This window comes from Pseudomonas sp. GW822-FHT02E03 (genome assembly GCF_058802325.1).
The window spans coordinates 1-56,888 of record NZ_JBXAOA010000018.1; the positions used below are offsets into that span (position 1 = coordinate 1).

Consider the following 56,888-nt stretch of genomic DNA (forward strand, 5'->3'; position numbering starts at 1 on the left):
CCCCCCCCCTCCCCCCCCCCCCCCCCTCCTCCCCCCCCCCCCCCCCCCCCCCCCCCCCCCCCCCCAAGCCTGGCTCCTACGAAAAACTTAGGGCAGCCTCTTCTGTGGAGGATCAGGCGTTGGCAGGGCGCAGGGAGTAGGTTTTCAACTGGCCGGCGAAGTCACGCAGGGATTGAATCCCGCTGGCCTCGGCCTCGTGTACCCAGTCCTTGATGGCAGCCAGCATGTCGTGACCATTTGAGCTGGTCTTGACCCAGATCTGTTGCAAGGCCAGGCGTTTCTCGTAAATTACCTTCAGCGCCTGGCTGTGCTCGAGCATGGTCTGGATGCGCATATGGTGCTTGTCGTCCAGCAGGCTGGTTTCCCGCGACAGCAAACGCTTGGCCCGGTGGAACTGATGACGGACCGAGTGATCGACCTTTTCCAGCTCTTGCTTGACCAGCGGCGCGATCACCAGCTTGCGGTATTGAGCCATGATCTGGAAGCGGTTGTTGAGGATCGCCATGGCAGTGTCCATGTCCAGGCTGCCTTTGCCTTCAACGCGGTGGGCGATCGGCGCAACCCGCTGGACCTTGGCCAGACGCAGGAAGCTGAAAACCTGGATCCAGGCCCAGCCGAGGTCGAATTCCCATTTCTTCACCGACAGTTTGGCGGAGTTAGGGTAGGTGTGATGGTTGTTATGCAGTTCTTCGCCGCCGATCAGGATGCCCCAAGGCACCAGATTGGTCGCCGCATCGCGGCATTCGAAGTTGCGGTAGCCGATGGCATGGCCCAGGCCATTGACCACGCCTGCGGCCCACACCGGGATCCACATCATCTGGATGGCCCAGATGGTGATGCCGATGGTGCCGAACAGCAGCAGGTCGATGACGCCCATGATCGCCACGCCCAACAGGGGGAAGCGGCTGTAGAGGTTGCGTTCGATCCAGTCTTCGGGGCAGTTCTTGCCGTAGATGCGCAGGGTCTCGGGGTTTTCCGCTTCGGCGCGGTACAGCTCGGCGCCTTTGCGCAGAACGGTGGACAGCCCCTTGATGACCGGGCTGTGCGGGTCGTCGACGGTTTCGCATTTGGCGTGGTGTTTGCGGTGGATGGCGGTCCACTCACGGGTGTTCTGCGCCGTGGTCAACCACAGCCAGAAGCGGAAAAAATGTTTCAGGCCGGCATTGAGCTCAAGCGAGCGATGGGCTGAATAGCGATGCAGATAAACCGTGACGCCGACGATCGTCACGTGGGTCATCAGTAGGGTGACTGCCACCAGTGACCAGGGCGATAAGCCAAGAAAACCTTCGTACCACATAGCCTATAGGACCCTCGATAAAGAAAAAAACAGCCGTTGCATTATCACTTAGCCCACAGATAAAACCAGTCGCCCTTTCAGATAAGAGTGGCTGGATGTGTCTTTAATCTATAATTCCAGCCTTTTTGTAGGGACATGGCCGTTCTAATGTCAGCCACCTATCGCGATGCTTTGCGTGCAGCGCTGCTCTACCTGGTGCTTTCCGTCGCCTGGTTCCAGTTTAGTGGTTATTTACTGAACAGGTTCTTCGATAGTTCCCCCGACCTGCTGCGCTGGCAGCTGATCAACGGTTATGCCTGGGTGGCGTTCAGTGCCGGGCTGATCTTCATTGCGCGGGCGCGATTGTTTCGCTGTCTGGGTGTCGGCGCCAAGTTGCGTGAGCGTAATGCAGACAGGGAACGTTTGCGTCAGGCGGCAGCGGTGTTCGATTGCACCCGTGAAGGGGTGCTGGTCACTAATAGCAACGGGTTGATCGTCCATGTGAACCGGGCGTTCATGGAAATCACCGGCTATCAGCGTGAAGAAGTGCTGGGGCAGCGACCGAACATGTTCAAGTCGGGCCATCACCCGCCGGTTTTCTACCAGGTGATGTTCGCGGCACTCGACAGCCTTGGTGAGTGGAGCGGAGAAATCTGGAATCGCCGTAAAAACGGCGAGATCTACCCGCAATGGCAGACGATCCGCCTCATTCGCGACGATCAGGGACGGCTCAGCCAGTACGTTGCGGTGTTTTCCGACATCAGCGCGATCAAGAACTCCGAGCATGAATTGACGCATCTGGCCCATCACGATCCGTTGACCGATCTGCCCAATCGCCTTCTGCTAACCGACCGTGCCGGGCAGGCCGTGGCCTCGGCGCAGGTCCACAAGCGCGGTTGCGCGTTGCTGATGATCGACCTCGATCATTTCAAGTTGATCAATGACAGTCTCGGTCACAGTGTCGGTGACCAACTGCTCAAGGCTGTGGCTGAGCGCCTGAATGCCTTGTTCGGCCCGGGTAACACACTGGCGCGGCTCAGCGGCGACGAATTTGCTGTATTGACTGAAAACTGCCCGCAACCGGGGCATGCCGCGGCGCTGGCTCAGCGAGTCATCGATGGCCTTAAGGAACCGTTCCAGATCGACGGGCATCCACTATTTATCAACGCCAGCATCGGCATCAGCCTGTTTCCAAGCGATGCCTTGAGTGCCGAGCAACTGTTGCGCAACGCCGACTCGGCGCTGTTCAAGGCCAAGAGCGCTGGCCGCGACGGCTATGCCCTCTACACCGAAGAATTGACCGCGCACGCCCAGCAGCGCGTCGAGATCGCATTCCAATTGCGCCGAGCGCTGGAGCAGCAGCAATTGCGGGTTTATTACCAACCCGTGCATGACCTCAAAACCAGTCGCCTGATCGGCGTCGAGGCTCTCGTGCGCTGGGAGCATCCGCAACGTGGGTTGGTGTCGCCGGCTGAATTCATCCCCATCGCCGAACGCACCGGGCTGATTGCCGAGATCGATGCCTGGATCATGCGTCAGGCCTGCCAGCAGATGTGCCAGTGGCAAGCGGCGGGCGTGGTGTTGTCGTTTGTCGCGGTGAACGTTTCTTCTCGCCTGTTCGCCCGACGCGAGTTGTATCAGCAGGTGGCTCAGGTGCTGCACGACACCGGGCTGGATCCGGCGTATCTGGAGCTGGAAGTCACCGAAAGCGCGGTGATGGAAGACCCGGAAATGGCGCTGGAGCAGATGCATCGCTTGCGCGAGTTGGGCGTGCGGCTGGCCATCGATGACTTCGGCACGGGCTATTCATCGTTGCTGCGGCTCAAGCGTTTGCCGGTGCAAAAGCTCAAGATCGATCAGGGGTTTGTCGCAGGCTTGCCGGGTGATGAGGACGACGCGGCGATCGCGCGGGTAATCATTGCGCTGGCGCAGAGCATGGGGATGCAAGTGCATGCCGAGGGGATCGAGCAGGTCGAGCAGGCGAGTTTCCTGTTCGAGCATGACTGCGATTTGGGGCAGGGGTACTGGTTTGGGCGGCCAGTGCCGGCGGCGTCATTGGATTGGGCCCGGGCGCCAACGATTGGATGAGCGCCTGATCTGCTTTTGATCGTTCCCACGCTCTGCGTGGTAATGCATCCAGTGACGCTCTGCGTCACCTCGATCAGGGACGCAGAGCGTCCCGGGCGGCATTCCCACGCGGAGCATGGGAACAATCAGTCTTCTGGTTATATAAACATTCTTAAATAGTATTTTTAAGAATATCTACGCCTATCTACTATTGCCCTACGCCGTAAGCAGTGCCCGCCACTGCCAGGCATATCTCATTAAGGAGCAGCACCATGAGCGCATCCCTACGTAGTGTTGACGGGCAGGACGAAGCCACCATTTTGCGTGAGATCCAAAGCGCTTTGCGCGATCTGCGCTTTGGCGCGGTGGAAATCACCGTGCATAACGCCCAGGTGGTTCAGATCGAACGCAAGGAGAAATTCCGTTTGCAGAGCCCGGGCAACAAGCCGAGCTGAAGCGAAAGATTGAAAGATCAAAAGATCGCAGCCTTCGGCAGCTCCTACGGGAGACTGATGTAAAGGCTGCGATCTTCGAACAGGCAACCCGTTCCAGAAGACCATAAGAAAAAGCCAACACATCAAGAATTCCAGGAGCTTTCACCATGTCGTCGATTCGTCATTTTGCTTTGGCCGCCCTGGCCAGTGCCCTTTTTGCTGGTTCCGCGGTTGCCAAGGATTACGAGCTGCTCAACGTGTCGTATGACCCGACCCGTGAGCTGTACCAGGAGTACAACGCCGAGTTCATCAACTTCTGGAAAAAGGACCACGCGGGCGACAACGTGAAAATCCAGCAGTCCCACGGTGGTTCGGGCAAGCAGGGCCGGGCGGTGATCGACGGTCTGCGGGCCGATGTGGTGACCCTGGCCCTGGCCGGTGATATCGATGAAGTCGCCAAGCTCGGCAAGAGCCTGCCGGTCGACTGGCAGAAGCGTCTTCCGGACGCGAGCACACCTTACACCTCGACCATCGTGTTCCTGGTGCGCAAGGGCAACCCGAAAGGCATCAAGGACTGGGGCGACCTGACCAAAAACGGCGTGGAAGTCATCACCCCGAACCCGAAAACCTCCGGCGGCGCACGCTGGAACTTCCTCGCGGCCTGGGCTTATGGCCTGAAAGCCAACGGCGGTAATGAAGCCAAGGCCAAAGAGTACGTGCAGACCCTGTTCAAACACGTGCCTGTGCTGGACACCGGTGCTCGCGGCTCGACCATCACCTTCGTCAACAACGGTCAGGGCGATGTGTTGTTGGCCTGGGAAAACGAGGCCTTCCTGGCGTTGAAAGAAGACGGTGGCGCTGACAAGTTCGACATCGTTGTACCGTCGCTGTCGATCCTGGCCGAACCACCGGTGGCCGTGGTCGACAAGAACGCCGAGAAAAAGGGCAACACTGACATTGCCGAGGCGTACCTCAAGCACCTGTACAGCCCGGCCGGCCAGGAAATCGCGGCGAAAAACTTCTATCGTCCACGTGACAAAGAGGTGGCCGCCAAGTACGCCAAACAGTTCCCGACACTGGAGCTGGTGACCATCGACAAGGACTTCGGCGGCTGGAAAACCGCGCAACCGAAATTCTTCAATGACGGTGGCGTGTTCGACCAGATTTATCAGGCGCAGTAACCTGAAATAGATCTGCCAATGCGCAATCCATGTGGGAGAGGGCTTGCTCGCGAAGACAGCGACACAGTCAATATTGATGTCGCCTGACGCACCGCCTTCGCGAGCAAGCCCGCTCCCACAGGTTTAGCACTTAAGTGGCTGGCATTGGCTAACGGGCCCCGATTTCACCGTCGGGGCTTAGCGCGTTCTCAACCAAGGACTTTTATGTCGCGTCGTATCTCCCCCGTCATACCCGGCTTCGGGCTGACGCTGGGCTACACCTTGGTGTACCTCAGCTTGATTGTGCTCATTCCACTGGCGGCGATGTTCGTGCATGCCGCTCAACTTACCTGGGAGCAGTTCTGGGCGATCATCTCGGCGCCACGGGTGCTCGCGGCGTTGAAGCTGAGTTTCGGCACCGCGCTCTATGCCGCGATCATCAACGGCATCATTGGCACGCTGCTGGCCTGGGTGCTGGTGCGCTACACGTTCCCGGGACGCAAAGTCATCGACGCGATGATCGACCTGCCCTTTGCTTTGCCCACAGCGGTGGCCGGTATCGCGCTGACCGCGCTGTACACCCCCACCGGCCTGGTGGGTCAGTTCGCGGCGGACCTGGGTTTCAAGATCGCCTACACCCCCCTCGGCATCACCCTGGCGCTGACTTTTGTAACACTTCCATTCGTAGTACGTACGGTACAGCCTGTACTGGCCGATATCCCGCGTGAAGTGGAGGAAGCGGCGGCTTGCCTGGGGGCAAAACCGTTACAGGTTTTCCGCCATATCCTGGTGCCGGCGCTGCTGCCAGCCTGGCTGACCGGTTTCGCCTTGGCCTTTGCCCGCGGGGTCGGCGAGTACGGTTCGGTGATTTTCATCGCCGGCAACATGCCGATGAAAACCGAAATTCTGCCGCTGCTGATCATGGTCAAACTCGACCAGTACGATTACACCGGCGCCACCTCCATTGGTGTACTGATGCTGGTGGTTTCCTTTGTCCTGTTGCTGCTGATCAACTTGCTGCAGCGGCGCATCGAAACCCCATAAGGAGGCGCGAAAAATGTCCCAATCGTCTATTGCAGCAGCCTCCTCGAACGCCGCCCGCCGTGGCAGTGCCACGTCGCGGCGAGTCTTGATCGGCCTCGGCTGGCTGATCTTCGCGCTGTTTTTGTTATTGCCGTTGTTCATCGTGGTGTCCCAAGGCCTGAAACTGGGCCTGGGTGCGTTCTTCACCGCGATCTTCGAGCCGGACGCCTTGTCGGCGTTGAAACTCACCGTGATCGCGGTGCTGATCTCGGTGCCGCTGAACCTGGTGTTCGGTGTCAGCGCGGCATGGTGCGTGAGCAAATATTCGTTCCGTGGCAAGAGCATGCTGGTGACCCTGATCGACCTGCCGTTCTCGGTGTCGCCGGTGATCGCCGGTCTGGTCTATGTATTGATGTTCGGCGCCCAGGGCCTGTTCGGCCCATGGTTGCAGGACCACGACATCCAGATCGTCTTCGCCTTGCCGGGCATCGTGCTGGCGACGATTTTCGTCACTGTGCCGTTCGTGGCACGTGAGCTGATCCCGCTGATGCAGGAACAAGGCACTCAGGAGGAAGAGGCCGCGCGCCTGCTTGGCGCCAATGGCTGGCAGATGTTCTGGCACGTCACCGTTCCCAATATCAAATGGGGCCTGATCTATGGCGTGGTGCTCTGCACTGCGCGAGCGATGGGGGAGTTCGGTGCGGTGTCGGTGGTTTCCGGGCACATTCGCGGGGTGACCAACACCTTGCCGCTGCACGTCGAGATCCTCTACAACGAATACAACCACGTGGCCGCGTTCGCCGTGGCGAGCCTGTTGCTGATCCTGGCGCTCTTCATCCTGCTGCTCAAGCAGTGGAGCGAAAACCGTATTAACCGCCTGCGCGCCAGCGCCGCGGAGGAATAAGTCATGTCGATCGAAGTGCGTAACGTCAGCAAGAACTTCCACGCGTTCAAGGCGCTGGACAACATCAGCCTGGACATTCAAAGCGGCGAACTCGTGGCGCTGCTCGGCCCGTCCGGCTGCGGCAAGACCACGTTGCTGCGAATCATCGCCGGCCTGGAAACCCCGGATCAGGGCAACATCGTGTTCCATGGTGAAGACGTCTCCGGCCACGACGTGCGTGATCGCAATGTCGGTTTCGTGTTCCAGCACTACGCTCTGTTCCGGCACATGACGGTGTTCGACAACGTCGCGTTCGGCCTGCGCATGAAGCCGAAAAGCCAGCGTCCGAATGAAAGCCAGATCGCGGTAAAAGTCCACGAACTGCTGAACATGGTGCAACTGGATTGGTTGGCCGATCGCTACCCGGAACAACTCTCCGGCGGCCAGCGTCAACGCATCGCATTGGCCCGTGCCTTGGCGGTGGAACCGAAAGTCCTGCTGCTCGACGAACCCTTCGGCGCGCTGGATGCCAAGGTCCGTAAAGAGCTGCGTCGCTGGCTCGCACGGCTGCACGAAGACATCAACCTGACCTCGGTGTTCGTGACCCACGACCAGGAAGAGGCGATGGAAGTCGCCGATCGTATCGTGGTGATGAACAAGGGCGTGATCGAGCAGATCGGCTCACCGGGCGACGTCTACGAAAACCCGGCCAGCGATTTCGTCTATCACTTCCTTGGCGACTCGAACCGTCTGCATTTGGGCGAAGACCGGCACGTGCTGTTCCGTCCACACGAAGTGTCGCTGTCGCGTCATGAACTGGAAGACCACCACGCGGCTGAAGTGCGGGATATTCGTCCGCTGGGCGCGACTACGCGGGTGACGCTGAAGGTCGAAGGTCAAAGCGAGCTGATCGAAGCCGAAGTGGTGAAGGATCACGACAGCCTGGTCGGATTGGCCAAGGGCGAAACGCTATTCTTCAAGCCCAAGGTCTGGCAGAAAGTCGCCAACATTTAAGGGCAAAAGCATCGCGGGCAAGCCCGCTCCCACAGGGGATTTGTGAACGACACAGCTCACTGTGGGAGCGGGCTTGCCCGCGATGGCGTCCTACGCCGCGGCGTTCTTCTGGCGCAAACGCACACCGCCCACTCGCGCCTCGATCTGCTCTTTCAGCTCACGCCGCATCCCGAGCAAAAACGCCAACTCAACCACCACGAACAGCGGCCCGACAATCAACCCCGTCACGTCATCGACAAACGCCGGTTTGCGTCCCTCGTAATAATGACCGACAAACTGAATCGCCCACCCCACCACAAACATCCCGATGCCGCTGGCCAGCCAGACCAGCGTACTTTGCTGCGCGAGTACCTGGCCCGCCCAAATGCACAGACCGAGCAACACGGTCATCAACACCCCAAGACGCACCTCCAGACGCAGGTAAAACCACGCCGATGCCATCGCGACCAGCACCGCCGGCGAAATCCAGCCTGCGCCCCATTGCGGCCGCGACAGCAACACCGCAACCGCCACTACAATCAGCGGGATACCGATAAAGTGGCTGGCAATATTGCGCGGGTCACGGTGGTAGGCGGCGTATTGACTGAGATGGTCAACGAGGCTTTTCATTGTTATTCCTCCTGTAGGGTGATGGATGATGCTCCGGTTTTCATCTCTCGCTCTGTCAGCCAGGCGACAATTTCCAGGAGTTTTCATGGACATGCAGATTTGGCGTTCTCGCCTGGATACGGGGCAGTGGTTCAGTCATTTACCTGTTCCTTTACAGGATAGTCTGCTGGCTGCGGCCCGGGTTCGGCGCCTGTCGTCGGGGCAACTGCTATTCAAGCGCGGTGATCCGCCATGCGGGCTGTATGCAGTGCTCGAAGGTTCGGTGCGTATTGGCGCGGTGAGCGAGCAGGGCAAGGAAGCGCTGCTGAGCCTGGTGGAGTCGCCGCACTGGTTCGGCGAAATCTGCCTGTTCGATGGCCAGCCGCGAACCCACGATGCCTATGCCGTCGGCCAGTGCATCCTGTTGCACATCCCGCAGGCGACGCTGCTGAAGTTGCTCGACCAACAACCGGTTTACTGGCGGCAACTGGCGTTGCTGATGAGCCAAAAACTGCGCCTGACCTTCATCAACCTTGAACAGCTGAGCCTGATGCCAGCCCCGGCACGCCTGGCTCATCGCTTGCTGATGATCGCCGAGGGTTACGGTGAAATCGACCCGCCGCGCCGTGTTCTGCAACTGCCTCAGGAGCAACTGGCGTCGATGCTGTCGCTGTCGCGCCAGACCACCAACCAGCTCCTCAAGGATTTGCAGGGGCAAGGGATTCTGAATCTAAAGTATGGCGAGATCGATATTCTGGATGCCGAACGGTTGCGAGCATTGGCGGTGATTTGACGTGCACCTGTAGGCGCTGCCGAAGGCTGCGATCTTTTGAAATCACCACGGTATTGATGGGCTTTGTCCGCGAACGCGCCTAGCCTGTGACGACGACAATCGAGGTGTGCCATGCGTGTGTTGCTAGTGGAAGACGAACCCGAAACCGCCAGCCTCCTGGCCAAAGGCCTGAGCGAAGCGAGTTACGCGGTAGATGTGGCGCTCAATGGCATGGACGGCCGGCGCTTTATCGAGTCCGGTGAGTACGAACTGATCATCCTCGACGTGATGCTGCCGGGGCTCAACGGCTGGCAATTGCTGCAACAGATCCGCAAGCTCGGCGACACGCCGGTGCTGCTCCTCACCACCAAGGACGGCATCGAAGATCGCCTGCGCGGGCTGGAATTGCATGAGGATGATTACCTGCTCAAGCCGTTTGCCGTCAGTGAGCTGGTGAAGCGGGTGCGCAAGCTGTTGCGGCGTGATCGCGGGCGTTGAGAGCGAGACTGGCCAAGAAATGAGCTAGACTTCGGTCTAGTTATGCATTAAATACGATGCATATATGTGCTATTAACCAATTTTGCACTGTATACGATGCGAGCGGTTCGAATGGAAAGCCTTGGAAAACTGATCAAAATACTGCGCAAAGAGCGAAAGATGTCTCAACAGGATCTGGCAAAGCAGTACGGAATGAGCCGTGCCACGATTTCTGGTATCGAGAACAACACCGTTTCTGAAATCGGTATCCGCAAGGTTGAAGCGATCTTGAACGGCTTTGGATACGAACTGACTGCTGTACCCAGGCAGTCGAAGCGTCCGACGCTGGACACCCTGAAAAAGGTTAACTTCCATGGCTGAGGGGAGTGTTGTGGACAGGCTGCACGTCAGTGTTTCCGGCACCACGGTAGGGGCCTTGGGGCGCGGACAGTCTGGTGTCGATTCAGTGTTTACCTATGCGCAAGACGCATTAGAGGAAAATGCCGTCTCGCTGACCATGCCCGCTCGCCTTGAGAGCTACACATGGGAGCGGGGTGTACCGCCGGTTTTTGAAATGAATCTGCCGGAAGGTTCTCTGCGCGATGAACTGGTTCGTCGTTTCAGCAAAGCGGTTCGAGGGTTTGACGACTTCGCAATGCTAGCGATCGTAGGCCCGCATCAGCTTGGACGCATGGGGATCGCAAACACCCAAAATGCTAACGAGCGGCCCCCTGAAACCAGTCTTGCAGATCTTCTGGTTCATGACGGTGCTCAGGGGCTGTTTGATGACCTGCTGCACACCTATGGTCGGTATTCGGGGGTTTCAGGGGTACAGCCAAAGGTGCTCGTGCGTGACAGTGCAACAACCGTCGACCGCCTGACCCATCGAGGGGCAACGCATCTGGTCAAGTCTTTTCGTTCGCAGGAATACCCCGAGCTGGCCGCCAACGAGTACTTCTGCATGCGAGCGGCGCTGCATTCGGGGCTTGAAGTGCCGAAGTTCGAACTCAGCGAACGGGGTAAATTTCTGGTCGTCGAGCGCTTCGATCTGAATGACAAAGGCTATCTGGGTTTTGAGGATTTCTGCGTACTCAATGCCTGGCCTTCGAGGGCCAAATACGATGGTTCATACGAAGGTGCGGCCAGGCAGATCAAGGACTTTGTCTCCCCGGCATTGCTCAACCACGCCCTTGAGTCTTTTTTCAAGATCGTTGCGCTGTCATCCGGTTTGAGGAATGGCGATGCTCATCTCAAGAACTTCGGTGTGCTGTATGAACATTGCGGTGCTGATGCGCAAATCAGTCTGGCTCCGGCCTATGACATTGTCACGACTTCGGTCTACATCAAGGCCGACAGCATGGCGTTGCTGTTAGGCGGATCGAAGGCATGGCCCAAGTACAAAATGCTGATGCGTTTTGGTCGGTCGGCCTGCAACCTGACAGAGGGACGCTGCAATGAGCTGCTGCAACAGGTTGCTCACGGGATGGATGTGGCAATGGGTGAGATGGCTCATTACATCAGGGCCAACAGCGTTTTTGCCGAGGTTGGCGACGCAATGATGGATCAGTGGAAATCAGGCCAAGCGCGCAGTCTGGTTAAAGGTTGAAATATGTGTGGCGTTGCGACGGACGCCTTCGCGGGCAAGCCTCGCTCCTACAGATGACCGCGTATTCCTGTAGGAGCGAGGCTTGCCCGCGAAGAGGCCGGAACATCCAAAACACCTCTCGGATCTGTCACTGCAACCCATCCCGAAACTGCCCCGGCGTCATCCCGGTCCAGCGCTTGAACGCACGACTGAAGCTGCTGGTGTCGGCGAACCCCAGCAGGTAACTGACTTCGCTCAACGAGCATTGCGGGTCGCGCAGGTGCAGCAGCGCCAGGTTTTCCCGACTTTCGTTGAGCAGCGTATCGAACCGACAACCTTCGTCCGCCAGGTGCCGTTGAAGGCTGCGCAGACTCAAGTGCAGCGCCTGGGCGATGCATTCGGCCGACGGTTCACCTTCGGGTAATTGCTCTTCAATGGCGTCACGAACCTTGCGCTCCCAGGTCAGGGGTTTGAGTTGCGCCAGGGTGCGTTTGAGCACGGTTTCGTTGTGTTCGGCCAGTTCCGGGTTGGCATCGTCCAGGTGACTGTCGAAATCCACCAGGGCGAATTCCAGTCGGTCTTCGTCGGCGGCGAAATATACCGGCGAGCGGAACACTTTGTGCCATTGGTGCGGGTCGGCCGGTTCCGGACGACGCAGGTAGACCGCCAGCGGGGCGTAGTCACGGCCCAGGCGATTGCGGCAGGTGCGCACGTAAATCGCCGCGAAGGCGTCGATAGCCTCGAAGGCTGGCGCGGGGTTGCCTTGGGGGATTTTCAGGCGGAAGTAGTAGCGATCCTCAGCGCGGATCAATTCCAGATCCAGCGCGTTGCTGACCACCTGGTGATAACGCACGATGCGCTCGAAGACTTCCCGCAGGCTGCCACTGGCCACCAACGCATAACCCAGCGCATGAAACGTGGTGGGGCTGACGAAACGCGACACCCGCAAGCCAATCGCCGGGTCGCCGCTGACCTGCACCGCGATGTGCCACAGGCGCGTGGTGCCGGACAACGGGTAACGGGCGTTCGGGTCGTCCATCAACTGCGGGTCGAGCCCCGCCTGTTGGCACAGGGCTGTGCTGTCGAGCCCCAGCGCATCGAGCTGCTTGCGCAGTGCGCGGGTCCAGCTGGCGAGGGAGGTCGGTTCAGTCATGTTGATTGGCGCGTCCGGTCAACAGGTTGGCGTTCACGGCTACCGCTCTGTAAATCATCACAGGGCAGGATGCGAACATCAATAACCAGAGGATGGAAGCATGGACGGTACTTGTGCAAGTCCCCAGCGACTGAATGCAGCACAGCGATCAGCGCATATTCGCGAGGTGGTATTGGCCAAAGGCGTCGAATTGCGCCAGCGCTACCCGATTCTCAACCATCAGGACGCCTTGGGCGCGGGTATTCTGGCTTTCGCGTTGGCCGGGATGATCGGTTCCGCAGCGCTGTACATCACCGGGTACATGGCCTGGTGGGTATGCCTGTTGCTCAACGGGTTTTTCGCCTCGCTGACCCACGAGCTGGAGCATGACCTGATCCACAGCATGTATTTTCGCAAACAACGCGTGCCGCACAACCTGATGATGGGCCTGGTGTGGCTGGCACGGCCGAGCACCATCAATCCCTGGATTCGCCGCCATTTGCACCTCAATCACCACAAGGCGTCCGGCACTGAAGCCGACATGGAAGAGCGGGCGATCACCAACGGTGAGCCGTGGGGAATCGCGCGGCTATTGATGGTCGGCGACAACGTGATGTCGGCGTTCATCCGCATGCTGCGGGCCAAGACCCGGGCGCACAAGTTCAGCATCATCAAGCGTTTTCTGAAGGTTTACGCACCGCTGGCGCTGGTGCATTGGGGGGCGTGGTACGTGTTCCTCGGTTTTCACTCCGCCAACGGCATTGCGCATCTGCTGGGGGCGCCCATCGAATGGTCAGCGACTACTTTGGCGGTGATGCAGGTGATCGACATCGCGGCCGTCGTGATCATCGGTCCGAACGTGTTGCGTACGTTCTGCCTGCACTTTGTCAGCTCGAACATGCACTACTACGGTGACGTGGAGCCAGGGAATGTGATTCAGCAGACCCAGGTGTTGAACCCTTGGTGGATGTGGCCGTTGCAAGCATTCTGCTTCAACTTTGGCAGCAGCCACGGGATCCATCACTTTGTGGTGAAAGAGCCGTTTTACATCCGGCAGATGACCGTCCCGGTGGCGCACAAGGTGATGCGCGAGATGGGGGTGCGGTTCAATGATTTCGGGACGTTCGGGCGGGCGAACCGGTTTGTGCGCAAGGACACCACCGAGACGCAGGAGGTGCGTGCCGCTCAGGTTTGATGATGTAACCGGAAACTCAAATGCTGGTCATCAATTTGACCCAAAGGGACGATACGGTGTGACGCAAGCAGTGATTCGCATATGCGATTAAGGTCTATTAAAGTAATTAAATATTCCTTTATCGGATAACCGTTTCAGCCAATTATCGCGTCACAGCGATGTTGATCAGCGCTAACAGATTTCGAGTTTCCGGGGCCGTCTCCTTGGCAGGGTGCGGTCCCTTTTTTTATCCCGAGCCAATACAAACCCTGTGGGAGCGGGCTTGCCCGCGATAGCGTCATTAGCTCCAACATTGTGGGGACTGATCCACCGATATCGCGGGCAAGCCCGCTCCCACAGGAATTTGCTGTATATTCTTTATCGGTCTTAATAAATAGCTTCTTATTCCTTAACGAATATAACTCTCCTCCCTATACTCGGTCACGAACAGACACGCAGCAGGAGAGCTCCCCCATGCGCAACGAATCAATTCGCTACCTGATTGTGCCGGGCTGGCAAGGATCGCCAGAAGATCATTGGCAAACCCATTGGCAGAACAGCCTGCCAAACAGCGCGCGGGTGGAGCAGGCCGACTGGCTGACGCCTCGTCGTGAGGACTGGGTCGCGGCACTGGCCGAGGCGATTGCCGCCGACAGCACGCCAGTGATTCTGATCGCCCACAGTCTGGGCTGCATCACCGTCGCCCATTGGGCGGCCACGGCACCGCTGAATTTTCTGCGCCAGGTGCGTGGTGCTTTGCTGGTCGCGCCAGCGGACGTCGAGCGCCCGGCTTGCGCGCCGGCGCTGCGCAACTTCGCACCGATCCCGAGCCATTTGCTGCCCTTCCCGAGTCAGGTCGTGAGTTCCGACAACGACAGTGCCGTGAGTGCATCGCGTGCTCTGGAACTGGCACGTAACTGGGGCGCCGAGGCGGGGATTTTATCGGGGGCCGGGCACATCAACGTGAAGTCCGGTCACCAGCGTTGGGAGCAGGGTTTTGCGTACCTCTATCGTCTGCAAAACCGCATGGAGCAACACGCCCTGCGTCGCGCTTGAACCCCTTATTTTTTTAAAAAACGCCCCCGTCTGCCGGCGGTTTTGGGCGGGAGTCTGCCATGAGCTTGCATGAAACTTTCGGTCAGCCGCTGCTGACCTTTCCTGACGCGGAAAAAAGCCCGCTGAGCATTCGCGCCAAGGCGTTGGTGTTTGTCGATCCGCGTTCCCGGCAGTTGCGCCAGGAGCTGGAACAATTGGCGCCACGTTCGATCTCGGTATTGATCCGCGGTGAAACCGGCAGCGGTAAAGAACTGTTGGCGCGACACATCCATCGTGCCAGTGACCGTGGTGGATTGTTCGTGTCGGTCAATTGCGGGGCGATCAGCCCGACCTACGCCGACGCTGAACTGTTCGGCTATGCCGCCGGCAGCTACAGCGGTTCGGCCAGCAGTCGCGCTGGCTGGTTCGGTTCGGCCAATGGCGGCACGCTCTATCTGGACGAGATCGGCGACTTGCCGTTGCCAATCCAGATCAAGTTGCTCGCAGCCCTGGAAAACCACGAAGTCACTCGCGTTGGTGCTCAGCAGCCAAGCCCGGTGGACGTACGTCTGGTGGCCGCCACCAGCATCGATCTGGCTCAGGCCGTGGCTGCCGGAAAATTCCATGAGCGGCTCTATCACTACCTCAGTGAAGGCCAGCTCGAACTGCCAGCCTTGCGTGAAAGGGTGGGCGATATTTTGTCGCTGGCCGAATACTTCCTCGGCATCTACAGCCAACGCCTCGATCTGCCGGTGCCATTGATCAGCGACGCCGCACAGCAGCTGCTGGAGCAGCACAGTTGGCCGGGCAACACCCGGGAGCTGGAGAACGTCATCCACTTTGCGTTGTTGGTGAGTACCGGCGATGAGATTTTGCCGGAGCATTTGAATTTGCCCGAGGCATCGGTATCGCTGCTTCAGATCGAACAGCAACTCAAAAAAATCCTCGGCAACGGTTCCGCCGCCGAGAAAGAGGCCTTGAAACAACTGCTCAAAGCCACCGGCCTTCTGTAGGAGCGAAGCTTGCTCGCGAAGCCGGCGACTCGGTCTGTCTGGAAGGACGCCTTCGCGGGCAAGCCTCGCTCCTACAGGGTTTTGCGCGAGTTAGATCTGTATGAACAAAATGGAATATGAAAGTGAATAAAAGATATTGTTCGGGAATAAAAAATCCCGGTATTGTCCGCGTCACGCCAGCGATAGCACATCACTGGCACTCGTACTAATTAGCCGTCGTCGATGATGGCCGCGAATTTCGATAAGGACACTGCATGAAAAAGGTTCTGTTGTTTACCGCATTGGCGGCTGCCCTGACTGCGGGCCTGGCCCAGGCTGGCGAGAAACTGGTGGTTGCGGCGACGCCGATTCCACATGCCGAGATTCTTGAATTGATCAAGCCAACCCTCGCCAAAGAAGGCGTGGACCTGGAAATCAAAGTCTTCACCGACTACGTTCAGCCGAACGTGCAGGTCGACCAGAAGCGTCTGGACGCCAACTACTTCCAGACCCTGCCGTACCTGAAAAACTTCAACGAAGGCAAAGGCACTAACCTGGTGACCGTGATCGGCGTGCATGTCGAACCCTTCGGCGGCTACTCGAAGAAAGTCAAAAGCCTGTCTGAGCTGAAAGACGGCGCAACCATCGCCATCCCGAACGAAGGCAGCAACAGTGGCCGTGCCCTGATCCTGCTGCAGAAGGCTGGCCTGATCGAGTTGAAAGACCCGAAGAACGCCGTGGCCACACCGAAAGACATCGCCAAGAACCCGCACAACTTCAAGTTCAAGGAACTGGAATCGGCCATGCTGCCGCGTGTTCTGGATCAGGTCGACCTGGACATGATCAACACCAACTACGCGCTGGACGCGGGTCTGAACCCGGCTAAAGATGCACTGGTGATCGAAGGTGCCGATTCGCCTTACGTGAACTTCCTGGTGGCGCGTCCAGACAACAAGGACAGCGTTGCCATCCAGAAACTGGCCAAGGCCCTGACCAGCCCGGAAGTGAAGGCATTCATCGCCAAGAAGTACAGCGGCGCGGTACTGCCGGCGTTCTGATCGGCCGCAGTCTCAAACCCCTTCAAGGTTTCAACGCCGACGGCTGATATAGCGTCGGCGTTTTTTATTACGCCAAGATCTTTTGCTTTAAAGTTTCAGGCCACCCGCGCCTTCAGCGCCTTGCGCAACGCCACCAGCAATTTCACGATGTCTTGCGGATCCAGCCGCTGCGGCACGTTTACGTCAGCCATTTTTCTCTTCCTTGTGATGGTTCGGCCGGGGGGAGTCTGGCCAAAAGCTGCACGTCCTTGGAGGGGTATTTTGAAAAAAAGATCCTTCCTACAGCACAAAGAAAAATAGTCGTCTTCCCCAGTCTCGGCAAATCCGCAGGATAGTCTTTTGCGTGATATCAATATGCTTTAACGGTATTTAAAATCTGCTTTTTATACCTTTAAAGTCGGTGCCTGCCGGGTGGTTATCCACTGCCCATGGACTGCGCCATCGTCGCTTACCGAGCGGCGTACAGGATGTTCAATGACTTTCGATTACGCGTTTATCCTCAGCACCCTGCCGGCGTTTCTCAAAGCCGTGGGCGTGACGCTGCAGGTCGGCTTTATCGCCATCGGCACTTCGTTGCTGGTGGCGCTGATCAACGCGACGATTCTGGTGTTTCGCACCCCCTACCTTCAACGCCTGGTCGGGCTGTATGTGGAACTGGCACGCAACACGCCACTGCTGATTCAGTTGTTCTTCGTCTACTTCGCCTTACCGGCGCTGGGCATCAAAGTCTCGGGCTTCGCGGCGGCAATCATCACCATGACTTTCCTTGGCGGTGCCTACCTCACCGAAGTCCTGCGTGCCGGCGTGGATGCGGTGCCCCAGGCGCAACTTGAGTCCGGTCGCTCCATCGGCTTGTCCCACGGGCAATTGCTGCGCTACGTGATCCTGCCGCAAGCCGGCATCCTCAGCTTGCCGTCGCTGTTTGCCAATTTCATTTTCCTGCTCAAGGAAACCACCGTGGTCTCGGCGGTGGCGGTGCCGGAGATTCTCTACACCACCAAAAGCTACATCGCGCTCTACTACAAAACCTACGAAATGCTCGCCGTGCTGACGCTGATTTGCGTGCTGCTGTTTTTGCCGTTGTCGCTGCTGCTCAGCCGTCTGGAAAGGAGGCTCCAGCATGGCCAGTTCGGGTCTTGAGTTGCTCTGGGTGTCGTTGCCGCAACTGGGCAAGGGCGCTGCGCAAACCCTGTCGATCTCTTTTTTGAGCATCGTCATCAGCACCGTCGGCGGCGTACTTTACGGTGTGTTGCGCACGCTGAATTCGGAATGGCTCAACGGGTTTCTGCGGGTCTATCTGGAGCTGTTCCGGGCAATCCCGGTGCTGGTCTGGCTGTATTTGCTGTTCTTCGGCCTGCCGATCTTTTTTGGGCTGAGCATTCCGAGCTTCTGGTGCGCGGTGCTGGTGTTGTCGCTATGGGGTGCCAGCGAAGTCGGTGAAGTGGTGCGCGGCGCGTTGCATTCGTTGCCACGCGGGCAGCGTGAGGCCGGGCTGTCGATTGGCCTGGATGGCCCGCAACTCTACGGCTACGTGCTGCTACCTCAAGCGCTGAAACGCATGACGCCGCCAACCATCAACGTCTACACGCGCATCATCAAGACCAGTTCCCTGGCGGTGCTGATCGGCGTGGTGGATGTGATCAAGGTCGGCCAACAGATCATCGAACGCACCTACGAATCGGTGCTGATCTACGGCGCGCTATTTCTGTTCTTCTTTTTCATTTGCTACCCGCTGTCGGCCGCTTCACGCGTGCTGGAGCGGCGCTGGACGCAAGCATGAGTGCATTGATCGAGTTCAAGGGTTTCAACAAGTTTTTCGGCGAGCAGCAGGTGCTCGACGGCATCGACCTGCAAGTGAAACCGGGCGAGGTGATCGTCATCCTCGGCCCCAGCGGCTGTGGCAAAAGCACCTTGCTGCGCTGCCTCAACGGCCTGGAAGTCGCGCATAGCGGCAGCTTGAATTTTGCCGGACGCGAGTTGCTGGACAAGGGCACCGACTGGCGCGAAGTGCGTCAGCAGATCGGCATGGTCTTCCAGAGCTATCACCTGTTCCCGCACATGAGCGTGCTCGACAACCTGTTGCTCGGCCCGCTCAAGGTGCAGAAACGCGAGCGCCGTGAGGCCCGCGCGCAGGCCGAGGCCTTGCTGGAGCGCGTGGGCCTTCTGGACAAGCGCGAGGCCTTCCCGCGCCAGCTCTCCGGCGGCCAGCAGCAACGCATCGCCATCGTCCGTTCGCTGTGCATGAACCCCAAGGTCATGCTCTTCGACGAAGTCACCGCCGCCCTCGATCCGGAAATGGTCAAGGAAGTGCTGGAAGTGATTCAGGGCCTGGCCCGCGAGGGCATGACCCTGCTGATCGTCACCCACGAAATGGCCTTCGCCCGCGCGGTGGCCGACCGAATCGTGTTCATGGACGCCGGGCGCATCCTTGAGCAACACCCTCCCGAGATTTTCTTTACGAACCCGCAAACCGCACGAGCGCAGCAGTTCCTGGAGAAGTTCTCCTACGTCGCCGCACTACCCAAAACGACTCAAACAAAGGAATTGGAACTGTCATGAAAACTGCCAAGTCTTCTCTGCTGCTCCCGCTGTTCGGCCTGGTGCTGCTCGCCGGCTGCAACAAAACCGAAGAACCGACAAAGCCGAAAGCCGCCAGCGTCAGCGCCGCACCGGCGGGTTACCTGGAAAAAATCAAAGCCCGGGACAAGCTGATCGTCGGCGTCTTCACCGACAAGCCGCCGTTCGGTTTTGTCGATGAGGCCGGGCGCTACGTGGGGTTCGATACTGATATCGGTCGTCAATTCGCCAAGGATCTGTTGGGTGATGAGAACAAGGTCGAATTCGTTGCGGTGGAACCGGCGAGCCGGATTCCGTTCCTGCAAAGCGACAAGGTCGACCTGATCCTGGCCAACATGACCGTCACCCCGGAGCGCAAGGACGCGGTGGACTTCACCAACCCGAACCTCAAGGTCGCGGTGCAGGCGTTGGTGCCGCAGGCGAGTTCGGTGAAGAACCTTGATGACCTGGCGACCCGCACCACCATCGTGACCACGGGCACCACGGCGGATATCTGGCTGACCAAGAATCATCCGGACTGGAAACTGCTGAAGTTCGAGAAAAACTCCGAGTCTTTGCAAGCCCTGGCCAATGGTCGCGGCGACGCTTATGCGCAGGACAACCTGGTGCTGTTCAGCTGGGCCAAGCAGAACCCGGGTTACCGCGTGCTGGAGGAAAAACTGGGTGCTGAAGCACCGATCGCTCCGGCGGTGAAGAAGGGCAATATCGAACTGCGCGACTGGGTGAATGTGGAGTTGGCGAAGTTGGGTGAGGAGAAGTTTTTGCTCAAGCTGTACGACCAGTATGTGCGTAAAGAATTGAGCGATGACACCCAGCCTGAGAGCGTGATTGTCGAGGGTGGGAAGTGGCAGGGGTGATTTGCTTCAGATGATCGTTCCCACGCTCTGCGTGGGAATGCCTCTCGGGACGCTCCGCGTCCCTGCGGCTGTGACGCAGAGCGTCACTGGCTGCATTCCCACGCAGAGCGTGGGAACGATCAGTGTGTCTCAATCCGGCCAATACCACGCCGGCTCATCCAGCATCCGCTGCCCGACCATCCCGGTCTGGCCGAAATTCTTCTCCAGCACAATGCAATTGCATTCCGGGTCTTGCTGCAACGCCGAGATCAACCGCCGCGCATGAGACACCACCCACACCTGACACTGCTCGGACGCTCGAATAATCAAGCGTGCCAACGCCGGCAGCAGGTCTGGATGCAGACTGGTTTCCGGCTCGTTCAACACCATCAACGTCGGCGGCCGAGGAGTCAGCAATGCCGCAACCAGCAACAAATAGCGCAACGTCCCATCCGATAACTCGGCGGCGGACAACGGCCGCAACAATCCTTCCTGATAAAATTCGATCGCAAACCGTCCGCCCTGCAGCGGCGCGATATTCAGTGTCGCGCCGGGGAATGCATCGCTGATCGCTGCCTGCAACGCTTCGGGATCGCCGATTTCGCGGATGGTCTGTAACGCTGCGGCGAGGTCGCGACCGTCGTGGTGCAACACTGGCGTGCGGGTGCCCAGTTGCGGTTGGCGCACTGGCGCGTCGGCGTCGCTGCGAAAGTGGTCGTAGAAGCGCCAGCGGCGGATGAACTCACGCAGCTGCAAGACTTCCGGCGAGGTGCGCAAGCTACCGACCTGATCGAACAGGCTGTCGAAGTTCGGTGTGTGCTGGGCCAGTACTTCCCAGCCGCGACCGACCCGAGCGCGAATCATCGGGCCGTCGCGATCCACCAGCAGGCTGGCCGGGCGATAGAACGGCCCGGACCAGATGCATTCCTTTTTGATTTCCGGGTCGAGGGAAAAGTACGTCACATGATCTGGCAGCGGCATGGGTAGCCCCAGCGCGATCGCATAACTGAAATCATCACCGGCAAAGCCCAGACGCAAACGCTTGGGTGACTGGCGCACGCTTGCCTCGACCGGCACTTCGCCGTTACGCATACGCCGGCTGATGTTTTCCGGCCCGGCCCAGAATGTCGAATCCAGCCCACCCTCGCGGGCCAACGCATTGACCACGCCACCTTGAGCGGTTTCCGCCAGCAGGCGCAAGGCGCGGTAGAGGTTGGACTTGCCGCTGCCGTTGGGGCCGGTGATCAGGTTCAACCGGCCAAGCGGAATCACCAATTTATTGATCGAGCGGTAATTGGCCACCGCGAGGGTTTTGAGCATGAGTTCCTCATTGATCGTTCCCACGCTCCGCGTGGGAATGCATCCCGTGACGCTCCGCGTCACAGTGGACGCAGAGCGTCCATGGCGGCGTTCCCACGCAGAGCATGGGAACGATCAGTGGAGTATAAGGATCGCTCGTGCAGACGTGGAACGCTGTTCTAAGCTCACAGTCGTATCGTCACTGGCAGGTTTGTACAACGCAAAGGAGTTTGCATGGCAGGTCCCGGATTGAAATTCATGGTTGGCCTGAGCCTCATCGCCCTGCTGACCGCCTGTGGCGATAAAAAGCCCGTCGAGAAGGACCGCCCACGAGTCTTCGTGCAAGAGGTCAAGCCAACCGATTACGCCGCCGCAGTGACACTCACCGGCGACGTCCAGGCGCGAGTGCAAACCGAGTTGTCGTTTCGTGTCGGCGGCAAGATCATCCAGCGCATGGTCGATGTCGGTGACCGGGTTTCGGCCAAACAAGTGCTGGCCAAGCTCGATCCCAAGGACCTGCAAACCAGCGTCGACTCTGCCCAGGCCCAGGTTGTTGCCGAACAGGCGCGGGTCAAACAAACCGCCGCCGCCTTCGTTCGCCAACAAAAACTCCTGCCCAAGGGCTACACCAGCCAGAGCGAATACGATTCCGCCCAAGCCGCCTTGCGCAGCAGTCAGAGCGCGCTGAGCGCCGCTCAAGCGCAATTGGCCAACGCCCGTGATCAACTGAGCTACACCGCGTTGATTGCCGATGCGCCGGGGGTGATTACCGCGCGCCAGGCTGAAGTCGGCCAAGTGGTACAAGCCACAGTGCCGATTTTCAGCCTGGCCCGGGACGGCGAGCGTGACGCGGTGTTCAACGTGTACGAATCACTGCTGACTGAGCCGCCGGCGGATAGATCGATTGTGGTCAGCCTGCTCGACAACCCGAAAATCAAGACCACGGGCACCGTTCGGGAAGTCACGCCAGCCGTGTCCGCGCAGACCGGCACGGTGCAAGTCAAAGTCAGCCTCGACAGTCTTCCCGAGGGCATGCAGCTCGGCTCGGTGGTGAGCGCCACCGCAAAACCGGTGGGCAAAACCGCAGTGGAGCTGCCTTGGGCGGCGCTGACCAAGAACCTCAGCGACCCGGCCGTGTGGCTGGTGGACGCCGAGGGCAGGGCGCAATTGCACACCGTCACCGTCGGCCGTTACCTGACCGGCAAAGTCATTGTCAGCGCTGGCCTCAACGGGGGCGAAAAAGTCGTCACTGCGGGTGGCCAGTTACTGCATCCGGGTGTGCGCGTGGAGATTGTCGAAAACACCTACCAGCCCTCAGCGACAGGAGCCCAGCCATGAAGCGTCTGTTGCTGTTGTCCGCTGGTTTGTTGCTGGTCGCCTGCTCCAAGGAGGAAGCGCCGCCAGAACCGGTTCGGCCGGTGTTGTCTGTGGAAGTGAAGGCGCTCAATCAAGAAAACCTCGGCCGGTTTGCCGGCAGCATCCAGGCCCGTTACGAAAGCAACGTCGGTTTCCGGGTGCCGGGGCGTATCGCCAGCCGTAACGTCGATGTTGGCGCAGAAGTCCAGAAGGGCGCGTTACTCGCGACCCTCGACCCCACCGATCAGCAGAACCAGTTGCGCTCCGCCCAGGGTGATCTGGCGCGGGTTCAGGCGCAGCTCATCAACGCTCAGGCCAACGCCCGGCGTCAGCAGGAACTGTTCAATCGCGGGGTTGGCGCACAGGCGCAGCTGGACATCGCCCAGACCGACCTGAAAACCACCCAGGCGTCCCTCGATCAAGCCAGGGCTGCTGTCGATCAGGCACAGGACCAACTCAACTACGTTGAGCTACGCGCCGATCACAAAGCCATCGTCACCGCGTGGAACGCCGAAGCCGGGCAAGTAGTCACGGCCGGCCAGCAAGTGGTGACCCTGGCGCAGCCGGACATCAAGGAAGCGGTGATCGACCTGCCCGATACCCTGGTCGATCAGTTGCCAGCCGACGTGGTGTTCCAGGTCGCCTCACAACTGGACCCGAGCATCACCAGCACCGCCATCGTGCGCGAGATCGAACCCCAGGCGCAAAGCGCGACACGCACCCGTCGCGCCCGCCTGAGCCTGACCGATACGCCACCGGGCTTTCGCCTTGGCACGGCGATCAGCGTGACTCTCAGCTCCGCGATCAAGCCGCGCCTCGAACTGCCGGTGAGCGCGCTGCAGGAGGTCGATGGAAAACTGCGGATCTGGGTCGTTGATCCACAGACGCAAACCGTTTCGCCACGGGAGGTCAGCCTGATCAGCCGGACCGATGCCACGGTGGTCCTGGCCAACGGCGTGAAAACCGGCGAGCGGGTGGTCAGCGCGGGTGTGAACAGCCTCAAGCCGGGGCAGAAAGTGAAAATTGACGAGGGCAGCCCGCAATGAAAGGGAGTTTCAACTTATCCGAGTGGGCCCTCAAACATCAGTCGTTTGTCTGGTATTTGATGTTCGTCGCGCTGCTGATGGGCGTGTTCTCGTACCTGAACCTGGGGCGCGAAGAAGACCCCTCGTTCACCATCAAAACCATGGTGATCCAGACTCGCTGGCCCGGCGCGACCCAGGAACAGACCCTCAAGCAGGTCACTGACCGGATCGAGAAAAAACTCGAAGAACTCGACTCGCTCGACTACGTGAAAAGCTACACCCGCCCAGGCGAATCAACGGTCTTCGTTAACCTGCTCGACACCACCAGTGCCAAGGACATCCCGCAAATCTGGTACCAGGTGCGCAAGAAGATCAACGACATTCGCGGTGACTTCCCGAAGGGCCTGCAAGGGCCGGGTTTCAACGACGAGTTCGGCGACGTGTTCGGTTCGGTGTACGCCTTTACCGCCGACGGCCTGTCGATGCGCCAGTTGCGCGATTACGTGGAACAGGTACGTGCCGAGATCCGTGAAGTCCCGGGGTTGGGCAAGGTCGAGATGGTCGGCGAGCAGGATGAAGTCCTTTACCTGAACTTCTCCACTCGCAAACTCGCCGCCCTCGGCATCGATCAGCGTCAGGTGGTGCAGAGCCTGCAATCACAGAACGCCGTGACCCCGGCCGGGGTGATCGAGGCTGGCCCGGAGCGGATTTCGGTGCGGACCTCGGGCCAGTTTGCCTCTGAAAAAGACCTGGCCAATGTCAACCTGAAACTCAACGATCGCTTCTATCGACTGGCCGATATTGCCAACATCAGCCGTGGCTACGTCGACCCGGCCACCCCGGAGTTTCGCTTCAACGGCCAGCCGGCCATTGGCCTGGCGATCGCCATGAAGAAGGGCGGCAACATTCAGGACTTCGGCAAGGCGCTGCACCTGCGCATGGATGAACTGACGGCGGACCTGCCGGTGGGCGTCGGCGTGCATAACGTGTCCGACCAGGCCGACGTAGTGGAAGAAGCCGTCGGCGGTTTCACCAGTGCGTTGTTCGAAGCCGTGGTGATCGTGCTGATCGTCAGCTTCGTCAGCCTTGGTGTGCGCGCCGGGCTGGTGGTGGCGTGTTCGATTCCATTGGTGCTGGCGATGGTCTTCCTCTTCATGGAATACAGCGGCATCACCATGCAGCGGATTTCCCTCGGTGCGCTGATCATCGCCCTCGGCCTGCTGGTGGATGACGCGATGATCACCGTGGAGATGATGGTCACGCGCCTGGAAATGGGCGAAACCAAAGAGCAAGCGGCGACCTTCGCCTACACCTCGACCGCATTCCCGATGCTCACCGGCACCTTGGTCACCGTCGCTGGTTTTGTGCCGATCGGCTTGAATGCAAGCTCGGCCGGTGAGTACACCTTCACGCTGTTCGCGGTGATCGCAGTGGCGATGCTGGTGTCGTGGATCGTCGCCGTGCTGTTCGCCCCGGTACTCGGTGTGCACATTCTGAGCGCCAATGTGAAACCTCACGACGCGGAGCCTGGGCGCATCGGTCGGGCGTTCAATGGCGGCCTGCTCTGGGCCATGCGCAATCGCTGGTGGGCCATCGGCATCACCGTGGCGCTGTTTGTGCTCTCGGTGTTTTCCATGCAGTTCGTGCAGAACCAGTTCTTCCCGTCCTCGGACCGCCCGGAAATTCTCGTCGACCTGAACCTGCCGCAAAACGCCTCGATCGCCGAAACCCGCAAGGTGGTGGACAAGCTCGAAGCGACGCTCAAGGATGACCCGGACATCGTGCGCTGGAGCACTTACATCGGCGAGGGGGCGATCCGTTTCTACCTGCCCCTCGACCAGCAATTGCAGAACCCGTACTACGCGCAACTGGTGATCGTCAGCAAAGGCCTGGAATCGCGCACGGCCCTGACGGCGCGACTGCAAAAGCGCCTGCGCGAAGAATTCGTCGGTGTCGGCAGTTACGTCCAGGCGCTGGAAATGGGCCCGCCGGTAGGGCGGCCGATTCAGTACCGGGTCAGCGGCAAAGACATCGATCAGGTGCGCAAACATGCGATTGCCCTGGCGACCGAGCTGGATAAGAACTCGCACATCGGCGAAATCATTTACGACTGGAACGAGCCGGGCAAAGTCTTGCGCATCGACATCGCCCAAGACCGGGCACGGCAACTGGGGCTGTCATCGGAGGATGTGGCGAACCTGATGAACAGCATCGTCGTCGGCTTGCCGGTCACGCAGGTCGATGATGATATCTACCTGATCAACGTGGTGGGCCGTGCCGAGGATGCCGAACGCGGCAGTCCGAAAACCCTGGAGAACTTGCAGATCGTCACCCCGAGCGGCACGTCGATTCCGCTGCTGGCGTTTGCCACGGTGCGTTATGAACTCGAACAGCCGCTGGTGTGGCGTCGTGATCGCAAACCGACCATCACCATCAAGGCCGCGGTGCGTGACGAGATTCAGCCGACCGACCTGGTGCAACAGCTAAAGCCGGACATCGACAAGTTCGCCGCCAGTTTGCCGGTGGGCTACAAAGTCGCCACTGGCGGCACGGTAGAAGAAAGCGGCAAGGCCCAGGGGCCGATTGCCAAGGTGGTGCCGTTGATGCTGTTTTTGATGGCGACCTTCCTGATGATCCAGTTGCACAGCGTGCAGAAGCTGTTCCTGGTGGCCAGCGTCGCGCCGCTCGGGTTGATCGGCGTGGTGCTGGCGCTGATCCCGACCGGCACGCCAATGGGCTTCGTGGCCATCCTGGGGATTCTGGCGCTGATCGGCATCATCATCCGCAACTCGGTGATTCTGGTGACCCAGATCGACTCTTTCGAGAAGAACGGCTACACGCCGTGGGACGCGGTGGTGCAAGCCACGGAACACCGGCGCCGGCCGATTCTGTTGACGGCGGCGGCGGCGAGTTTGGGGATGATCCCGATCGCCCGGGAAGTGTTCTGGGGGCCGATGGCCTACGCGATGATTGGCGGGATCATCATCGCGACGTTGCTGACACTGCTGTTTTTGCCGGCGCTGTACGTGGCCTGGTACAAGGTTCGCGAGCCGAAGAAAGAGCCTGCCTAATGATCGTTCCCACGCTCCGCGTGGGAATGCAGCCAGTGACGCTCTGCGTCACAGCCGCAGGGACGCAGAGCGTCCCGAGAGGCATTCCCACGCAGAGCGTGGGAATGATCAGTTGGCTCGACGCCAAACACTCGCCAACCAAGGCTGCTGCTCCCGCGGCAACCCCGCCGGCCGGTAGTAATGCTCAAGCTCCACAAACCCCGCTTCAGTCAGCATTTGCTGCCACACCTGAAGATCGTAATAAGCCCCATAACGCGGCCCGTTCCAGCCTTCCTGATTCTCGCCACGAGGATTGGAGCTGAACAACACACCACCCGGTTTCAACGCCCCGCGCAGTTGCTTCAGCACCCGAGGCAACTCTTGACTCGGAATGTGGAACAGCACGGCATTGGCGAATATCCCGTCGAAGCGTTCGGCCGGCAGGTCGAGCTTCAGAAAGTCTTGCTGCCAGACTTCACAACCACTGTCCTCCCGGGCCATCTGTGCAAGCTTTTCAGAACCGTCGAGCCCGACGGCGCTGTGGCCCAGGCGGGTGAAGGTTTTCAGATCGCGGCCAGGGCCGCAGCCGAAGTCGAGAATGCTGAACGGCGCCTCACCCTGGATATGCCGCAACAGGGCATCGATGTTCTGGCTGACATCGTGATCGCGAGTGCCTTCACGGAAGTCCTCGGCCACCGCGTTGTAATGACCCAGGGTGGTGGAAGTGATCTGCTCCAGGTCGTCGGGAGTCTGTTTCATGGTTGGCTGCGCAGGTAATTGGGATTAGCCGAATATACGCCAAGACGCCGAGGGCTGCTGCGCAGCCATTCGCGAGCAAGCCCGCTCCCACACTGGATCGCGTCGAACACAAATTCCATGTTCACCGAAGATCGAATGTGGGAGCGGGCTTGCTCGCGAAAGCGGTATCACTGGCGACCAATGACTTCAGCCAGACTCAACTCTGTTTCATCCCCAGACATTCAATGGACCGATCAACCATAGCCTTGGCAATCTCCAGCAAATGCCAGACGGAGAACACCAATGCCCGATCGGCGCCCTTGAGTTGATCGCCGCACTGATACGCCGTGACCGAGGCAACTTACCCTTCGGCGAGGGGGGTGTCTTAATGCCAGTCAGTTAAGACGTAACGCGGTCTGTAGCAGCTGGCGAAGCCTGCGTTCGGCTGCGAAGCAGTCGTGAAATCAGAGTTCACGGTGTTTCAGGAAGACTGTGGAAGCAAGATTTGCGACTGCTTCGCAGCCGAACGCAGGCTTCGCCAGCTGCTACAAGGTGAGCATCGCGGCTGCTATCTCGATCAGCGCTTATTCAACCCCCGCGCCAACCGATCCCCACCCAACTGAATCACCGCCACCAACACCACCAGCAACACAATCACCGTCAGCATTATCTGGCTGTCGAACCGCTGATACCCATACCGATAAGCAATGTCCCCCAACCCTCCGGCCCCAATCGCCCCGGCCATGGCCGAGGAGTTGATCATGGTCACCAACGTAATGGTGAAACCCCCGACAATCCCCGGCAGCGCCTCGGGCAGCAGCACATGCCAGACGATATGCCAGCGTCGGCAACCCATCGCCTGCGCTGCTTCGATCAATCCATGGTCGACTTCGCGCAAACTGACCTCGGCGATGCGTGCGAAAAATGGCGTAGCGGCGATGGTCAGCGGCACCACGGCTGCCCAAACGCCGTACGTGGTGCCGACGATCAACCGGGTAAACGGAATCAGCGCCACCATCAGAATCAAAAACGGAATCGAGCGGAACAGGTTCACGAACGCGCCCAACGCACGATTCAGCGCCGGTGCTGCGTAGATCCCGCCCTTGGAACTGGTGACCAGAATCACCGCCAACGGAATGCCCGCCAGCAGCGCAATCAACGACGACACGCCGACCATCAAAAACGTGTCGATGAAACCTTGCAGCAACCGATCAAACCACATAACCCAGCACCTCCACCTGTTGCGCCCAGTTGCCGGCGCGCTGACGCAATTCCTCGGCGCTGAGGGACGATCCGGTCACCGCCAGCAGCAATTGCCCGAGCGCATGGCCCTGAATCCGTTCCACGCCCCCTTGCAACAAGCGCACGCGGCCACCGAGGGCGCTGAACAGCGCCGCCAGGTCTGGCTCCTCGCTTGTGCTGCCGGTGAATTGCAAACGCAGCACCACCGCGGCGTCCGAAGATTGCGGCTGTGGACGCAAGCGGCTTTGCAGTTCTTCCGGCAGAGCGTGTTGCAATGGCGCGAGCAAGGTCTTGCTGACCTCATGTTGCGGGTTGCCAAAGACTTCCCAGACCGGCCCTTGCTCGACGATTTGCCCGTGTTCCAGCACCACGACCCGATCACAGATGTCGCGGATCACCGCCATCTCGTGGGTGATCAGCACGATGGTCAAACCCAGCCGTTGATTGATCTCACGCAGCAGGCCGAGGATCGATTGCGTGGTTTCCGGATCCAGCGCCGAAGTCGCCTCGTCGCACAGCAGAATCTCGGGATCATGGACCAGTGCGCGGGCGATGCCGACGCGTTGTTTCTGCCCGCCGGAAAGCTGCGCCGGATAAGACTTGTGCTTGCCTTGCAGGCCGACCAGTTCCAGCAGTTCGCGGACTTTGCGCTCGCGCTGCTCCTTGGGCACACCGGCGACTTTCAGCGGCAACTCGACGTTCTGCCAAACCGTCTTGGCCGACATCAGATTGAAGTGCTGGAAGATCATGCCGATCCGCCGCCGCAGCGCCACCAGGCGGTCTTCGTCGAACTCGCCGATGTCCACCTGATCGATCAGCACTCGCCCGCTGCTCGGTTGTTCGAGGCGGTTGATGGTGCGGATCAGCGATGACTTGCCGGCACCGCTGCGGCCGATGATGCCGAACACTTCGCCGCGCTGGATCGCCAGGTCGATGCCATGCAGGGCCGCCACCGGACCTTGCTGGCCGTTGTAGGTTTTGCCCAGGCCGATGAAGCGCACGTGGGCGCGATTGAGCTCTGGGTGCAGTTCGGTTTGTGTGGCGTTATGTGGCTCCGGAAGTTCCAGTCGCCGTTGGATCGCGGCCGTCATGCTCAGCTTTCCCAGCCGGCTTGATAGAGCTTGCCGTGGGCTTTATCCAGCGCTGCACGAACGGCTGGCGAATGCTGATAGATATCGACGAATTTGATCAGGCGTGGATCGGTTTTGCTTTTCGGCTGGATCACGAACTGGATCACGTATTCCTTGTGATCGAGGCCATCGAACAGCAGGGCGGAACTGGCATCGAAGGTCTTCGACAGGCGAATGTAGGCCGGGTAGCCCTGGACCAGATCGGCGTCGTCGTAGGCGCGTACCAATTGCACGGCCTCGACCTGAAGGATTTTGATTTTCTTCGGGTTGGCGATGATGTCTTCTTCGGTGGCCTTGTAGCCGACGCCCGGTTTGAGCGTGATCAGCCCGGCCTTGGCCAGCAGTTGCAGGCCGCGACCGCTGTTGATCGGGTCGTTGGCGATGGCCACGCTGGCGCCTTCGGGCAACTCGTCGAAGCTTTTGTATTTCTTCGAATAGAGGCCGACGTTGTTGATGATCCCCGGCGCGAACGGCACCAGATCAAAACCGGCGGCGGCCTTGGCGTTTTCCAGGAACGGGATGTGCTGGAAATAGTTCACGTCGATGTCGCCCGAGGCGAGGCTGACGTTGGGGGCGATCCAGTCGCTGAACTCCACCAGTTCGACTTTCAGGCCTTGTTTGTTGGCTTCTTCTACTGCTGCCTCCAGGGGAATGGCGAAGGCGGCGGTAGTGCCGACTTTCAGCGGTGCGTCGGCGGCGAAGGTGACGGAACTGAAGAGGCCGAGGGCCAGGGCCAGTGCTTTGACTGGGTGGGAGAGGAGTTTCTTGGTCATGATGAGTTTTCCAGTCAAGTTAAGGCGATCGTTCCCACGCTCCGCGTGGGAATGCCTCCCGGGACGCTCCGCGTCCCTGCGGCGGTGACGCAGAGCGTCACTGGCTGCATTCCCACGCAGAGCGTGGGAACGATCAGGGTCGGGGGTTAGTGTCGGTAATGGGAACCGGTATGTTGCTCAGGCAAATGCGCCCCTTCGTGAAACAGCTTTTCCCGCAGGCTGCCGTTGTCGTAAGCAGTCTTGTACGACCCTCGGCGCTGCAACTCCGGAATCACCAGTTCAATGAAGTCCACATAGCTTTCCGGGGTGACGATCCGTGTCAGGTTGAAGCCGTCCAGGCCTGTTTCGGCGATCCACGATTCCAGCTCATCCGCCACCTGCTGCGGCGAGCCGACCACGGTGATGTAGCGGCCACCGAGGGCGTGTTGTTCCAGCAATTTGCGGCGGGTCCAGTCGTTGTTTTGCAGGTTCTTGGTGGCGGACTGGATGGCGTTGCTCTTCACGTACTGGATCGGTTCGTCGAGTTCGTACTCGGAAAAGTCGATCCCGGTGGACGCCGAAAAGTGCGCCACGCCGGCCTCGGCACTGGCGTAGCTCAGGTACTCGGCATGCTTGGCCCATGCCAGCTCTTCTGTCTCACCGACAATCACGTTCAAGCCCATGAACACCTTGATGTCCCAAGGATTGCGCCCGGCCTCGACGGCGCTGGCGCGCACCTTGTCCACCTGAACTTTGGTCGACGGTTTGTTCTGACCGCTGATGAACACGCACTCGGCATGTCGACCGGCGAACAGCAGACCGCGATCGGAACTGCCGGCCTGGAACAGCACCGGCGTGCGTTGCGGCGATGGTTCGCAGAGGTGATAACCCTCGACCTGATAGAACTCGCCCTTGTGCTCGACCTTGTGCACTTTGTCTGGCTGGGCGTAGATCCGTTGCTCGCGATCGCTGAGCACCGCGCCGTTTTCCCAGCTGCCTTCCCAGAGTTTGTAGAGCACTTGCAGGTATTCATCGGCCTGGTCGTAGCGGCGGTCGTGTTCCACCTGTTCACTCAGGCCCATGGCCTTGGCGGCGCTGTCGAGGTAGCCGGTGACGATGTTCCAGCCGACCCGCCCACGGCTCAAATGATCAAGCGTCGACAGGCGTCGGGCGAACAGATACGGCGGTTCGTAGGTCAGGTTGGCGGTCAGGCCGAAGCCGAGGTTTTTGGTGACCGCAGCCATGGCCGAGACCAGCAGCAGCGGGTCGTTGACCGGCAACTGGATCGACTCTTTGAGCGGCACGTCCACCGAGTTCTGGTAGACGTCGTACACGCCGACAATGTCGGCGATGAACAAACCGTCGAACAGTCCGCGTTCCAGCAACTGAGCCAGTTCGGTCCAGTACTCGATGGTTTTGTATTGGGTGGAATTGTCCCGTGGATGCGTCCACAGGCCATGGTTGATGTGCCCGATGCAGTTCATGTTGAACGCGTTGAGCAGGATTTTCTTTTTGGCATCAGCCATCAAATGGTCCCTCGCAATGGAGGGTTTTCTTCGTTGAGGTAGTAATTGCCGATGGCGTGATATTTCCAGCGCACCGGGTCGTGCAGGGTATGCACCCGGGCATTGCGCCAGTGGCGATCCAGGCCGTGTTCGGCCAGGGTCGCCTGGCTACCCGCCAGTTCGAACAGCGTGCTACCGGCGGCGAGGGAGATTTCGGTGCTGATGGCGCGGGCTTCGGCAACGGCAATCGACGCGGCGGCGACGGTCTCGGCATTGGTGTCGGCCTGGGCCTGATCGAGGAATTCGCCGGAGCGTTCCAGCAGGGCTTCGGTGGCGTGCAGGCGGATACTCAAGTGGCCGAAACTCTTGATCGTCAGCGGGTCTTCGGTGGCTTTTTCATGAGTGGCGTCGATCCACGGCCGGGTCTTGGTGCGCACAAAATGCAGTGCATCTTCATACGCTGCGCGGGCGATGCCAGTGTCGATGGCGGCATGGAGAATCTGCGCCAACGGGCCGACGGTGGTCGGGCGTTCGAAGGCGCTTTGAAACGGGATCACGTCCTCGGCGGCGACGTAGACGTCCTCGAACACTACCGAACCGCTACCGGTGGTGCGCTGGCCGAAGCCACTCCAGTCGTCGATCACCGTCAGGCCTTTGCTATTGCGCGGGACGAACGCCAATTGCTGCGCGCCGTTTTCGTCCACCACTGACGTGGGGATGCGCTGGGCGTAAATCGCGCCGGTGGCGTAGAACTTGCGGCCGTTGATGCGGTAGCCGTTGCCATCGCGAGTCAGGCTGGTGACGCGATCATGGGCGGTTTTGGTGCCCAGTTCCGCGAGTGCATTACCGAAGCGCTGGCCGGCCAACACTTCGGCGTACAGGCGTTTTTTCTGCTCATCGGTGCCGTTCACACGGAGCACTTCGAGGGCATAGAAATGGTTCTGGGGAATTTGCCCGAGGGAGCCGTCGGCCTGGGCGATCAACGCGATGACCTTGGCCAGGGTGACGTTGGAAACCCCGGCGCCACCGTATTCCTTTGGCACGCTGATGCCCCAAAGACCCGAGCGGGAAAATACTTCCAGCTCCGGGTACGGCAAACGACGCTCGCGGTCGCGCAGGGCGCTGTCGCGTTTGAAATCGTCGGCCAGGTCACTGGCGACGATCAGGGCTTGCTCATCGCTGGTGATGACCGCGACGTGGTGAGAATGAGTCATGTGTTTCTCCAGGGATCTGGTCAAAAAGGTTCTGGTGGTCAGATCCAGGAATGCCGCGCAGGCAAGGTTCCATTGAGGTGGTAAGCGCCAACCGCGTGATACTTCCAGCGCACCGGGTCGTGCAGCGTGTGCACTCGGGCATTGCGCCAGTGGCGGTCGAGGTTGAATTCGGCGAGGGTGGCGCGGCTGCCGGCCAGTTCGAAGAGCTTTTCGCTGGCCAGCAGCGAGATCTCGGTGGTCAGCACTTTGGCTTCCGCCACGGCAATCGAGGCGCGCGCAGCGGACTCAGCGGTGAGCGGCGCGGCGTTGACCTGATCGAGTACTTGCCCGGCCTTGCGCAACAACGCTTCGGCGGCGTGCAGTTCGATTTTCAGCTTGCCGATGTCGGCGATCACATAGAGGTCGTCGCTGGCCCGGTCGACCTTGGCGTCGATCCAGGGGCGTGCGCGTTTTTGCACGAATTCGATGGCGTCATCGATGGCGCCCCGGGCAATGCCGGCGTCGATGGCTGCTTGAATCAACTGCGACACGGCGCCTTGAGTATTCGGGCTGTCGTTGATCTTCCAGTTATCCACCACCAGCTCGGCGTCGACCCGCACGTTGTTGAGCAAAATGGTGCCGCTGGCAGTGGTGCGCTGGCCGAAACCCGACCAGTCATCAACGATGCGCAGGCCTGGGGTGCCGCGACGTACGAAGGCCAGCACTTGCTTGCCGTCGTCGTTCAGCGCCTTGACGGCCACCCAGTGGGCGAACAATGCGCCGGTGGAATAGAACTTCTGCCCATTGATGACGAAGCCATCGCCGTCGGCGCTGATCCGCGCCTTGAGTTCCAGGGTATTTTTTGTTCCGCGCTCTGGCCCCGCGTTACCGATCCGCCAGCCTTCGAGCACACTTTTGAACAGCTGTTTTTTCTGTGATTCGGTGGCACTGCCGAGTATCAGGTTGAGAATCCCGAACTGGTTCTGCGGGATCTGCCCCAGTGCCGGGTCGGCCGCGGAAATGATCGCGAACACCGAGGCCAGGGTGACGAATGAAACCTGCGGGCCGCCGTATTCTCGCGGGATGGAAATACTGCCCAGACCGCTGCGGGTGAACTGCTCGATTTCCGCCCACGGCAACTTGCGTTGCTGGTCACGTTTGGCTGCTTGCAAGCGGGCGACTTGCGCCAGCTCATGGGCCGCCTTGATGGCTTGTGCGTCGTTGCGCAAGACCTGCGCGGGCAACAACAATGGGGCGATGTCCAGATCACTCTGGACGATTGCGTCTGCCAAACTGGACATCAGTGCCGCTCCTTGGCTGCACGCAATGCCCTGGCGATTTGCACTGGGGTGATTGTGTTCCGGACCATACCTACCTCACATCTCATGAAAGCGCCGCATGGGTGCGGCGAACGAAAAACACGAATGTCCGGTGGTCCGGTGTATATACCCTAAACGTGTATAAATAATTAATGAACTAACTTTTAGGAATATGCATAGAAGGGTGACTTCGCCCAAGTGGTCGGAGCCTCTGTGGCGAGGGAGCTTGCTCCCGCTCGGCTGCGCAGCAGTCGCAAAAATCGTTAACGGGGTTCAATCTGAAGAACGCGTTTGTCGGTTTCAGGGGCGCTTCGCACCCCAGCGGGAGCAAGCTCCCTCGCCACAAAAAAACCTCATGACACAACAGGAGTGTTACAGGGTCTTCACTTCTTTCGGGATTCCGCGGCCATGAGCGCTTCTTTCGGCGGCACTTTCAGGTAGGGATTGGCACAGCCGATCTTCAGTGTGCGGGCCGGTGCCCACCGCGAGTTGTTACCCACGCGGTCGAGGATGCAGTAGGTCACTTCCAGTCGAAGGTCTTCGCCGGCTTCGACAATGATCGCCGGTGGCACCCAGACCTGAATCGGCTGACCCACATCGCAAGCCTTGAGCTTTGGCAGGTCCATGCGCACGTCGCCCCAGCGCAGGGTGATCTCGTCTTCGGCGGCCATGTTCAGGTACGGTTCGATGGTCAACGGGACACCGCGTTTGACCTGGTTCGGATTGACCCCCTGACGGCGAATGGTCTCGGGGATAAACACCGGCGCCAGGCTCTGGTTTTCCTCATCGCAAAGAGGCGAGGGCAGGCCGCCCGGGCAATCGAGTTTGATCTGGACGCGCGCCGCCGGTGATACCGCCGGCCCTTGCCCGACCTGCATAACCTTGTAATGGACGCGGGCAGAACCGTTGGCAATGAAGCTTTCCGGCACCCGCAGACTCACGGCTGTGCTGCCATGCTCGGCACTCAAGACACAGGAGGCCACGTAGCAGTTGTCCCAAAACAGCTCGATCAGATCGCCTTCGTCCATGCCGGGGTAGGGTGGCACCTCGATCATAAGGTGCGCGGCCGAGGTGATGTTGATACCGGCCTTGTGGCTTTGCGCCAGGGTAGGGGCTGCAAGTTCAGGTTTGTTGGAAGTGCTGGTCATGGGTTTCTCTCCTTGAGGCTTTGCCGCGAAGTCCATTTCTGAAAGATCGAAAGGCGTGAATTACCAAGCAACAAAACGATTCGCTATTGGCGCGATTAAATAATAATGAGTGTGATGGCTGTTGCCTGTTGGGAACTAGATAAGAGTGCGTTTGAATAGGTGTCAATAGCGTGGGTTGGTTAAAGGTTAGTTCTTGCGTGATTCAGAAAGCTCCTACGCAGTATGGTTAATAAACCGCGTCACTCTGTCGAATAAAGTGTGGTATTTGGTGGGTTTTATGCCTCTGAGGCAGCAACCCTCTGAGCGTGGGTAGCAGGGTATTTTATAAATTTCAGGCGATATGAATCTGTTGCAGGACATATATATGTACCGCATGGGATGCCGGGAAGTTATTTAGGGTGGGGGCGAATGGTGTGAGTCGTTGAAGAATGCTATTGGCTTTTATAAAGCGGAGTTAATGTCACTTCCATCCATGGAAGTTGACAATTTTTGAGTGGGGTAGCACTAAGCGTTATTAAGAAACTTGCTGAGAAACTGCTTCGTCCGTTCCTCTTTCGGGTTCGCAAACAGTGCCTTGGCTTCGCCTTGTTCGACGATCACACCCTTGTCGAAAAACACCACACGGTTGGCCACGTCCCGGGCAAAGCCCATTTCGTGGGTAACGATCACCATGGTGCGTTTCTCCTCGGCCAGGCCGCGGATGGTCGCCAACACTTCACCCACCAGTTCCGGGTCCAGCGCCGAGGTCGGTTCATCGAACAGGATCACTTCCGGTTCCATCGCCAACGCCCGGGCAATCGCTACACGCTGTTGCTGACCGCCGGAGAGGCGTCGCGGGTAAGCGTCTTCCTTGCCCGCCAGGCCGACCTTGGCCAACAGCTTTTTACCCAGGGCAACGGCTTCGGCGCGCGGGATCTTTTTCACCACCAACGGGCCTTCGATCACGTTTTCCAGGGCCGTGCGATGGGGGAACAGGTTGAAGTTCTGGAACACAAAGCCCACGTGCTGGCGCAAGCGCCGTACCAGGCTCTGCTGCTGGTTCAGGGGACGGCTGCCATCGATCTCGATGTCGCCGACCTTGATCCGGCCGCTGCTAGGCTCCTCGAGAAAGTTCAGGCAACGCAGGAAGGTGGTCTTGCCCGAGCCGCTGGGGCCGATGATCGCCACCACCTCGCCTTCCTTCACCTGCAGATCGATGCCGTTGAGCACCACCTGACCCTTGAACTGCTTTGTCAGTTTTTCCACGACAATCATTGGGTCAGGACTCCTGGTCGTGCCGATTGACCCGCGCTTCCAACTGGTTCTGCAGGTGCGACAGTACAGTCGCCAGAACCCAGTAGATCAGCGCAGCGGCAAGATACATGGTGAAAATTTCGAAGGTGCGAGCGGTAATCAGCTGTGCCTGACGGAACAGCTCCGGCACCTGAATGGTGGCTGCCAGCGCCGTGTCCTTGACCAACGAGATAAAGCTGTTGCCCAAAGGTGGCAAGGCCGTGCGCGCCGCTTGCGGCAGGATGGCCCGGCGCAAAGTTTGCGCGCGGGTCATGCCGATACTGGCGGCAGCTTCCCACTGGCCGCGCTCGATGGAGCTGATCGCGGCACGCAGGATTTCGCAGGCGTAGGCGGCCATGTTCAGCGAGAAGCCGATCAGGGCAGCCGGCAGCGGATCAAGTTCGATGCCCAGTTGCGGCAAGCCGTAATAGATCACGAACAGTTGCACCAGCAACGGCGTGCCGCGAAAGAACGACACGTAGATGCGGGCGATCCAGCTCACCAGTTTGAAGCGCGACAGCCGCATCAACGCCAGGCCGAAGCCCATCAGCAGGCCGAAGAACATTCCGCCCAGGCTCAGGATGACCGTGTAGTACGCGCCCTTGAGCAGAAAGGGCGCGGAGTCCAGCGCAAGTTGGAAAGCTTCTCCCATTATTGAGTGACGTCAGCGCTGAAGTACTTTTCCGACAGCTTTTTCAGCGTACCGTCGGCACGCAGCTTGTCGATGGCTTTGTTCACCGCGGCCAGCAGTTCAGGCTCGCCTTTGCGCAGGGCAATACCGGCTTCCTGGCGGGAGAACGCTTCGCCGGCGGCGGCAGTGTCCTTGGCCTTCCTGGCATATTCCAGCGCGGCCAGGCGGTCGATCAGAATGGCGTCGATGCGGCCGACGCGCAGATCCTGGAACTTGCTCGGATCATCTTCGTAGGTGCGGACGTCAGCCTTAGGCACATTCTCTTTCACCCACTGCTCGTAGTTGGTGCCCAGGCCTACGCCGACTTTCTTGCCGGCCAGATCGGCGGCGGTCTTGATGGTGTCTTTGTTTTTGGTCAGGGTCAGCGCCTGAATCCCGGAAACGGTGTAAGGCGTGGAGAAGTCGTACTTCTTCTTGCGCTCTTCGGTGATGGTCACCTGGTTGATCACCGCGTCCAGACGCTTGGATTCCAGGGCTGCGAGGATGCCTTCCCATTTGGTCGGCTGCAGTTTGACCTTCACGCCCAGCTCTTTGGCCAAGGCTTCGGAGAACTCGACTTCGAAGCCGCTCAGTTTGCCGGCCTCGTCGACGAAGCTGAACGGTGGATAAGTGCCTTCCAGACCGACGTTGATCACGCCTGCGTCCTTGATTTTTTGCAGCTGCTCACCGGCAACTGCCTGCCCGAGCAGGCCGGCGCTCAGCGCCAGGCCCAGCGAACCCACCAGCAGATTTCGACGTAATGCGGAAAAATTCATGACAAGCCCCTGTGTTTTCTTATGGAAGACGCTTAAGGAAAGTTGGCAAATTCGGGATTTGAACGACTGCGATATCCTGCCCTAAAGCAGCTTATGCGTCTTGCTGCAAATTCGCCTGCGGCGTGACTATATGATGTTGCCTTTAGATAGGAAAATACTAAATATTGAGTTTGTTATTCTTTTTTTGGCTAAGTGATCGTTCCCACGCTCCTGCGTGGGAATGCCTCTAGGGACGCTCCGCGTCCAGTGACGCGGAGCGTCACGGGCTGCATTCCCACGCAGAGCGTGGGAACGATCATTTACAGAAAGTCTTTGTAGGCAAACAGTGCCGGCGCCCCACCGGTGTGCAGGAAGATGATCGGGCCGTCATTGAAGCGCTGGCGCCCAATGCCGTCGAGCAAACCGGCCATGGCCTTGCCGGTGTACACCGGATCCAGCAACAACCCTTCCTGACTCGCCAGCAGCTTCAGCGCCGACAGTGTCCCGGCATTCGGCTCGCCATAACGCGGGCCGAAATATTCGTCCCACAAATCGATTTTGAAATTCGCCGGCAGGCCCACACCCAGCAACTCGGCCGTGCGCTCGGCGAGGCCTTGGACTTTCGGTCGTTGATCTTCATCGCTACGGGAAACGGTCACGCCGATCACTGGCAAATCCGGCAGTGCTTCGCTCAATGCCAGCGCCAGGCCGCTGTGGGTGCCGGCACTGCCGGACGCCAGCACCACGGCGGCGAACTTCAGCCCGGTGTCCTTGATCTGTTCGGCCAGTTCCAGGCCTGCACGGACATAACCCAAAGCGCCCAATGCATTCGAGCCACCAATCGGCACCAGATACGGCTTCTTGCCGTTACTGCGCAGACGCCCGGCCAGCGCTTCCAATTGCTCGTCGGCGTTGTCGAGGTTTTCCACCAGCTCGACCTTGGCATCGAACAGGTCCAGCAACAGCCGATTGCCGTTGCCGATATAGTTGCTGTCGTCAGTGCCCAGCGGATTTTCCAGCAGGGCCACGCAGCCCAGGCCAAGCTTGGCCGCAATGGCAGCGGTCTGGCGCACGTGGTTGGACTGGATCGCGCCTGCAGTGATCAACGTATCAGCGCCTTGGGCCAGGGCATCGGCGGCCAGGTATTCGAGTTTGCGCAGCTTGTTGCCGCCCAGTGCCAATGGCGTCAGGTCATCGCGTTTGACGTACACATCGCGGCCTAGCCAGGTCGACAGGCGTTCGAGTTTTTCCAGGGGGGTAGGATGACCGAGCAGGTCGAGGCGGTTAAAGCGGGCAAGCTGTTGTTTGATCATGGGTCCGTACTGGCGGAGGAAGATGTCAGGACTATAGGCACGGGTATTTAGTGGGGCAACTGCCAATCGCTTATAGCTAAAAGTGTTGATCTCAGCACTATTGGTTCTTAATTCGGCTGCAAGCCGTTGCCGTAAAGTAATCGCGGTTAACGCGGCCAGACAGTCCGGCCGCCCGTGAGGAGTTTTTACCGTGAGCGAGCGTTCCAGCCATTGGCAATTGCAGACCATCGTCAGCCAACTGCGTACGGCGCGCGAGCAGTGGCGCGTACAAAACGGCCGTGCCAGCGGCGAGCAGGGCGGTCGCGAGTTGCCGTCCCGAGCGGCCATGGCGGATATTCTCGAAGCCTTGTGCGGTGCGCTGTTCCCGATGCGTCTGGGCCCGGTGGATTTGCGCGAGGAGAGTGAAGACTTCTACGTCGGCCACACACTCGACGTGGCGCTGAACGCGTTGCTGGCCCAGGCGCGGCTCGAACTGCGTTACGCCGCGCGCCACAGTGCCCAGGCCGACACTGAAGTCGAGGCCAAAACCATCCAGATCATTCAGGATTTCGCACTGGCTTTGCCGGGGCTGCGCACTCTGCTGGACACCGACGTACTGGCGGCCTATCACGGCGACCCGGCGGCTCGCAGTGTCGATGAAGTGTTGCTCTGCTATCCGGGAATTCTGGCGGTGATTCACCATCGTCTGGCCCATCATTTGTATCGCGCCGGCTTGCCGCTGCTGGCGCGGATCAGCGCGGAAATCGCCCACTCGGCCACCGGCATCGACATCCATCCGGGGGCGCAGATCGGTCGCAGTTTCTTTATCGATCACGGGACAGGCGTGGTGATCGGCGAGACCGCGATCATTGGCGAGCGCGTGCGGATTTACCAGGCGGTGACCCTGGGCGCCAAGCGCTTCCCGGCGGACGAAGACGGCCAGTTGCAGAAGGGCCATCCGCGGCATCCGATCGTCGAGGACGATGTGGTGATCTATGCCGGCGCGACGATTCTGGGGCGGATCACTATCGGCAAAGGCTCGACCATTGGCGGCAATGTCTGGCTGACCCGCAGTGTGCCGGCGGGGTGCAACCTCAGCCAGGCGAATCTGCAGCATGATGATGGGACGCAGAAGTAGGGGGCAAAATCTCCAGTGGTCTTTCTGACGCCATCGCGGGCAAGCCACGCTCCCACAGGTTTTGTGTTGAACGGTAATTCCGTGAACGACGCGAAACCTGTGGGAGCGGGCTTGCCCGCGATGGTTTCAAGCCAGGTCGAAATAATGGCATTTAGCTAATTTCCCGCTGAACGAATCCCCCAAACCCCGCGTCATACCCATCCTTGAGCTAGCGTACGAAAAGTACCGCCGAGCCCTGCGATTAGTCCTTAGCCCCCTATCCATGTTTAACTTGAACGCTCATTCAAGTTAAACCGCCGGTTTGCTGCCCGCTCACAACAGGAGGCTTGCCTTTGCCGAGTCCGTTATTGATTGCCCTGTTTCACCCCCTTGAGGTGCACCTTTCATGAGTGCACCGTCCACCTCCGCAAGCGGCCAGGTCCGCATGAATCCGCCGGTTTTTTATTTCGCGGCGACCTTCATTCTGTTGTTCGCCGTTGTGGTCATGGCGATACCCGAACAGGCCGGTGCCTGGCTTCTGGAAGCGCAAAACTGGGCGGCCAATACGGTCGGCTGGTACTACATGCTCGCGATGACGCTGTATCTGGTCTTCGTGGTGGTCACCGCCTTGTCCGGCTACGGCAAGATCAAGCTCGGTGCCGACCACGACGAGCCCGAATTCAGCTACCTGTCCTGGGCCGGCATGTTGTTCGCCGCCGGGATCAGCATCACGCTGTTTTTCTTTTGCGTGTCCGAACCGCTGACGCACTTGGCACAACCGCCGCAAGGTGAAGCCGGCACGGCGGATGCGGCGCGTCAGGCGATGCAGATTCTGTTTCTGCACTGGGGCCTGCACGGGTGGGGCGTGTTCGCTTTCGTCGGCATGGCGCTGGCCTATTTCGCTTATCGACATAACCTGCCGCTGGCCCTGCGTTCGGCGCTGTACCCGCTGATCGGCAAGCGCATCAACGGCCCCATCGGCTACGCGGTGGATGGCTTCGGCATCATCGCCACGGTATTCGGCCTCGGCGCGGATATGGGCTTTGGTGTTTTGCACCTCAACTCTGGGCTCGACTACCTGTTCGGCATCGCCCATACCCAGTGGATTCAAGTCGGCCTGATCACGCTGATGATGGGAGCGGCGATCATCGTCGCGGTGTCCGGCGTCGATAAAGGTGTGCGGGTGATGTCCGACATCAACATGCTGCTGGCCTGTGCGCTGCTGCTGTTTGTGTTGTTCGCCGGCCCCACCCAGCATTTGCTCAACACGCTGATCCAGAACCTCGGCGATTATCTCGGCGCCTTGCCGATGAAGAGTTTCGACCTCTACGCCTATGACAAACCGAGCGACTGGCTGGGCGGCTGGACGGTGTTCTACTGGGCCTGGTGGATTGCATGGTCGCCGTTCGTGGGCCTGTTTATCGCACGGATTTCCCGGGGCCGGACCATCCGTGAATTCGTCTTCGGCGTGCTGTTGATTCCGCTCGGTTTCACCCTGGCGTGGATGTCGATCTTCGGCAACAGCGCCATCGACCAGGTCCTCAACCACGGCATGAGCGCGCTCGGTATGTCGGCCATCGACAACCCGTCGATGACCCTGTACCTGCTGTTGGAAACCTACCCGTGGAGCAAAACCGTGATTGCGGTCACGGTGTTCATCAGCTTCGTGTTCTTCGTGACCTCCGCCGACTCCGGCACTGTGGTGTTGTCGACGTTGTCCGCCAAGGGCGGTAATCCCGATGAAGACGGGCCGAAATGGCTGCGAGTGTTCTGGGGCGCGATGACGGCGTTGGTGACCAGCGCGCTGTTGTTCTCCGGCAGCATCGATGCGTTGAAGTCAGCGGTGGTGCTGACCTCGTTACCGTTCTCGTTGATTTTGCTGCTGATGATGTGGGGGCTGCACAAGGCGTTTTATCTGGAATCGCAGAAGCAGATTGCGCAACTGCATTCCCTTGCGCCGGTGTCCGGCTCGCGGCGCGGTGGTTGGCGTCAGCGCTTGAGTCAGGCGGTGCATTTCCCGTCGCGGGATGAGGTCTATCGCTTCCTCGATACGACGGTGCGCCCGGCGATTGAAGAAGTGACGGCAGTGTTCGTCGAGAAGGGCTTGCACGTGGTCACTCAGCCCGATCCGGCCAATGACAACGTCAGCCTGGAAATCGGTCATGGCGAACTGCATCCGTTCATCTATCAGGTGCAGATGCGCGGTTACTTCACGCCGTCGTTCGCCCGTGGCGGCATGGGTTCCAAGCAACTCAACAACCGTCGTTACCACCGCGCCGAAGTGCATTTGCGCGAGGGCAGTCAGGATTACGATCTGGTGGGCTACACCAAGGAGCAGGTCATCAACGACATCCTCGACCAGTACGAGCGGCACATGCAGTTCCTGCACCTGGTGCGTTGATTGAGAAGGGTGGCGCTGACGTCTTGTCAGGCGTCAGTGCTCATCGTCATGAACAACACCAACGCCGCCACCGGCACGCCGAATACCGCGCTACCCACTACCAGTTCCGTGCTCAACGGCTGGCCGGCGTTGACCATGCCGACCGCGCCGTTGATCAAGGTCAACGCCAGCCACAGCACGACAAAGCTGTAGGCCAGGGTCTGACGGGAGAAACCGATTTTCTCGCCGATGAACAGCATCAGCGCAAGGAGAGCCAGGCCGAAGGTGATGATGATTGCTGTGTGCATGCTGAGTTTCTCCCTTCAGATGTGCTGCCCTTGAGGCCGCCTTCGCGGGCAAGCCCGCTCCCACAGTGGTCGCGGGTGTTCACAGGCGTTGTGTTCACTGCCGATCCCTGTGGGAGCGGGCTTGCCCGCGAAGGCGGCCTTGCTGATTCACCCCAATACATCGAGCATAGTTAAACCAACCCACCATTCACCCGCAAAATCTGCCCATTGACCCAAGCCGAATCCGGCCCCACCAGAAACGACACAACGCGAGCAATATCCTCCGGCTGACCCAAACGCTCCAGTGGAGGCATCTTGGCGAAGTTCTGGATCTGCTCTTCGCTCTTGCCGTGCAGGAACAGGTCGGTAGCCACCGGGCCAGGCGCCACGGCATTGACGGTGATGTTGCGCCCGCGCATTTCCTTGGCGAACACCTGGGTCAGGGATTCCACAGCCGCTTTGCTGGCGATGTACACCGCATAGCCCGGCAGGTTCATGCCGACGGTGCTGCTGGAGAAGTTGATGATCCGGCCACCGCTGTTCAGGCGGGTTGCCGCTTCACGCAGGGTGTTGAAGGTGCCGCGAGCGTGAATGTTGAAGTTCTGGTCGAACAGTTCATCGCTGTGTTGCGCCAGTGGCAGAACCTTGAGGATGCCGGCGTTGTTGACCAGCACGTCGACCTTGCCCAGTTGGGTTTCGGTTTCATCGAACAGTCGACGTACATCATCGGCGTTGGCCACATCAGCCTTGATCGCTATGGCCTGATGGCCGGCCTGACGCAGTTCCACAACCAGTTTCGAGGCTTCAGTGGCGCTGCTGGCGTAGTTGATGGCGACGGCGAAACCTTCGCTGGCCAGTTGCCTGGCAATCACAGCGCCGATGCCGCGGGAGGCGCCGGTCACGATGGCAACTTTCGAAGTTTGAGCAGTCATGGCGTTGATTCCTTGGAGTGGTTTTGAAGTGGAGCCAGACTCACATGTTTACTCAGACCGATAAATGCATGAGAGTTGCCTTGACTGTTCAATAATCGCCAACAATCGAGTGCCAGGAGTGACCCGTGGATCAAGTCAAAGCGATGAAGGTGTTCGTGCGGATCTACGAGCGCAGCAGCTTCACCCTGGCGGCCGATGACCTGAATCTGCCGCGGGCGACGCTGACCCACACGCTGAATCAGTTCGAAGCCTGGCTCGGCACCCGTTTATTGGAGCGCAGCACTCGCAAGGTGCGTCCGACCCTGGATGGCGAGGCGTATTACCTGCGTTGCGTACAGTTGCTGGCGGAACTGGAAGAGGCCGAACTGACATTCCGCAGCGTAGCGCCGAAAGGGCGGTTGCGAGTGGATCTGCACGGTACCTTGGCCAAGCACTTCGTGATCCCGGCGTTGCCGCAATTCATGGCGCGCTACCCGGATATCGAACTGTCCATCAGCGAAGCCGACCGCTTCGTCGACCTGATCGCCGAAGGCGTTGATTGCGTGTTGCGCGCCGGCACCTTGGGCGACTCGGCACTGATCGGTAAACGTGTCGCCAACTTGCGGCAGATTACCTGCGCCAGCCCCACCTACCTGCGCAAATACGGCGAACCGAAAAACCTCGAGGACCTGAAAAAACACCGCGCGGTGAACTACGTTTCGCGCACCACCGCCAAGTTGTTTCCGTTTGAATTCATGGTGGATGGCGAGCTGCAAGAAGTGACCATCGATGGCGCATTGTCGGTGTTCGGTGCGGAGATTTATGCCGCCTCGGCGATTGCAGGCCTGGGGTTGATTCAGTGCCCGCACTACCGAATGGAAACGCTGATTTCCCAAGGGCTGGTGCGGGAAATCCTCACCGACACACCACCGCCACCGATGCCGGTTTCGGTGCTGTATCCCCATAACAAACACATGTCGCCACGGGTTCGGGTGTTTGTGGATTGGTTGGGGGAAGTGTTTGCGGGCGCCCGGTAACCGATGGTCTGCGGGTAATCCGGCCTGCTTGTGTTCGGCTAATATTTATCAGAGTGTGTATGGTGTGTATTACGGGTGTGATCATCGCGTAATGTGCTCAGCAGATGCTGCCCACAAGGACGAAGGTGATGCGAAGTCGGGAAATGATCAGGATGATCGAGGAGGATGGTTGGTATCTGGTGGCCGTGAAAGGTAGCCATCATCAGTACAAGCATTCGTGCAAGTCAGGCAGGGTGACGATAAAACACCCTGATTCGGATCTTCCAAAAGGAACGATCAACAGCATATTGAAACAGGCGGGTCTGAAATGAGGCCCGACATCGGAAACGAGAGCCTCGAAGGGGCCACATCACAGGAAGGACTCATCGAAATGAAATTCCCGGTCGTTCTGCACAAGGATGCCGACTCAGAATACGGAGTGATTATCCCGGACGTGCCGGGGTGCTTCTCTGCGGGCGCTACTGTGGCACAGGCATTTGAAAACGTGAAAGAAGCGTTGGCTTTGCACTACGAAGGTCTGGTCGCCGATGGTGATCCACTTCCGCAGGTGCGTGAGATTGATGCTCATCTGGATAACCCTGATTACGCTGGCGGCGTGTGGGGGGTGGTCGAATTCGATATCACGCCTTATTTCGGCAAGTCGGTGCGCTTCAATGCCACGCTTCCTGAGCAGTTGCTTGAGCGTATCGACCAGACGGTCAGACGAGATCAGCGATACAGCTCAAGATCTGGTTTTTTGGCGGCTGCCGCGTTGCGTGAGTTGTCGGCGTAAACGTTGGGAGTGGATATCGGCGCTATGCGGTGGGTCAGATTTAATAATCTATGAAACGTTTCAGCATTTTCTCGAGTCCGAGGTTTATCGGCGTTTGTCCAAGCGTATGCTGGGCAACTTGCAAAGCAGTCGATACCCCATTCAAGACAGACAAGAGAGGATTCGATGACCTACACCGCTGCCGAAAATCGCTACGACTCCATCCCTTACCGCCGCGTGGGTCGCAGCGGGTTGGTGCTGCCGGCGCTGTCCCTGGGCTTGTGGCACAACTTCGGCGACAGCACGCCGATCGACACCCAGCGTTCGTTGCTGCGCACGGCATTCGATCTGGGCATCAACCACTTCGACCTGGCCAACAACTACGGCCCGCCGTACGGCAGCGCCGAGATCAACTTCGGTCGTTTGCTGCGTGAAGACTTCAAGCAGTACCGCGACGAGTTGATCATTTCCAGCAAGGCCGGTTGGGATATGTGGGCCGGCCCTTACGGTCAGGGCGGCGGTTCACGCAAGTACGTGCTGGCCAGCCTCGACCAGAGCCTACAACGCCTGGGCCTCGATTACGTAGACATCTTCTATTCCCACCGCTTTGACCCGGACACGCCGCTTGAAGAAACCGCCAGCGCACTGGCCACTGCCGTGCAGCAGGGCAAGGCGCTGTACATCGGTATCTCGTCGTATTCCGGGGTGAAAACCCGTGAAATCGCCGGGTTGCTGAAGGAGTGGAAAGTACCGTTGCTGATCCATCAACCGGCCTACAACCTGCTCAACCGCTGGGTGGAAAAGGACCTGCTGGACACCACCGATGAACTCGGCACCGGCGTGATCGCCTTCACGCCGTTGGCTCAGGGGCTGTTGACCGACAAGTACCTAAATGGTGTGCCAGCGGATGCACGGGTCAATCGTCCGGGCGGTGGTTCGCTGCAGGCGGCTCACCTGTCCGAAGCCAACATCGCCCATGTGCGGGCGCTCAATGAAATCGCCAAACGCCGTGGTCAGAGCCTGGCGCAGTTGGCGTTGGCCTGGACCCTGCGCGATCCACGGGTGACCTCGGCGCTGATCGGTGCGAGCCGGCCGGAGCAGATCATCGAGAATGTCGGGGCGTTGAAGAACCTGAGTTTCAGCGTGGAAGAACTGGCGGAGATTGATCGGTTTGCCCAAGAGGGTGGGGTCAATCTTTGGGAGAAGCCTTCGACGGCTGAATAACTCCGTACTGATCGTTCCCACGCTCCGCGTGGGAATGCAGCCCGGGACGCTCCGCGTCCCATCCAAAGCCGAACGCAGAGCGTCCGTTGAGGCATTCCCACGCGGAGCGGGGGAACGATCGGTTCAGCGAAAAAACGGCACATCCCCCAACACCGTCGCTCGCTGCATCACCCGCCGTGCCGGGCGGTAATCATCCACCGCGTGATGTTGGGTCACACGATTGTCCCAGAACGCAATGTCGTCTTTCTGCCAGCGCCAGCGGATGGTGAATTCCGGTCGTGTGGTGTGGGCGAACAAGAATTTCAGAATCACCTCGCTTTCCGTTTCCGACAGCTCATTGATCTTCGACGTGAACCCTTCATTGACGAATAGCGACCGGCGCCCGCTCACCGGGTGCGTGCGAATCACCGGGTGCGATAGCGGCGGGTTTTTGCGCCGGGCTTCTTCCCACTGGGCCAACGCGTCCGGTGTATTGCCATAGCGCTCCAGGGGGAACGAACGGGTGAAATCGTGAGTTGCGGTCAGCCCTTCCAGCAAGGTTTTCATCGGTGCGGACAGTGCTTCATACGCCGCAATACCACTGGCCCACAGCGTGTCGCCGCCAAATTCGGGCAGCAGTTTGGCGCTGAGCACTGCACCCATGGCCGGGGTCGGCAGGAAGGTCACGTCGGTGTGCCAGATCGCGTTGTCCCGCACGTCGGTGACGGCGGTGTCGAGGATCAGCACTTCTGGCTGCTCAGGCACGTTCGGGTAGATCGGATGAATGTGCAGGTCGCCAAAATAGGCGGCGAACCGCGCTTGCTGTTGCGGCTCGATCGGCTGGTCGCGGAAGAACAGCACTTGATGCTTGAGCAGTGCCTGCTCGATGGCATCGCGTTGCTCAACGTTCAGCGGCTGGCTGATATCGATGCCGCTGATTTGCGCGCCGAGGGCGGAGCTGAGGGGGACGATTGTCAGGTTACTCATGGTGGTTCTCTTCGAATTCTGTATCGAGCTTTTGTGGGAGCGAGCCTGTGGCGAGGGGACCTTGCCCCGGGCTCAACCCAGTGGGTACCACACCAACCGCTCCGCCGCCGGGTTGCGTTCTTCAACCTGAAACCCCAGCGCCAGGTAATGTTGGCGCGCATGGGGGTTGTTGGTCCAGACCACCGTCGCCACCGGGCAGCGGATTTGTTGCGCGGCTTTCTGTACGCCTTGCAGCACCTTCCGACCGTAACCCTGGCCTCGGGCCTGGGGGATGAATGCCAGGTACAGCACACGAATTTCATTGGGGCCGAAGTCGGTGGTCAGTGCGCCGATGGCCGTGTCGAGTTTTTCGATCACGTAATGCATGGCGTTGGGGAAATTCTCTCCCAGGCCTTGGTCCTGCACCTTGAATTGCTGGGCAACTACATGCGCAACCTCCTCCTGCTCACCGTCGATCCATTGCAGATCCGGTCGCGCCGCTTGGTAAAGGCTGTGCAGAAACGGTCCGTCGCTGGGTCGCGAAGGCCTGACCACCAGGCCGTCCGCTGCCACTGAATTGCTGTTCGCCATCGCTGTTCTCCCTTAAAAACCGCTTTCCCTGACCCCCAAAGCCGCCAAGCGCCGCCAGGCAACGCCCAACAACGACTCGCCACTGCCCTGCAGTACCACAATGCCGCGCAAGGGTTGCACCGGTGTCGGGGTGTTTTCGAGGATGCTCAACCGCGCGCCGTACTGCGCCTGCACCGGCTCGGCGCGCTGATGCTGATCGCGGCGCACGGCAATCGGCCCGTGGTGATCGGAAGTCAGTGCTTCCTGATCAACATAAGCCACACCGTTGGTATCGATTTCGCTCAATTGCACGGCGATTGCCGGGTGCATCGGGTCATCGGCGATGAACCGTCCGCTGGCATCCGGGGCGACACGCCAGAGTTCGGCTTCGGCCAGATAACCGCGCAACCGAGCGCCGTCCTCGACCACCCGGGCCAAAGGATCTTTGGTCGAAAGCCAGCGGCCGACCGTTAACTGCGGCAGCAGATCGCGCACCTTGCCACCGTGGGGCGCGCGCAGCAGCAGACGTTCACGCTGAGCGACCAGGCCGCGATATTCGGCCACCGCTTCGGCCAGGCGCTGTTCGACGATTCCGGCGTCGGCCGCGGTTTCGCTGCGGCTGGCCTGACGACGCATCTGTAATTGCTGGATCTGGATTTCGCGACGGACGATGGCCTGGCGTGAATCCAGATCCGGGGATTCCAGCTCGATCAGCACCTCACCTTGAGCGACGATCTGGCCGTCGTGCACATTCACCGTTTTGACCCGCGCCGCCACCGGCGCGTGCAGGGCACTGGCGCGTCCGGCCTCAAGCATCGTCGGCAACTCCACCGCGCTGCGCCATGGCAACGCGAGCAGCAACAACAACCCAAGCAACGCCAGACCGCTGAGCAGTACCCGAGGCGCATGTGCCTGTTCACGACGGCTCCACCATTGCCGCCATTCGCTCAGGATCGGCAGGAAGATGAACCACACCAGTTCCACCAGCATCAGGAAGATCCCTAACACTTTGAAGAACAGGTGATAGACCGCCAGCGCAATCCCGAAAAACAGCACCGCGCGCCACAGCCACGCGCCATACCCCCAGATCAATAAACGCCGCTGCATTTTCGGCGACCAAGGCTCCGGTGCCGGGGCTGCGTAGCCGAACAAAAACTCGCGCAGCCGCCAGCGGCACAAGGCAAAGGCCCGTCCTTGAAGGTTGTCCACTTCCCAGAAATCACTGAGCAAGAAGTAGCCATCGAAACGCATGAACGGGTTGAGGTTGATCACCAGTGTGGTGATCCAGGTCGCACTGGCGAGCATGAACGCCGCAGTACGCCCAGGGCCGTCAGGCAACAGTGACCAAGCGAGCAGCGCGATACACGCCAACACCAGTTCCGCCAGCACTCCGCCGGCACCGATCAGCAACCGCGCACGTCGATCATTGACCCGCCAGGCGTCGCTGACATCCGTGTAAAACATCGGCAGCAGCACCATGAACGCCACGCCCATGCTTTGTACCCGACAACCGGCGCGCTTGGCCATGAAGGCGTGGCCGAACTCGTGGCACAGCTTGGCGAAAAACAGCGCCACAGCGAACGCCAGCGCACCGCCGAGGCTGAACAGGTGCGGAAAGGTCGCGATAAACCGCTGCCAGTCCCGTGACACCAGAAACACCCCGAGCCCCAGCGTCGCGGGCAATCCGTAGCGCAATGCACGCGGGCCGAAACGCTCCAGCCACGGCCAGGCACGATTGAGGAAAGCGTCCGGACGCCACAGCGGAATCCGGAAAAACAGGTATTGATGCAGCAGGATTTGCCACAGGCTCTGGCGCTGAGCCGCGGCCTTCAGGCTGTAACTGGCGCGCTGCGACGGGTCGAGGGCGCTGATCAGATCGTGGCCGCGCAAAAACTCCAGCAATTGCTCAAGCGCCGCGCCATCCAGCGGTAGCCCCGGCTCGCGATTGGCGGCACGCAGCACGTGCTCGGGATCGCCCAGCGACCAATGGCGCAGCAAGCGCATCGCCGCCGCACCGAGTTTGAAATAGCGCCCGCGCACCGGGTCGGCCAGGGTCCAGCGCGGCGACCCGTCGAGGGCCGGGGCCGCCGCCGACAATTGCAGGTCTGCCCGCAGGCTCGGCAGGCTCATCTACAGGCCCACGCTCTGACGCAACCCGGCCAGCGGTCGGCGCAACAGGTACAACGCCAGCGGCGCACGGTCGCCGAAGACTTTCGCAGTGCCGCGCAAACCGATGCGCGGCGGCGCGGCGTCGAACGTCGCATCCAGTCTATAAGCCAGTTGCCCGGCGGCGGTGGGCTGCGCCTCGTAGGCCGAACGTTCGAGTCTGGCCAAGTGCCGCTGCAGCGGATCGCTGTCGAGAAACAGTGCGACCTGCGCACCCGGTTCCAGGGCAATCGCATCGCCCACGGCCAATTCGATGCGCAACTCGGCCTGGTTCGGGTCGGCGATTTCCATCAGCCGCTCGCCGGTTTGCACCGGTTTGCCGGTCCAGCGTTCGGCGTCGGCGAACACCGCGATACCGTCCCGCTCCGCTCGTACTTCGCTGCGTTTGAGCAGCTCCCGGGCGTAATCCCGTTCGGCGCGCTTCTGCTCCACTCGCGCCGCTAGCAGATCGATTTTCGAACTGGATTCGGCATCGGCGAAGGAACGTTGGGAATTGGCCTTGAGTTCCGCTTCGGCAACGCCCAGGGCGCGCTCGGCCACATCGGCCTGAGCCTTGAGCGTGGTGCTTTCGAAGCGCAGCAGCAGGTCGCCGGTTTTCACCGCCTGATTGGGTTTGACCAGAAACTCGGCGATCACCCCGTCCAGCGGCGCGGCGACCACCCGACCGCCCAACGGGACGACTTCGGCGGGGGCCAGCACCGATTGGCGCACCGGGATCAGCAACCCGAGCAACAACACGGCAACCAGCGCCACCTGACGCTTGCGCGTCCAGCGCAATCGCCAGGGTTTGCGCGGTTGCTGCGCGAGCCAGGCATGGCTGTAGGTGTCGCCCAGTTGCGACAGCAGCACTTGTTCGGAAGGGTTCCACGGCACATCCCGCGCCAGCCACAGACCGCCGAACACCTCGCCCTGATGATCGATCAGCGGCAGCCAAAACACCTGAGCGGCTGACAGACTTTGCCAGTCGGCCAGAATCGATTCGCTAAGGAGATCAGGCGCAATCACCCGCGCCTGTTTCAGCACCTCAAGCTTGAACAGCTGTGCGACCGCTTGCTCGACAAACGCCACGAACGGCGCATTCGGTTCCACGGCACTGACACCGGTAACCGCCTGCACCTTGCCGGCGATCAACAGCGCGGCATGGCGGAAACCGAACAGCGCCTGACCGTCATTGACCAGGCTGTAGGCCAGTTGCGAAGGCGTGCGCGCGGCGCGGGTCTGGCGTTCGAGGTCGAGAAACCTGGCGAACACCTGCTCGGCGCCGCCGGTCACCGGGGCGTTCATTTGAGCTCCGCGAAATGCGCCGTTCCGCTCATGCCGGCCAACAGACCGTTGGCGTTAGGCAACGCCGCCACCAGCAGCAAAGTCTGGCTGCCTTCGTCGATCCGCGCTCCGAGGCGTTTGACCGTCGCATCCAGCGGCTGACCGGTTTCATCGGGGACAAAACTGAAGGTCTGGCCGGGCTTGAGCTTGCCCATCCAGCGCGACGGCACCAACAGGTGAATTTCCAGGGTGCGGTTATCAACCACGTCCAGCAACGGCGTGCCGGCGGCAACGCTTTCGTAGCGCTTGACCTTGCGCTCGACGACCTGGCCATCAAACGGCGCAACCACGCTGCAGCGTTTGACCTGTACCTGATAGACCTGAGACTGCGCCTGAATCTCGCTGACCTTGGCCTCGGCCCGCGCCACTTCAAAGCGCCCGACTGAATTCAACGCCGCCAGTTGCTTGTTGTGCGCCAGTTCTTCACCAGCACCACGGCTGGCGGCCTGAGCCGCATTGAGCTGAGCCTGATAAGCCGAACAGTCAAACCGCGCCAGGGTGTCGCCCTTTTTGAACGACTCGCCCTCACTGAACGGCAACTCGACAATCCGCCCCGACAACTCGCTGGCCAAGACCGCCTGATCCCGGGCTCGCAGCACACCACGGGCTTCATTGCTGACCGACGCATTCCCGCCAACCGCGCTATTTTCCAGCAGCGGATCGTCTGGCGCAGGCGTTTGCGCCTGTACTACGCACGTTACAAAGGTTAATCCTGCAACCCAAACACGAAAACGCCGCATAACCGTAACTCCCTGACGGATGAGCGGAGTCTAAGACAGCGGGAGTGAGCGTCAAGCGGATGGCCATCATTGGTTGAAAGAGCGTGCTCGCTGTTCAGTATTAATTGCCTTACAAATCATCCAGAAGGTTCCTACACCATAGCCGGACAGCCACAGATTGCAGACGTAGACCTGACACCTTAATCTCGCCGAACTAAACCTTGTACGCAGCGATTAAATTCGCTGGCAGTCAGGGTGAAGAAACCGGCTCCGGCCGGTTTTTTCGTTTTTCTGCGCGCAGATCAGCGCTGCGCCGTCTCCGTCAGCGGATACACCGACTCCCATCCCCCACCCAACGCCTTATACAAACCAACCATCGCCAACGACACCCCGGTCGAGCTCTCGACCCACTGTTGCTGGGTCGCCAGCAATTCGCCTTGCACGGTGAGGACGTTGACGAAATCCACCACCCCTTCGACGTATTGCTGTTGCGCGGTGCGCAGGGCGATCTGGTTCTGGCGCACGGCTTCGGCGAGGCTGTCGCGGCGCAGTTGGCTGGCGTTGTAGGCGGTGAGCTGATCGTCGATTTCATGCCAGGCCCGCAGCACGGTTTGCTGATAGGCCAGCGCCGCTTCCTGTTGTTGAGCTTCGCGCAGGTGCAACACGCCGCGCAGGAGACCGCCGTCGAACAGCGGCAGGCTGAACTGCGGGCCGATGCCGAACGAACGCGAGCCCCAAGAGCCGAAATCGCTTAGTTGCAGGGCTTGCGAACCGATGTTGCCCGACAGGGTGATCCGCGGATAAAAGTCGCCCTTGGCCACGCCGATGCTGGCGGTCGCGGCATGCAGGCGGGCTTCAGCCTCACGTATGTCCGGGCGGCGCTCGGCCAATTGCGACGGCAAGCCGATGGCGACCTGACGCGGGGTTTGCGGCACCGGGGCGTCTGTGGATAACTCGGCGGACAACGCTTGCGGCGGTTCGCCCATCAACAGGCTCAGGGCGTTGATCAGTTGCGACTGACGCTGCTCCAGCGCCGGCAAACGTGATTCGATGGCCGCGACTTGCGCAGCGGCTTCGGCGACGTCCAGATCCGTCGCCACGCCGTCGGCCAGGCGCAGTTGTGAGAGTTTCAAACTGTGCCGGGCGACGTCGAGGTTTTGCTCGGTGACGGCCCGCGTGCTTTGCACACCGCGCAGCTGAATGTAGTCCTGAGCGGTTTCGGCGAGGACTGACAGCAGCACACCGCGACGATCGTTTTCCGCCACTTCCAGCGTGGCATCGGCGGATTCGGTTTCACGGCGCACACGGCCCCAGAAATCCAGTTCCCAGGAGGCGGAAAAGCCTGCATCCCACAGGTTGAACGCCGAGTCGCCGTTGTTGCCCGACGGATCGTTCAGGCCTTCACCGCTGTTGCGTTTGCGCCCGTAGCTGCCGGTGGCGGCGGTATTGGGATAGCGGTCGGCGGTGATCACCTGACGCGCGGCTCGGCTCTGCTGCAAGCGGCTGCTGGCGAGTTTCAGGTCGAGGTTGTCGGTCAGGGCGCGTTGGGTCAGGGCTGAGAGTTTCGGGTCGTGGAATACCTCCCACCAGCGTTCGTCCATTTCGCTGGGAATGATCTGACTGGCGGCGGCTTTGGCTGGTTTGGACCATTCGGCCACTTGTTGCGGCTGAGGTTTTTGGAAGTCCGGGCCGACGGTGCAGGCACTCAAAGAAAACAGACTCAACACAAAAACCACTGAATGAATGCTGACTCTGTGGCGAGGGAGCTTGCTCCCGTTCGAGTGCGCAGCGCTCGCAAATTTTGGGTCCGCTGCGCGGCCCAACGGGAGCAAGCTCCCTCGCCACAGGGATGTGCGATTAACAAAGTTCATCGTTGCGCGACCTCATGCTCGCCGGTACTGGCAGTATCAATCCTCGCCTCCACCGACATCCCCACCCGCAACCGTTCGGCCAATGGCTGGCCCGGATCGAGGAGGATTTTCACCGCAATCCGTTGCACAACCTTGGTGAAGTTGCCGGTGGCGTTGTCCGGTTTGACCGAGGCAAAGGTCACGCCGGTGGCCGGTGCGATGCTCTCCACGCGGCCGCGCAGGGCTTCGCCGCCGAGGCTGTCGACATGCACTTGCACGCTCTGCCCGGGCTGTACGTCAGTCAGTTGGGTTTCTTGAAAATTGGCGACCACATAAGCCCGCTCCAACGGCACCACGGCCAGAATCTTGCTGCCCGGTGTGACATAGGCACCGACCCGCACCGCGCGTTCGCCGACCATGCCGTCCTGAGGCGCAACGATGCGCGTATAGGACAGCTCATAACTGGCCATTTCCAGCGCTGCTTGCGCTCGCTTCAGCCCACCTTCGGCCGCATCACGCTGGGCGGTCAGGATCTCCACCTGCTTGCGTTCCGCCGCCAGCACCGCCGTGGCATTGGCCAAACGGGCGGAGGCCTGATCGATGCGTGTGCGTGCTTGCTGAGCATTTTGCACCGTGCCGGCGCCGACCCCGGCGAGGTGGTTGTAGCGGTTCAGTTCATGCTCGGCGAAGGCCATTTCAGCCTTTGCTGAAACCACCGTGGCCTGGGCCTGAGCGATCACCGATGTCTGGCGCTCCAGGGTGGCTCGAGCGTTTTGCAACTGCGCCCTGGCCACCAGGGTTTCAGCGTCGGCGGCTTCAGCGGCAGCGCGTAGATCGCGGTCGTCGATCAACGCCAGCAACTGCCCGGCCTTGACCAGCTGGTTGTCTTCCACCAGCACGTCCTTGATGAACCCCGCCACGCGCGGCGCCACCCGGGTGTAGTCCGCCGAGACGAAAGCATCGTTGGTGCTCTGCTGTGTACGCTTGCCGAACAAGCCCGGCGCCAGCAGGTAAATCAACACGCCGAGCGCCATCGCTGCGGCAATGCCGACAGCGACTTTTTGCTTTGATTGAGTCGTCATAAAAACCTTCTGTTTCAGTGAAGCATTCAAGTCGGCGCGCGCGGTGGATAGATCCGCGTCGGCAGCCAGAAAATCAGCAGGATCAGCGCCACGGCGACGCCGGCCATGCACAGATAAAGATCGGAGGACGTCAGCACCACGGCCTGCTGATGCAGTCGATGAGCCAGGCCTGCGCTGTCGCTGTCGACCAGGGGCGAATTGCCGAGGTTGTCTACCAGCATGGTCGAGTGGAAATGCAGCCTTGCGGTGGTCAGAGCCTCGATCACACCCGTAGCAATCACCGCCGCCAGGCCTTTCACGGTATTGAACCAGGCCGAGGCGTACGGCCCTTCCATCGGAGTGATGCTGCCGGTGGAGAGCATCAACAGCGGCAGCACGGCCATGGGCTGCCCAAAAATCTGCAGCCATTGCAGGACATAGAAATCGTCGCGAATCCATGCCGACGTCAGCTGCGAACCACCGAGGCAAGACAGCGTCAGCATGCTCAGGCCGATCCCCAGCACCCAGCGGCAATCGACCCAACGCAGGTTGCACAGCGCCGCCACCAACGGCAGCGCGATCAACTGAGGCAGCGCCGCCAGCAGCATGATCGGCGCGGTCTGCACCGGCCGATAACCCTGGACCTGAGCCAGGTAACTGGAGGGAATGATGACCACCGCGAGCAACACCACAAGCACGCCGGCCAGCGTCAACAGCG

Annotated in this window: 53 protein-coding genes and 1 pseudogene (1 of these 54 running past the window's edge); 27 read left to right on the forward strand and 27 right to left on the reverse strand. The window is 59.9% G+C overall.

Annotated features, from left to right (window positions below):
• Positions 1-112 precede the first annotated feature (112 nt).
• The gene (gene desA, locus AC1RQB_RS15220; RefSeq protein WP_063341922.1) at positions 113-1,297 is read right to left on the reverse strand and encodes a delta-9 fatty acid desaturase DesA; all 1,185 of its coding nucleotides are present in this window, start codon (positions 1,295-1,297) and stop codon (positions 113-115) included.
• Between the two features lie 147 nt (positions 1,298-1,444).
• Between desA and dibA the strand changes: the two genes are divergently transcribed.
• From dibA to AC1RQB_RS15250, 6 genes are all read left to right on the forward strand, one after another.
• Positions 1,445-3,364: a phosphodiesterase DibA gene (gene dibA / locus AC1RQB_RS15225; RefSeq protein WP_063341921.1), complete on the forward strand. Its 1,920-nt coding sequence runs from the start codon at positions 1,445-1,447 to the stop codon at positions 3,362-3,364.
• 251 nt (positions 3,365-3,615) lie between these two features.
• On the forward strand, positions 3,616-3,798 hold the full coding sequence (gene oscA / locus AC1RQB_RS15230) for a sulfur starvation response protein OscA (protein WP_007899630.1): 183 nt from the start codon (positions 3,616-3,618) through the stop codon (positions 3,796-3,798).
• A gap of 146 nt (positions 3,799-3,944) precedes the next feature.
• On the forward strand, positions 3,945-4,958 hold the full coding sequence (locus tag AC1RQB_RS15235) for a sulfate ABC transporter substrate-binding protein (RefSeq protein WP_008009582.1): 1,014 nt from the start codon (positions 3,945-3,947) through the stop codon (positions 4,956-4,958).
• 204 nt (positions 4,959-5,162) lie between these two features.
• The gene (cysT, locus tag AC1RQB_RS15240) at positions 5,163-5,981 is read left to right on the forward strand and encodes a sulfate ABC transporter permease subunit CysT (RefSeq protein ID WP_008068641.1); all 819 of its coding nucleotides are present in this window, start codon (positions 5,163-5,165) and stop codon (positions 5,979-5,981) included.
• A gap of 13 nt (positions 5,982-5,994) precedes the next feature.
• Positions 5,995-6,864: a sulfate ABC transporter permease subunit CysW gene (gene cysW / locus AC1RQB_RS15245; RefSeq protein ID WP_008068643.1), complete on the forward strand. Its 870-nt coding sequence runs from the start codon at positions 5,995-5,997 to the stop codon at positions 6,862-6,864.
• Between the two features lie 3 nt (positions 6,865-6,867).
• Positions 6,868-7,857: a sulfate/molybdate ABC transporter ATP-binding protein gene (locus tag AC1RQB_RS15250; protein WP_063341920.1), complete on the forward strand. Its 990-nt coding sequence runs from the start codon at positions 6,868-6,870 to the stop codon at positions 7,855-7,857.
• A 90-nt stretch (positions 7,858-7,947) separates the two neighbouring features.
• Here the strand turns inward: AC1RQB_RS15250 and AC1RQB_RS15255 are convergent, their stop codons facing one another.
• A complete protein-coding gene (locus tag AC1RQB_RS15255; RefSeq protein WP_063341919.1) occupies positions 7,948-8,466 on the reverse strand; it encodes an Mpo1 family 2-hydroxy fatty acid dioxygenase in 519 nt (172 codons plus the stop codon).
• Positions 8,467-8,551: 85 nt separating this feature from the next.
• Between AC1RQB_RS15255 and AC1RQB_RS15260 the strand changes: the two genes are divergently transcribed.
• From AC1RQB_RS15260 to AC1RQB_RS15275, 4 genes are all read left to right on the forward strand, one after another.
• Positions 8,552-9,238: a Crp/Fnr family transcriptional regulator gene (locus AC1RQB_RS15260; RefSeq protein ID WP_063341918.1), complete on the forward strand. Its 687-nt coding sequence runs from the start codon at positions 8,552-8,554 to the stop codon at positions 9,236-9,238.
• A gap of 111 nt (positions 9,239-9,349) precedes the next feature.
• Positions 9,350-9,715 (forward strand): response regulator, encoded by a 366-nt coding sequence (locus AC1RQB_RS15265; protein WP_030131593.1) that lies wholly within the window; start codon positions 9,350-9,352, stop codon positions 9,713-9,715.
• Positions 9,716-9,826: 111 nt separating this feature from the next.
• A complete protein-coding gene (locus tag AC1RQB_RS15270; RefSeq protein WP_063341917.1) occupies positions 9,827-10,075 on the forward strand; it encodes a helix-turn-helix domain-containing protein in 249 nt (82 codons plus the stop codon).
• On the forward strand, positions 10,068-11,300 hold the full coding sequence (locus AC1RQB_RS15275; protein ID WP_063341916.1) for a type II toxin-antitoxin system HipA family toxin: 1,233 nt from the start codon (positions 10,068-10,070) through the stop codon (positions 11,298-11,300). Before AC1RQB_RS15270 ends, AC1RQB_RS15275 begins: the two co-directional genes overlap by 8 nt.
• Before the next feature lie 127 nt (positions 11,301-11,427).
• Here the strand turns inward: AC1RQB_RS15275 and AC1RQB_RS15280 are convergent, their stop codons facing one another.
• Complete coding sequence (locus AC1RQB_RS15280) at positions 11,428-12,432, reverse strand: AraC family transcriptional regulator (RefSeq protein ID WP_008068651.1); 1,005 nt, start codon at positions 12,430-12,432, stop codon at positions 11,428-11,430.
• Between the two features lie 100 nt (positions 12,433-12,532).
• Between AC1RQB_RS15280 and AC1RQB_RS15285 the strand changes: the two genes are divergently transcribed.
• The 8 genes from AC1RQB_RS15285 (at position 12,533) to AC1RQB_RS15320 (ending at position 20,104) form a co-directional block, all read left to right on the forward strand.
• Entirely contained in the window at positions 12,533-13,606 is a 1,074-nt protein-coding gene (locus AC1RQB_RS15285; protein WP_063341915.1) for a fatty acid desaturase, read from the forward strand.
• 453 nt (positions 13,607-14,059) lie between these two features.
• Entirely contained in the window at positions 14,060-14,641 is a 582-nt protein-coding gene (locus tag AC1RQB_RS15290; protein WP_007899650.1) for an alpha/beta hydrolase, read from the forward strand.
• A gap of 59 nt (positions 14,642-14,700) precedes the next feature.
• Positions 14,701-15,633, forward strand: coding sequence for a sigma 54-interacting transcriptional regulator (locus AC1RQB_RS15295; protein ID WP_063341914.1), 933 nt, complete (start codon positions 14,701-14,703; stop codon positions 15,631-15,633).
• A 254-nt stretch (positions 15,634-15,887) separates the two neighbouring features.
• On the forward strand, positions 15,888-16,670 hold the full coding sequence (locus AC1RQB_RS15300; RefSeq protein WP_063341913.1) for a MetQ/NlpA family ABC transporter substrate-binding protein: 783 nt from the start codon (positions 15,888-15,890) through the stop codon (positions 16,668-16,670).
• A gap of 474 nt (positions 16,671-17,144) precedes the next feature.
• Positions 17,145-17,810 (forward strand): amino acid ABC transporter permease, encoded by a 666-nt coding sequence (locus tag AC1RQB_RS15305; protein WP_007941049.1) that lies wholly within the window; start codon positions 17,145-17,147, stop codon positions 17,808-17,810.
• Positions 17,791-18,450, forward strand: a complete 660-nt coding sequence (locus AC1RQB_RS15310; protein WP_063341912.1) for an amino acid ABC transporter permease — start codon at positions 17,791-17,793, stop codon at positions 18,448-18,450. The genes AC1RQB_RS15305 and AC1RQB_RS15310 overlap by 20 nt, the downstream gene beginning before the upstream one ends.
• Positions 18,447-19,229, forward strand: coding sequence for an amino acid ABC transporter ATP-binding protein (locus tag AC1RQB_RS15315; protein ID WP_063341911.1), 783 nt, complete (start codon positions 18,447-18,449; stop codon positions 19,227-19,229). Before AC1RQB_RS15310 ends, AC1RQB_RS15315 begins: the two co-directional genes overlap by 4 nt.
• Entirely contained in the window at positions 19,226-20,104 is an 879-nt protein-coding gene (locus AC1RQB_RS15320) for a transporter substrate-binding domain-containing protein (RefSeq protein ID WP_063341910.1), read from the forward strand. The genes AC1RQB_RS15315 and AC1RQB_RS15320 overlap by 4 nt, the downstream gene beginning before the upstream one ends.
• A gap of 129 nt (positions 20,105-20,233) precedes the next feature.
• Here the strand turns inward: AC1RQB_RS15320 and AC1RQB_RS15325 are convergent, their stop codons facing one another.
• Entirely contained in the window at positions 20,234-21,403 is a 1,170-nt protein-coding gene (locus AC1RQB_RS15325; RefSeq protein ID WP_008068662.1) for an AAA family ATPase, read from the reverse strand.
• Positions 21,404-21,616: 213 nt separating this feature from the next.
• Between AC1RQB_RS15325 and AC1RQB_RS15330 the strand changes: the two genes are divergently transcribed.
• The 3 genes from AC1RQB_RS15330 to AC1RQB_RS15340 are packed head-to-tail and all read left to right on the forward strand — an operon-like array spanning position 21,617 to position 26,834.
• A complete protein-coding gene (locus AC1RQB_RS15330; RefSeq protein WP_063341909.1) occupies positions 21,617-22,720 on the forward strand; it encodes an efflux RND transporter periplasmic adaptor subunit in 1,104 nt (367 codons plus the stop codon).
• The gene (locus tag AC1RQB_RS15335; RefSeq protein ID WP_063341908.1) at positions 22,717-23,784 is read left to right on the forward strand and encodes an efflux RND transporter periplasmic adaptor subunit; all 1,068 of its coding nucleotides are present in this window, start codon (positions 22,717-22,719) and stop codon (positions 23,782-23,784) included. Before AC1RQB_RS15330 ends, AC1RQB_RS15335 begins: the two co-directional genes overlap by 4 nt.
• Entirely contained in the window at positions 23,781-26,834 is a 3,054-nt protein-coding gene (locus AC1RQB_RS15340) for an efflux RND transporter permease subunit (protein WP_063341907.1), read from the forward strand. Before AC1RQB_RS15335 ends, AC1RQB_RS15340 begins: the two co-directional genes overlap by 4 nt.
• Positions 26,835-26,942: 108 nt before the next feature.
• Here the strand turns inward: AC1RQB_RS15340 and AC1RQB_RS15345 are convergent, their stop codons facing one another.
• The 13 genes and pseudogenes from AC1RQB_RS15345 to AC1RQB_RS15405 form a co-directional block, all read right to left on the reverse strand.
• Positions 26,943-27,572: a class I SAM-dependent methyltransferase gene (locus AC1RQB_RS15345; RefSeq protein WP_063341906.1), complete on the reverse strand. Its 630-nt coding sequence runs from the start codon at positions 27,570-27,572 to the stop codon at positions 26,943-26,945.
• Positions 27,573-27,768: 196 nt separating this feature from the next.
• Positions 27,769-27,909: pseudogene (locus AC1RQB_RS15350) on the reverse strand (DUF6124 family protein); the annotation flags it as partial.
• A gap of 219 nt (positions 27,910-28,128) precedes the next feature.
• A complete protein-coding gene (locus AC1RQB_RS15355; protein ID WP_008068675.1) occupies positions 28,129-28,773 on the reverse strand; it encodes a methionine ABC transporter permease in 645 nt (214 codons plus the stop codon).
• Positions 28,763-29,884 carry a methionine ABC transporter ATP-binding protein gene (locus AC1RQB_RS15360; RefSeq protein ID WP_063341905.1) on the reverse strand — a complete coding sequence of 374 codons (1,122 nt, stop codon included), beginning with the start codon at positions 29,882-29,884 and terminating at the stop codon, positions 28,763-28,765. The genes AC1RQB_RS15355 and AC1RQB_RS15360 overlap by 11 nt, the downstream gene beginning before the upstream one ends.
• 2 nt (positions 29,885-29,886) lie before the next feature.
• Positions 29,887-30,696 (reverse strand): MetQ/NlpA family ABC transporter substrate-binding protein, encoded by an 810-nt coding sequence (locus tag AC1RQB_RS15365; RefSeq protein WP_063341904.1) that lies wholly within the window; start codon positions 30,694-30,696, stop codon positions 29,887-29,889.
• 146 nt (positions 30,697-30,842) lie between these two features.
• Complete coding sequence (locus AC1RQB_RS15370) at positions 30,843-32,201, reverse strand: LLM class flavin-dependent oxidoreductase (protein WP_063341903.1); 1,359 nt, start codon at positions 32,199-32,201, stop codon at positions 30,843-30,845.
• Positions 32,201-33,394: an SfnB family sulfur acquisition oxidoreductase gene (locus tag AC1RQB_RS15375; protein ID WP_063341902.1), complete on the reverse strand. Its 1,194-nt coding sequence runs from the start codon at positions 33,392-33,394 to the stop codon at positions 32,201-32,203. The genes AC1RQB_RS15370 and AC1RQB_RS15375 overlap by 1 nt, the downstream gene beginning before the upstream one ends.
• A 38-nt stretch (positions 33,395-33,432) precedes the next feature.
• On the reverse strand, positions 33,433-34,674 hold the full coding sequence (locus AC1RQB_RS15380) for an SfnB family sulfur acquisition oxidoreductase (protein WP_063341901.1): 1,242 nt from the start codon (positions 34,672-34,674) through the stop codon (positions 33,433-33,435).
• Positions 34,675-35,075: 401 nt separating this feature from the next.
• A complete protein-coding gene (locus tag AC1RQB_RS15385; protein WP_063341900.1) occupies positions 35,076-35,840 on the reverse strand; it encodes a hypothetical protein in 765 nt (254 codons plus the stop codon).
• Between the two features lie 504 nt (positions 35,841-36,344).
• A complete protein-coding gene (gene tcyN, locus AC1RQB_RS15390) occupies positions 36,345-37,094 on the reverse strand; it encodes an L-cystine ABC transporter ATP-binding protein TcyN (protein ID WP_008068688.1) in 750 nt (249 codons plus the stop codon).
• A 4-nt stretch (positions 37,095-37,098) separates the two neighbouring features.
• On the reverse strand, positions 37,099-37,764 hold the full coding sequence (gene tcyL, locus AC1RQB_RS15395; RefSeq protein WP_007903115.1) for a cystine ABC transporter permease: 666 nt from the start codon (positions 37,762-37,764) through the stop codon (positions 37,099-37,101).
• Positions 37,764-38,558, reverse strand: a complete 795-nt coding sequence (tcyJ, locus tag AC1RQB_RS15400; RefSeq protein ID WP_008005157.1) for a cystine ABC transporter substrate-binding protein — start codon at positions 38,556-38,558, stop codon at positions 37,764-37,766. Before tcyJ ends, tcyL begins: the two co-directional genes overlap by 1 nt.
• A 299-nt stretch (positions 38,559-38,857) precedes the next feature.
• The gene (locus AC1RQB_RS15405; protein WP_063341899.1) at positions 38,858-39,850 is read right to left on the reverse strand and encodes a D-cysteine desulfhydrase; all 993 of its coding nucleotides are present in this window, start codon (positions 39,848-39,850) and stop codon (positions 38,858-38,860) included.
• Positions 39,851-40,040: 190 nt separating this feature from the next.
• Between AC1RQB_RS15405 and epsC the strand changes: the two genes are divergently transcribed.
• Both epsC and betT read left to right on the forward strand, forming a co-directional pair.
• A complete protein-coding gene (gene epsC, locus AC1RQB_RS15410) occupies positions 40,041-40,967 on the forward strand; it encodes a serine O-acetyltransferase EpsC (RefSeq protein WP_063341898.1) in 927 nt (308 codons plus the stop codon).
• Between the two features lie 385 nt (positions 40,968-41,352).
• A complete protein-coding gene (gene betT, locus AC1RQB_RS15415; protein WP_063341897.1) occupies positions 41,353-43,347 on the forward strand; it encodes a choline transporter BetT in 1,995 nt (664 codons plus the stop codon).
• Between the two features lie 26 nt (positions 43,348-43,373).
• On the opposite strand, the gene AC1RQB_RS15420 is transcribed toward betT, so the two are convergent.
• Complete coding sequence (locus tag AC1RQB_RS15420) at positions 43,374-43,634, reverse strand: hypothetical protein (RefSeq protein WP_063341896.1); 261 nt, start codon at positions 43,632-43,634, stop codon at positions 43,374-43,376.
• A 170-nt stretch (positions 43,635-43,804) separates the two neighbouring features.
• Positions 43,805-44,545, reverse strand: coding sequence for an SDR family oxidoreductase (locus AC1RQB_RS15425; protein WP_063341895.1), 741 nt, complete (start codon positions 44,543-44,545; stop codon positions 43,805-43,807).
• Positions 44,546-44,670: 125 nt separating this feature from the next.
• On the opposite strand from AC1RQB_RS15425, the gene AC1RQB_RS15430 reads away from it, so the two are divergent.
• The 4 genes from AC1RQB_RS15430 (at position 44,671) to mgrA (ending at position 47,536) form a co-directional block, all read left to right on the forward strand.
• Positions 44,671-45,561, forward strand: a complete 891-nt coding sequence (locus AC1RQB_RS15430; RefSeq protein ID WP_063341894.1) for a LysR family transcriptional regulator — start codon at positions 44,671-44,673, stop codon at positions 45,559-45,561.
• Positions 45,562-45,689: 128 nt separating this feature from the next.
• Positions 45,690-45,872, forward strand: a complete 183-nt coding sequence (locus tag AC1RQB_RS15435) for a type II toxin-antitoxin system HicA family toxin (RefSeq protein ID WP_008005171.1) — start codon at positions 45,690-45,692, stop codon at positions 45,870-45,872.
• Entirely contained in the window at positions 45,869-46,333 is a 465-nt protein-coding gene (locus AC1RQB_RS15440; RefSeq protein ID WP_008005174.1) for a type II toxin-antitoxin system HicB family antitoxin, read from the forward strand. The genes AC1RQB_RS15435 and AC1RQB_RS15440 overlap by 4 nt, the downstream gene beginning before the upstream one ends.
• A 165-nt stretch (positions 46,334-46,498) precedes the next feature.
• Positions 46,499-47,536 carry an L-glyceraldehyde 3-phosphate reductase gene (gene mgrA, locus AC1RQB_RS15445; RefSeq protein ID WP_063341893.1) on the forward strand — a complete coding sequence of 346 codons (1,038 nt, stop codon included), beginning with the start codon at positions 46,499-46,501 and terminating at the stop codon, positions 47,534-47,536.
• 123 nt (positions 47,537-47,659) lie between these two features.
• On the opposite strand, the gene tauD is transcribed toward mgrA, so the two are convergent.
• The 8 genes from tauD to AC1RQB_RS15485 form a co-directional block, all read right to left on the reverse strand.
• Entirely contained in the window at positions 47,660-48,502 is an 843-nt protein-coding gene (tauD, locus tag AC1RQB_RS15450) for a taurine dioxygenase (RefSeq protein ID WP_008068700.1), read from the reverse strand.
• A 72-nt stretch (positions 48,503-48,574) separates the two neighbouring features.
• Positions 48,575-49,072 carry a GNAT family N-acetyltransferase gene (locus tag AC1RQB_RS15455; RefSeq protein ID WP_063341892.1) on the reverse strand — a complete coding sequence of 166 codons (498 nt, stop codon included), beginning with the start codon at positions 49,070-49,072 and terminating at the stop codon, positions 48,575-48,577.
• Between the two features lie 12 nt (positions 49,073-49,084).
• Entirely contained in the window at positions 49,085-51,181 is a 2,097-nt protein-coding gene (locus AC1RQB_RS15460) for a site-2 protease family protein (protein ID WP_063341891.1), read from the reverse strand.
• Positions 51,182-52,501 carry an efflux RND transporter periplasmic adaptor subunit gene (locus AC1RQB_RS15465; protein ID WP_063341890.1) on the reverse strand — a complete coding sequence of 440 codons (1,320 nt, stop codon included), beginning with the start codon at positions 52,499-52,501 and terminating at the stop codon, positions 51,182-51,184. It lies immediately after the preceding gene.
• Positions 52,498-53,280 carry an efflux RND transporter periplasmic adaptor subunit gene (locus AC1RQB_RS15470; protein ID WP_063341889.1) on the reverse strand — a complete coding sequence of 261 codons (783 nt, stop codon included), beginning with the start codon at positions 53,278-53,280 and terminating at the stop codon, positions 52,498-52,500. The genes AC1RQB_RS15465 and AC1RQB_RS15470 overlap by 4 nt, the downstream gene beginning before the upstream one ends.
• A gap of 281 nt (positions 53,281-53,561) precedes the next feature.
• Entirely contained in the window at positions 53,562-55,130 is a 1,569-nt protein-coding gene (locus tag AC1RQB_RS15475) for an efflux transporter outer membrane subunit (RefSeq protein WP_063341888.1), read from the reverse strand.
• Entirely contained in the window at positions 55,127-56,191 is a 1,065-nt protein-coding gene (locus AC1RQB_RS15480) for an HlyD family secretion protein (protein WP_008068709.1), read from the reverse strand. Before AC1RQB_RS15480 ends, AC1RQB_RS15475 begins: the two co-directional genes overlap by 4 nt.
• A 26-nt stretch (positions 56,192-56,217) precedes the next feature.
• Positions 56,218-56,888 carry the end of an MFS transporter gene (locus AC1RQB_RS15485; protein ID WP_063341887.1) on the reverse strand. The gene runs 868 nt beyond the window's last position, so only the last 671 of its 1,539 coding nucleotides appear in the window; its start codon lies beyond the right edge, outside the window; the stop codon is at positions 56,218-56,220.

Coding starts and splice junctions, on each gene's coding strand:
- desA (WP_063341922.1), bottom strand. CDS start 1,297: ATGTGGTACGAAGGTTTTCTTGGCTTATCGCCCTGGTCACTGGTGGCA.
- AC1RQB_RS15275 (WP_063341916.1), top strand. CDS start 10,068: ATGGCTGAGGGGAGTGTTGTGGACAGGCTGCACGTCAGTGTTTCCGGC.
- AC1RQB_RS15455 (WP_063341892.1), bottom strand. CDS start 49,072: ATGGCGAACAGCAATTCAGTGGCAGCGGACGGCCTGGTGGTCAGGCCT.
- AC1RQB_RS15315 (WP_063341911.1), top strand. CDS start 18,447: ATGAGTGCATTGATCGAGTTCAAGGGTTTCAACAAGTTTTTCGGCGAG.
- AC1RQB_RS15475 (WP_063341888.1), bottom strand. CDS start 55,130: ATGAACTTTGTTAATCGCACATCCCTGTGGCGAGGGAGCTTGCTCCCG.
- tauD (WP_008068700.1), bottom strand. CDS start 48,502: ATGAGTAACCTGACAATCGTCCCCCTCAGCTCCGCCCTCGGCGCGCAA.
- AC1RQB_RS15405 (WP_063341899.1), bottom strand. CDS start 39,850: ATGATCAAACAACAGCTTGCCCGCTTTAACCGCCTCGACCTGCTCGGT.
- AC1RQB_RS15265 (WP_030131593.1), top strand. CDS start 9,350: ATGCGTGTGTTGCTAGTGGAAGACGAACCCGAAACCGCCAGCCTCCTG.
- mgrA (WP_063341893.1), top strand. CDS start 46,499: ATGACCTACACCGCTGCCGAAAATCGCTACGACTCCATCCCTTACCGC.
- AC1RQB_RS15320 (WP_063341910.1), top strand. CDS start 19,226: ATGAAAACTGCCAAGTCTTCTCTGCTGCTCCCGCTGTTCGGCCTGGTG.
- tcyL (WP_007903115.1), bottom strand. CDS start 37,764: ATGGGAGAAGCTTTCCAACTTGCGCTGGACTCCGCGCCCTTTCTGCTC.
- AC1RQB_RS15460 (WP_063341891.1), bottom strand. CDS start 51,181: ATGAGCCTGCCGAGCCTGCGGGCAGACCTGCAATTGTCGGCGGCGGCC.
- AC1RQB_RS15470 (WP_063341889.1), bottom strand. CDS start 53,280: ATGCGGCGTTTTCGTGTTTGGGTTGCAGGATTAACCTTTGTAACGTGC.
- AC1RQB_RS15435 (WP_008005171.1), top strand. CDS start 45,690: ATGCGAAGTCGGGAAATGATCAGGATGATCGAGGAGGATGGTTGGTAT.
- AC1RQB_RS15355 (WP_008068675.1), bottom strand. CDS start 28,773: ATGTGGTTTGATCGGTTGCTGCAAGGTTTCATCGACACGTTTTTGATG.
- tcyJ (WP_008005157.1), bottom strand. CDS start 38,558: ATGAATTTTTCCGCATTACGTCGAAATCTGCTGGTGGGTTCGCTGGGC.
- AC1RQB_RS15300 (WP_063341913.1), top strand. CDS start 15,888: ATGAAAAAGGTTCTGTTGTTTACCGCATTGGCGGCTGCCCTGACTGCG.
- AC1RQB_RS15255 (WP_063341919.1), bottom strand. CDS start 8,466: ATGAAAAGCCTCGTTGACCATCTCAGTCAATACGCCGCCTACCACCGT.
- AC1RQB_RS15295 (WP_063341914.1), top strand. CDS start 14,701: ATGAGCTTGCATGAAACTTTCGGTCAGCCGCTGCTGACCTTTCCTGAC.
- AC1RQB_RS15280 (WP_008068651.1), bottom strand. CDS start 12,432: ATGACTGAACCGACCTCCCTCGCCAGCTGGACCCGCGCACTGCGCAAG.
- AC1RQB_RS15375 (WP_063341902.1), bottom strand. CDS start 33,394: ATGACTCATTCTCACCACGTCGCGGTCATCACCAGCGATGAGCAAGCC.
- AC1RQB_RS15285 (WP_063341915.1), top strand. CDS start 12,533: ATGGACGGTACTTGTGCAAGTCCCCAGCGACTGAATGCAGCACAGCGA.
- AC1RQB_RS15305 (WP_007941049.1), top strand. CDS start 17,145: ATGACTTTCGATTACGCGTTTATCCTCAGCACCCTGCCGGCGTTTCTC.
- AC1RQB_RS15360 (WP_063341905.1), bottom strand. CDS start 29,884: ATGACGGCCGCGATCCAACGGCGACTGGAACTTCCGGAGCCACATAAC.
- AC1RQB_RS15250 (WP_063341920.1), top strand. CDS start 6,868: ATGTCGATCGAAGTGCGTAACGTCAGCAAGAACTTCCACGCGTTCAAG.
- oscA (WP_007899630.1), top strand. CDS start 3,616: ATGAGCGCATCCCTACGTAGTGTTGACGGGCAGGACGAAGCCACCATT.
- dibA (WP_063341921.1), top strand. CDS start 1,445: ATGTCAGCCACCTATCGCGATGCTTTGCGTGCAGCGCTGCTCTACCTG.
- AC1RQB_RS15235 (WP_008009582.1), top strand. CDS start 3,945: ATGTCGTCGATTCGTCATTTTGCTTTGGCCGCCCTGGCCAGTGCCCTT.
- AC1RQB_RS15260 (WP_063341918.1), top strand. CDS start 8,552: ATGGACATGCAGATTTGGCGTTCTCGCCTGGATACGGGGCAGTGGTTC.
- AC1RQB_RS15365 (WP_063341904.1), bottom strand. CDS start 30,696: ATGACCAAGAAACTCCTCTCCCACCCAGTCAAAGCACTGGCCCTGGCC.
- AC1RQB_RS15465 (WP_063341890.1), bottom strand. CDS start 52,501: ATGAACGCCCCGGTGACCGGCGGCGCCGAGCAGGTGTTCGCCAGGTTT.
- AC1RQB_RS15385 (WP_063341900.1), bottom strand. CDS start 35,840: ATGACCAGCACTTCCAACAAACCTGAACTTGCAGCCCCTACCCTGGCG.
- cysW (WP_008068643.1), top strand. CDS start 5,995: ATGTCCCAATCGTCTATTGCAGCAGCCTCCTCGAACGCCGCCCGCCGT.
- AC1RQB_RS15330 (WP_063341909.1), top strand. CDS start 21,617: ATGGCAGGTCCCGGATTGAAATTCATGGTTGGCCTGAGCCTCATCGCC.
- AC1RQB_RS15325 (WP_008068662.1), bottom strand. CDS start 21,403: ATGCTCAAAACCCTCGCGGTGGCCAATTACCGCTCGATCAATAAATTG.
- AC1RQB_RS15340 (WP_063341907.1), top strand. CDS start 23,781: ATGAAAGGGAGTTTCAACTTATCCGAGTGGGCCCTCAAACATCAGTCG.
- AC1RQB_RS15335 (WP_063341908.1), top strand. CDS start 22,717: ATGAAGCGTCTGTTGCTGTTGTCCGCTGGTTTGTTGCTGGTCGCCTGC.
- AC1RQB_RS15380 (WP_063341901.1), bottom strand. CDS start 34,674: ATGTCCAGTTTGGCAGACGCAATCGTCCAGAGTGATCTGGACATCGCC.
- AC1RQB_RS15310 (WP_063341912.1), top strand. CDS start 17,791: ATGGCCAGTTCGGGTCTTGAGTTGCTCTGGGTGTCGTTGCCGCAACTG.
- AC1RQB_RS15420 (WP_063341896.1), bottom strand. CDS start 43,634: ATGCACACAGCAATCATCATCACCTTCGGCCTGGCTCTCCTTGCGCTG.
- AC1RQB_RS15425 (WP_063341895.1), bottom strand. CDS start 44,545: ATGACTGCTCAAACTTCGAAAGTTGCCATCGTGACCGGCGCCTCCCGC.
- cysT (WP_008068641.1), top strand. CDS start 5,163: ATGTCGCGTCGTATCTCCCCCGTCATACCCGGCTTCGGGCTGACGCTG.
- AC1RQB_RS15370 (WP_063341903.1), bottom strand. CDS start 32,201: ATGGCTGATGCCAAAAAGAAAATCCTGCTCAACGCGTTCAACATGAAC.
- AC1RQB_RS15480 (WP_008068709.1), bottom strand. CDS start 56,191: ATGACGACTCAATCAAAGCAAAAAGTCGCTGTCGGCATTGCCGCAGCG.
- tcyN (WP_008068688.1), bottom strand. CDS start 37,094: ATGATTGTCGTGGAAAAACTGACAAAGCAGTTCAAGGGTCAGGTGGTG.
- AC1RQB_RS15290 (WP_007899650.1), top strand. CDS start 14,060: ATGCGCAACGAATCAATTCGCTACCTGATTGTGCCGGGCTGGCAAGGA.
- AC1RQB_RS15440 (WP_008005174.1), top strand. CDS start 45,869: ATGAGGCCCGACATCGGAAACGAGAGCCTCGAAGGGGCCACATCACAG.
- AC1RQB_RS15270 (WP_063341917.1), top strand. CDS start 9,827: ATGGAAAGCCTTGGAAAACTGATCAAAATACTGCGCAAAGAGCGAAAG.
- betT (WP_063341897.1), top strand. CDS start 41,353: ATGAGTGCACCGTCCACCTCCGCAAGCGGCCAGGTCCGCATGAATCCG.
- AC1RQB_RS15345 (WP_063341906.1), bottom strand. CDS start 27,572: ATGAAACAGACTCCCGACGACCTGGAGCAGATCACTTCCACCACCCTG.